This window comes from Nocardioides turkmenicus, assembly GCF_011045035.1.
In the GTDB taxonomy this organism is placed as follows: domain Bacteria; phylum Actinomycetota; class Actinomycetes; order Propionibacteriales; family Nocardioidaceae; genus Nocardioides; species Nocardioides turkmenicus.
The window spans coordinates 55,894-112,814 of the sequence record NZ_JAALAA010000004.1 but is presented as its reverse complement, the minus strand read 5'-3'; the positions used below and the strand labels follow the sequence as shown (position 1 = coordinate 112,814).

The 56,921-nt window shown below is 69.5% G+C and carries 49 protein-coding genes (2 of these 49 only partly in view); 30 read left to right on the top strand and 19 right to left on the bottom strand.

Going from position 1 to position 56,921, the window contains the following annotated elements; all coding sequences use genetic code 11:
- A protein-coding gene (eda, locus tag G5C66_RS05970) for a bifunctional 4-hydroxy-2-oxoglutarate aldolase/2-dehydro-3-deoxy-phosphogluconate aldolase (RefSeq protein ID WP_165110051.1) crosses the window boundary here: on the top strand, positions 1-519 show its 3' portion. It extends 111 nt beyond the left edge of the window; 519 of the gene's 630 nt are visible here — the last part of the coding sequence; its start codon lies off the left edge, out of view; it ends in the stop codon at positions 517-519.
- Positions 520-648: 129 nt separating this feature from the next.
- Here the strand turns inward: eda and G5C66_RS05965 are convergent, their stop codons facing one another.
- Positions 649-1,977, bottom strand: a complete 1,329-nt coding sequence (locus tag G5C66_RS05965; protein ID WP_165110050.1) for an exo-beta-N-acetylmuramidase NamZ family protein — start codon at positions 1,975-1,977, stop codon at positions 649-651.
- 246 nt (positions 1,978-2,223) lie between these two features.
- On the opposite strand from G5C66_RS05965, the gene G5C66_RS05960 reads away from it, so the two are divergent.
- The 3 genes from G5C66_RS05960 (at position 2,224) to G5C66_RS05950 (ending at position 5,036) form a co-directional block, all read left to right on the top strand.
- Positions 2,224-2,478, top strand: a complete 255-nt coding sequence (locus tag G5C66_RS05960; protein WP_091043495.1) for a DUF3311 domain-containing protein — start codon at positions 2,224-2,226, stop codon at positions 2,476-2,478.
- Positions 2,475-4,115 (top strand): monocarboxylate uptake permease MctP, encoded by a 1,641-nt coding sequence (mctP, locus tag G5C66_RS05955; RefSeq protein WP_338144080.1) that lies wholly within the window; start codon positions 2,475-2,477, stop codon positions 4,113-4,115. Before G5C66_RS05960 ends, mctP begins: the two co-directional genes overlap by 4 nt.
- A gap of 471 nt (positions 4,116-4,586) precedes the next feature.
- On the top strand, positions 4,587-5,036 hold the full coding sequence (locus G5C66_RS05950) for a hypothetical protein (protein WP_165110048.1): 450 nt from the start codon (positions 4,587-4,589) through the stop codon (positions 5,034-5,036).
- 82 nt (positions 5,037-5,118) lie between these two features.
- Here the strand turns inward: G5C66_RS05950 and G5C66_RS05945 are convergent, their stop codons facing one another.
- Positions 5,119-5,730: a YceI family protein gene (locus tag G5C66_RS05945; RefSeq protein WP_165110047.1), complete on the bottom strand. Its 612-nt coding sequence runs from the start codon at positions 5,728-5,730 to the stop codon at positions 5,119-5,121.
- 534 nt (positions 5,731-6,264) lie between these two features.
- Between G5C66_RS05945 and G5C66_RS05940 the strand changes: the two genes are divergently transcribed.
- The 4 genes from G5C66_RS05940 to G5C66_RS05925 are packed head-to-tail and all read left to right on the top strand — an operon-like array spanning position 6,265 to position 11,110.
- Positions 6,265-6,528 carry a hypothetical protein gene (locus tag G5C66_RS05940; RefSeq protein WP_165110046.1) on the top strand — a complete coding sequence of 88 codons (264 nt, stop codon included), beginning with the start codon at positions 6,265-6,267 and terminating at the stop codon, positions 6,526-6,528.
- Between the two features lie 14 nt (positions 6,529-6,542).
- Positions 6,543-8,366 carry a glutamine--fructose-6-phosphate transaminase (isomerizing) gene (gene glmS / locus G5C66_RS05935; RefSeq protein WP_165110045.1) on the top strand — a complete coding sequence of 608 codons (1,824 nt, stop codon included), beginning with the start codon at positions 6,543-6,545 and terminating at the stop codon, positions 8,364-8,366.
- A 22-nt stretch (positions 8,367-8,388) separates the two neighbouring features.
- Entirely contained in the window at positions 8,389-9,204 is an 816-nt protein-coding gene (locus tag G5C66_RS05930) for an MOSC domain-containing protein (RefSeq protein WP_165110044.1), read from the top strand.
- A 55-nt stretch (positions 9,205-9,259) separates the two neighbouring features.
- A complete protein-coding gene (locus G5C66_RS05925; RefSeq protein WP_206443779.1) occupies positions 9,260-11,110 on the top strand; it encodes a DEAD/DEAH box helicase in 1,851 nt (616 codons plus the stop codon).
- A gap of 98 nt (positions 11,111-11,208) precedes the next feature.
- Here the strand turns inward: G5C66_RS05925 and G5C66_RS05920 are convergent, their stop codons facing one another.
- Together G5C66_RS05920 and G5C66_RS05915 are read right to left on the bottom strand one after the other, a co-directional pair.
- Positions 11,209-11,847, bottom strand: a complete 639-nt coding sequence (locus G5C66_RS05920) for a permease prefix domain 1-containing protein (RefSeq protein WP_165110043.1) — start codon at positions 11,845-11,847, stop codon at positions 11,209-11,211.
- 165 nt (positions 11,848-12,012) lie between these two features.
- Positions 12,013-12,333, bottom strand: a complete 321-nt coding sequence (locus G5C66_RS05915; RefSeq protein ID WP_008356007.1) for a PadR family transcriptional regulator — start codon at positions 12,331-12,333, stop codon at positions 12,013-12,015.
- Positions 12,334-12,421: 88 nt separating this feature from the next.
- Here G5C66_RS05915 and G5C66_RS05910 point away from each other — a divergent pair, with 88 nt between their 5' ends.
- The 3 genes from G5C66_RS05910 to G5C66_RS05900 all read left to right on the top strand — a co-directional run bounded on the left by G5C66_RS05910 (position 12,422) and on the right by G5C66_RS05900 (position 17,654).
- Entirely contained in the window at positions 12,422-14,512 is a 2,091-nt protein-coding gene (locus G5C66_RS05910) for an MMPL family transporter (RefSeq protein ID WP_165110042.1), read from the top strand.
- 125 nt (positions 14,513-14,637) lie between these two features.
- The gene (locus G5C66_RS05905; RefSeq protein WP_165110041.1) at positions 14,638-15,657 is read left to right on the top strand and encodes an SGNH/GDSL hydrolase family protein; all 1,020 of its coding nucleotides are present in this window, start codon (positions 14,638-14,640) and stop codon (positions 15,655-15,657) included.
- Between the two features lie 197 nt (positions 15,658-15,854).
- A complete protein-coding gene (locus G5C66_RS05900) occupies positions 15,855-17,654 on the top strand; it encodes a penicillin-binding transpeptidase domain-containing protein (RefSeq protein WP_165110040.1) in 1,800 nt (599 codons plus the stop codon).
- Here the strand turns inward: G5C66_RS05900 and G5C66_RS05895 are convergent.
- From G5C66_RS05895 to G5C66_RS05885, 3 genes are read right to left on the bottom strand one after another with little or no spacing between them, the layout of a single operon-like run.
- Positions 17,651-18,463 carry an ABC transporter ATP-binding protein gene (locus tag G5C66_RS05895; RefSeq protein WP_338144079.1) on the bottom strand — a complete coding sequence of 271 codons (813 nt, stop codon included), beginning with the start codon at positions 18,461-18,463 and terminating at the stop codon, positions 17,651-17,653. The two genes, G5C66_RS05900 and G5C66_RS05895, sit on opposite strands and share 4 nt — an antisense overlap.
- Positions 18,460-19,146 (bottom strand): FadR/GntR family transcriptional regulator, encoded by a 687-nt coding sequence (locus G5C66_RS05890; protein WP_165110039.1) that lies wholly within the window; start codon positions 19,144-19,146, stop codon positions 18,460-18,462. Before G5C66_RS05890 ends, G5C66_RS05895 begins: the two co-directional genes overlap by 4 nt.
- A gap of 12 nt (positions 19,147-19,158) precedes the next feature.
- Positions 19,159-19,800, bottom strand: coding sequence for an NAD-dependent epimerase/dehydratase family protein (locus G5C66_RS05885; protein WP_165110038.1), 642 nt, complete (start codon positions 19,798-19,800; stop codon positions 19,159-19,161).
- 256 nt (positions 19,801-20,056) lie between these two features.
- Here G5C66_RS05885 and G5C66_RS05880 point away from each other — a divergent pair, with 256 nt between their 5' ends.
- Positions 20,057-21,757, top strand: coding sequence for a 2-isopropylmalate synthase (locus G5C66_RS05880; RefSeq protein WP_206443778.1), 1,701 nt, complete (start codon positions 20,057-20,059; stop codon positions 21,755-21,757).
- A gap of 260 nt (positions 21,758-22,017) precedes the next feature.
- Here G5C66_RS05880 and G5C66_RS05875 read toward each other — a convergent pair whose 3' ends face one another.
- The 3 genes from G5C66_RS05875 to G5C66_RS05865 all read right to left on the bottom strand — a co-directional run bounded on the left by G5C66_RS05875 (position 22,018) and on the right by G5C66_RS05865 (position 24,830).
- Positions 22,018-23,535, bottom strand: coding sequence for a flotillin family protein (locus G5C66_RS05875; protein ID WP_165110036.1), 1,518 nt, complete (start codon positions 23,533-23,535; stop codon positions 22,018-22,020).
- Between the two features lie 15 nt (positions 23,536-23,550).
- Positions 23,551-24,066, bottom strand: coding sequence for a hypothetical protein (locus G5C66_RS05870; protein WP_165110035.1), 516 nt, complete (start codon positions 24,064-24,066; stop codon positions 23,551-23,553).
- A gap of 80 nt (positions 24,067-24,146) precedes the next feature.
- Positions 24,147-24,830, bottom strand: coding sequence for a pirin family protein (locus G5C66_RS05865; RefSeq protein ID WP_165110034.1), 684 nt, complete (start codon positions 24,828-24,830; stop codon positions 24,147-24,149).
- Positions 24,831-24,875: 45 nt separating this feature from the next.
- Between G5C66_RS05865 and G5C66_RS05860 the strand changes: the two genes are divergently transcribed.
- Entirely contained in the window at positions 24,876-26,096 is a 1,221-nt protein-coding gene (locus G5C66_RS05860; protein WP_338144078.1) for a glycoside hydrolase family 1 protein, read from the top strand.
- A gap of 8 nt (positions 26,097-26,104) precedes the next feature.
- Here G5C66_RS05860 and G5C66_RS05855 read toward each other — a convergent pair whose 3' ends face one another.
- Both G5C66_RS05855 and G5C66_RS05850 read right to left on the bottom strand, forming a co-directional pair.
- Positions 26,105-26,524, bottom strand: a complete 420-nt coding sequence (locus tag G5C66_RS05855) for an HIT family protein (RefSeq protein WP_165110032.1) — start codon at positions 26,522-26,524, stop codon at positions 26,105-26,107.
- A 10-nt stretch (positions 26,525-26,534) separates the two neighbouring features.
- Entirely contained in the window at positions 26,535-28,535 is a 2,001-nt protein-coding gene (locus G5C66_RS05850; RefSeq protein WP_165110031.1) for an NADPH-dependent 2,4-dienoyl-CoA reductase, read from the bottom strand.
- A gap of 63 nt (positions 28,536-28,598) precedes the next feature.
- Between G5C66_RS05850 and G5C66_RS05845 the strand changes: the two genes are divergently transcribed.
- From G5C66_RS05845 to G5C66_RS05830, 4 genes are all read left to right on the top strand, one after another.
- Positions 28,599-29,453 carry an ABC transporter substrate-binding protein gene (locus tag G5C66_RS05845; RefSeq protein WP_165110030.1) on the top strand — a complete coding sequence of 285 codons (855 nt, stop codon included), beginning with the start codon at positions 28,599-28,601 and terminating at the stop codon, positions 29,451-29,453.
- On the top strand, positions 29,450-30,289 hold the full coding sequence (locus G5C66_RS05840) for an amino acid ABC transporter permease (protein ID WP_338144077.1): 840 nt from the start codon (positions 29,450-29,452) through the stop codon (positions 30,287-30,289). Before G5C66_RS05845 ends, G5C66_RS05840 begins: the two co-directional genes overlap by 4 nt.
- Complete coding sequence (locus tag G5C66_RS05835; protein WP_165110028.1) at positions 30,286-31,032, top strand: amino acid ABC transporter ATP-binding protein; 747 nt, start codon at positions 30,286-30,288, stop codon at positions 31,030-31,032. Before G5C66_RS05840 ends, G5C66_RS05835 begins: the two co-directional genes overlap by 4 nt.
- Before the next feature lie 179 nt (positions 31,033-31,211).
- Positions 31,212-31,406 (top strand): hypothetical protein, encoded by a 195-nt coding sequence (locus tag G5C66_RS05830; RefSeq protein ID WP_165110027.1) that lies wholly within the window; start codon positions 31,212-31,214, stop codon positions 31,404-31,406.
- A 16-nt stretch (positions 31,407-31,422) separates the two neighbouring features.
- Here G5C66_RS05830 and G5C66_RS05825 read toward each other — a convergent pair whose 3' ends face one another.
- Together G5C66_RS05825 and G5C66_RS05820 are read right to left on the bottom strand one after the other, a co-directional pair.
- Complete coding sequence (locus G5C66_RS05825; protein ID WP_165110026.1) at positions 31,423-32,868, bottom strand: glyceraldehyde-3-phosphate dehydrogenase; 1,446 nt, start codon at positions 32,866-32,868, stop codon at positions 31,423-31,425.
- A 176-nt stretch (positions 32,869-33,044) separates the two neighbouring features.
- Positions 33,045-34,535 (bottom strand): protein kinase domain-containing protein, encoded by a 1,491-nt coding sequence (locus G5C66_RS05820; RefSeq protein ID WP_165110025.1) that lies wholly within the window; start codon positions 34,533-34,535, stop codon positions 33,045-33,047.
- Positions 34,536-34,659: 124 nt separating this feature from the next.
- On the opposite strand from G5C66_RS05820, the gene G5C66_RS05815 reads away from it, so the two are divergent.
- Complete coding sequence (locus G5C66_RS05815) at positions 34,660-35,838, top strand: CaiB/BaiF CoA transferase family protein (protein WP_165110024.1); 1,179 nt, start codon at positions 34,660-34,662, stop codon at positions 35,836-35,838.
- An 83-nt stretch (positions 35,839-35,921) separates the two neighbouring features.
- On the opposite strand, the gene G5C66_RS05810 is transcribed toward G5C66_RS05815, so the two are convergent.
- On the bottom strand, positions 35,922-36,734 hold the full coding sequence (locus G5C66_RS05810) for a hypothetical protein (protein ID WP_165110023.1): 813 nt from the start codon (positions 36,732-36,734) through the stop codon (positions 35,922-35,924).
- Between the two features lie 274 nt (positions 36,735-37,008).
- Here G5C66_RS05810 and G5C66_RS05805 point away from each other — a divergent pair, with 274 nt between their 5' ends.
- Together G5C66_RS05805 and G5C66_RS05800 are read left to right on the top strand one after the other, a co-directional pair.
- On the top strand, positions 37,009-38,523 hold the full coding sequence (locus G5C66_RS05805; protein ID WP_165110022.1) for a flavin-containing monooxygenase: 1,515 nt from the start codon (positions 37,009-37,011) through the stop codon (positions 38,521-38,523).
- An 82-nt stretch (positions 38,524-38,605) separates the two neighbouring features.
- Complete coding sequence (locus G5C66_RS05800; protein WP_165110021.1) at positions 38,606-39,274, top strand: TetR/AcrR family transcriptional regulator; 669 nt, start codon at positions 38,606-38,608, stop codon at positions 39,272-39,274.
- A 7-nt stretch (positions 39,275-39,281) separates the two neighbouring features.
- On the opposite strand, the gene G5C66_RS05795 is transcribed toward G5C66_RS05800, so the two are convergent.
- Entirely contained in the window at positions 39,282-40,199 is a 918-nt protein-coding gene (locus G5C66_RS05795) for a LysR family transcriptional regulator (RefSeq protein WP_165110020.1), read from the bottom strand.
- A gap of 82 nt (positions 40,200-40,281) precedes the next feature.
- Between G5C66_RS05795 and G5C66_RS05790 the strand changes: the two genes are divergently transcribed.
- Positions 40,282-43,698 (top strand): bifunctional proline dehydrogenase/L-glutamate gamma-semialdehyde dehydrogenase, encoded by a 3,417-nt coding sequence (locus G5C66_RS05790; protein WP_165110019.1) that lies wholly within the window; start codon positions 40,282-40,284, stop codon positions 43,696-43,698.
- Between the two features lie 108 nt (positions 43,699-43,806).
- On the opposite strand, the gene G5C66_RS05785 is transcribed toward G5C66_RS05790, so the two are convergent.
- A complete protein-coding gene (locus tag G5C66_RS05785) occupies positions 43,807-45,426 on the bottom strand; it encodes an amidohydrolase family protein (protein ID WP_165110018.1) in 1,620 nt (539 codons plus the stop codon).
- Between the two features lie 115 nt (positions 45,427-45,541).
- On the opposite strand from G5C66_RS05785, the gene proC reads away from it, so the two are divergent.
- A complete protein-coding gene (gene proC / locus G5C66_RS05780) occupies positions 45,542-46,330 on the top strand; it encodes a pyrroline-5-carboxylate reductase (RefSeq protein WP_165110017.1) in 789 nt (262 codons plus the stop codon).
- Position 46,331: 1 nt separating this feature from the next.
- On the opposite strand, the gene G5C66_RS05775 is transcribed toward proC, so the two are convergent.
- On the bottom strand, positions 46,332-47,480 hold the full coding sequence (locus G5C66_RS05775) for an acyl-CoA dehydrogenase family protein (protein ID WP_165110016.1): 1,149 nt from the start codon (positions 47,478-47,480) through the stop codon (positions 46,332-46,334).
- 135 nt (positions 47,481-47,615) lie between these two features.
- Here G5C66_RS05775 and G5C66_RS05770 point away from each other — a divergent pair, with 135 nt between their 5' ends.
- The 4 genes from G5C66_RS05770 (at position 47,616) to G5C66_RS05755 (ending at position 52,350) form a co-directional block, all read left to right on the top strand.
- Positions 47,616-48,209, top strand: a complete 594-nt coding sequence (locus G5C66_RS05770) for a MerR family transcriptional regulator (protein WP_241248273.1) — start codon at positions 47,616-47,618, stop codon at positions 48,207-48,209.
- Positions 48,210-48,262: 53 nt separating this feature from the next.
- Positions 48,263-49,474 (top strand): acetyl-CoA C-acetyltransferase, encoded by a 1,212-nt coding sequence (locus G5C66_RS05765; protein WP_165110014.1) that lies wholly within the window; start codon positions 48,263-48,265, stop codon positions 49,472-49,474.
- Between the two features lie 18 nt (positions 49,475-49,492).
- Positions 49,493-51,652, top strand: a complete 2,160-nt coding sequence (locus G5C66_RS05760) for a 3-hydroxyacyl-CoA dehydrogenase NAD-binding domain-containing protein (RefSeq protein ID WP_165110013.1) — start codon at positions 49,493-49,495, stop codon at positions 51,650-51,652.
- Between the two features lie 167 nt (positions 51,653-51,819).
- Entirely contained in the window at positions 51,820-52,350 is a 531-nt protein-coding gene (locus G5C66_RS05755; protein ID WP_165110012.1) for a hypothetical protein, read from the top strand.
- 23 nt (positions 52,351-52,373) lie between these two features.
- On the opposite strand, the gene G5C66_RS05750 is transcribed toward G5C66_RS05755, so the two are convergent.
- A complete protein-coding gene (locus G5C66_RS05750; RefSeq protein ID WP_165110011.1) occupies positions 52,374-55,196 on the bottom strand; it encodes a M4 family metallopeptidase in 2,823 nt (940 codons plus the stop codon).
- Between the two features lie 180 nt (positions 55,197-55,376).
- Here G5C66_RS05750 and G5C66_RS05745 point away from each other — a divergent pair, with 180 nt between their 5' ends.
- The 4 genes in view from G5C66_RS05745 to G5C66_RS05730 are tightly spaced (at most 22 nt apart) and all read left to right on the top strand, a layout consistent with a single transcriptional unit that may run on beyond the window.
- Positions 55,377-55,928 (top strand): helix-turn-helix transcriptional regulator, encoded by a 552-nt coding sequence (locus G5C66_RS05745; RefSeq protein ID WP_165110010.1) that lies wholly within the window; start codon positions 55,377-55,379, stop codon positions 55,926-55,928.
- The gene (locus G5C66_RS05740; protein ID WP_165110009.1) at positions 55,925-56,074 is read left to right on the top strand and encodes a hypothetical protein; all 150 of its coding nucleotides are present in this window, start codon (positions 55,925-55,927) and stop codon (positions 56,072-56,074) included. The genes G5C66_RS05745 and G5C66_RS05740 overlap by 4 nt, the downstream gene beginning before the upstream one ends.
- 22 nt (positions 56,075-56,096) lie before the next feature.
- Positions 56,097-56,789 (top strand): ATP-binding cassette domain-containing protein, encoded by a 693-nt coding sequence (locus G5C66_RS05735; RefSeq protein ID WP_165110008.1) that lies wholly within the window; start codon positions 56,097-56,099, stop codon positions 56,787-56,789.
- Positions 56,786-56,921, top strand: the 5' end (the start) of a protein-coding gene (locus tag G5C66_RS05730) for an ABC transporter permease (RefSeq protein ID WP_165110007.1). It continues 2,537 nt past the right edge of the window; the window shows 136 of its 2,673 coding nt (coding positions 1-136); its start codon is at positions 56,786-56,788; the stop codon falls past the right edge of the window. The genes G5C66_RS05735 and G5C66_RS05730 overlap by 4 nt, the downstream gene beginning before the upstream one ends.

Sequence of the window (56,921 nt, the reverse complement as noted above, 5' to 3'; positions counted from 1 at the left end):
GGCGTGCCCGTGGTCGAGCTGACGCTGCGTACGCCGGTGGCGCTCGACGCCATCCGGGCCATCGCCGCCGAGGTGCCGGAGGTGCTGATCGGCGCCGGCACGGTGACCACGCCGCTGCTCGCCAAGGAGGCCGCGGCGGCCGGGGCCCAGTTCCTGGTCTCGCCGGGTGCCACTCCGACGCTGCTCGGTGCGATGCGCGACACCGGCCTGCCGTTCCTGCCCGGCACCGCGACCGTGTCCGAGGCCCTCGCGGTGCTCGAGACCGGTCACACCGCGATGAAGTTCTTCCCGGCCGAGGCCTCGGGCGGCGCCAAGTTCCTGGGCTCGCTGCCGTCGGTGCTGCCCGACGCACGCTTCTGCCCCACCGGCGGCATCTCGCTCGCCACCGCCCCGAGCTACCTCAGCCTCCGCAACGTCGGCTGTGTCGGCGGCTCCTGGCTCACCCCCGCCGACGCGCTCGCCTCCGGCGACTGGGACCGCGTCACCGCGCTCGCAGCCGCCACCGCCGCCCTCCGCTGACCCAACCCCTGCCGAGTCGGCGCTACTGCCCCGCCTCAGCGTGCCGAGTCGGCGCATCTGTCCCACGCCCTTGGGGCAGATGCGCCGACTCGACCCGATTTTCTGGGACTGACGCGCCGACTCGGCTGGTTAGCGGTAGATCAGGTATTGGCGGCGGGTTGTGTCGAAGGCGGCCAGCTCGTCGCGCCATGCCGCCTCGACCTCGTCGCCGGTGGCGCCGGCGTCGATCTGCGTACGCAGCCTCGTTGATCCGGTGAGCTTGTCGATCCAGAACGGGCGGGCGGTGTCCCAGGAGTCCTGGCGCCAGGCGAACTCCGGATAGAGCGCCTTCGCGGTGACCAGCATCTCGACCCCGGCGCGGATCGGGTCGAACCGGTCGCGGTCCTGGATGGTGACCTGTACGCCGCCGCAGACCTTGCCGGCGTGCTTGTTGACCGACGGGTTGAAGTAGGCCTCGCGGAACGTCACGCCCGGAAGCCCGGCCTCCTCCAGCGCTGCGGCCCAACGGTGGTCGACGAACGGCGCCCCGATCAGCTCGAACGGCTTGGTGGTGCCGCGTCCCTCGGAGAGGTTGGTGCCCTCGAACATGCAGGTGCCGGGGTAGGCCAGCGCGGTGTCCGGCGTCGGCATGTTGGGGCTCGGCAGGACGAAGTCGAGCCCGGTGTCGGCGTACAACGTCCTTCTCCGCCACCCGGAGACCTGCACGATGTCGAGCTGCGCCAGCCGCCCGCCGGCGTGCTCCTCGAGGAACTCGCCGTCGAAGAACCGGGCCAGCTCGCCGACCGACATCCCGTGCTGCTGGACGATCTCGCGGGCGCCGACGCCCGAGGTGTACGCCGCGGTCATCATCGGTCCGCGAGCGACCCCGCCCACGGGGTTGGGACGGTCGAGGGCCACGAAGCGCTTGCCGGTCGCGACCGCCGCCTGCATCGCCGTCCACATCGTCCAGATGTAGGTGTAGAACCGGGAGCCGACGTCCTGGATGTCGAAGACGACGGTCTCCACGTCGGCGGTCGTGAACAGCTCGCGCATCTTCGCGACGTTCGCGCCATAGGCGTCGTAGACGGTCAGCCCGGTGCGCTCGTCGACGAAGGTGCCCTCCGAGCCGCCGGCCTGGGCGGTGCCGCGGAAGCCGTGCTCAGGGCCGAAGACACCGGCGATCTGCACGGCCCCGGACTCGTGCATCTCGTCGACGATGTTGCGCAGGTTGCGGAGCACGCCGGTCGGGTTGGTGATGATGCCGACGCGCTCGCCGGACAGCACCGACCAGCCCTCGGAGGCGGCCCGGTCGGCTCCGGGCCGGACGGCCTCCCGCCCGAGCGGCTCGACCGTCGGGGCGGGGGTCTCCGTCGCGCCCGCCGCGCCGGACGAACCCGTGATCAGCGGAGTCGCCGCGGCGCCGGCCGCGACGGCACCGAGCAGGCGGCGTCGGTCGATCCTGGGAACTTCATTGTTCATGGGGTGCTCCTGTGCCGAGGGGGAGGATCACCTTGCAGGCTAGCCCTGCCGACGGCGTTTGGGAGGGGAATTCCTGGGCCGCCCGGCCGAGGCCGCCGATGCCCGGGTGTCCGACGGGTCGACCGTTCGTCGTGGCAGATCGACCGTTCGTCGTCGTGTTGGTCGATGGGGACTGGACACCGTGGCTCAATGTGACCAAGGTCACACATCGTCCAACCCCACTTCGACAGATCTCGGAGGTGACCCATGCCGTCCTCGTCCAAGGGCTCGTGGATCCTTGTCGGGATCCTCCTGTTCGCGGCGGCAGCACCGTCACTCGCGGTGCCGCTGTACGCGAAGGAGGATCCGACGCTCGCCGGATTCCCGTTCTACTTCTGGTTCCAGCTCGTCCTGATCCCCTGCTCGGTCCTGTTCACGACCATCGCCTACTTCGTCGCCAAGGCCGCGTTCCGGCGTGACCGTGCCGCCGCCGGGCGCCCATGGAAGGAGGGCGGCCAGTGAGCGCGGTCGCAGTCTCCGTCTTCGCCTTCCTGTTCCTGCTGGTCACGATCCTCGGCTTCTCCGCTGCGCGCTGGCGCCGGGCGAAGTCGTTGGACAATCTCGACGAGTGGGGCCTGGGCGGTCGTGGGTTCGGTACGTTCGTGGCCTGGTTCCTCATCGGAGGCGACCTCTACACGGCGTACACCTTCATCGCGGTCCCCGCGACGCTGTTCGCCGGCGCCGCAGTCGGCTTCTTCGCCGTCCCCTACACGATCCTCGTCTACCCGATCATCTTCGCGTTCCTGCCGAAGCTGTGGTCGGTCTCGCACAAGCACGGGTACGTCACCCCGGCCGACTTCGTCACCGGCCGCTACGGGTCCAAGTCCCTCGGCCTCGTGGTCGCGCTGACCGGCCTGCTCGCCACGATGCCCTACATCGCGCTGCAGCTGGTGGGCATGGAGGTCGTGCTCGAGGTGATGGGCCTGCAGAGCGACTCCTCGAACTGGTTCATCCGGGACCTGCCGCTCTTCATCGCGTTCGCGGTGCTTGCTGCCTACACGTACTCGTCCGGGCTGCGGGCGCCGGCGCTGATCGCGTTCGTGAAGGACTCGCTGATCTACATCGTGATCATCGTGGCGATCGTCTACATCCCCTCGCAGATCGGTGGCTGGGCCAACATCTTCGATACGGTGCAGGCCAGCTTCGACACGTTCAACACCGAGAACGCGGACGCGATCGCGGCCGGCGAGGCCACACCGAAGGCGCTGTTCCCGACGCAGGCGGCGGGCCAGTGGGCCTACGCCTCGCTCGCGCTCGGCTCGGCGCTGGCGCTGTTCATGTACCCGCACTCCATCACCGGCGTGCTCTCCACCCGCAGCCGCAACGTGATCCGCCGCAACGCCTCGCTGCTGCCGGCCTACTCGTTCCTGCTGGGCCTGCTGGCGCTGCTCGGGTTCGTCGCCCTCGCGGCCGGCGTCATGGTCGGCGACCCGCCGAACCCGCAGCTCGCGATCCCGCAGCTCTTCGAGGACCAGTTCCCGGCGTGGTTCGCGGGCGTGGCGTACGCGGCGATCATCATCGGTGCGCTGGTGCCGGCGGCGATCATGTCGATCGCGGCGGCGAACCTGTGGACGCGCAACATCTACAAGGCCTACCTCAAGCCCGAGGCGACCCCTGAGGACGAGGCCAAGCAGGCCAAGATCGTGTCCCTGATCGTGAAGTTCGGGGCCCTGATCTTCGTGCTCGCACTGTCGAAGTCGTACGCCATCAACCTGCAGCTGCTCGGCGGTGTCTGGATCCTGCAGACGCTGCCGGCGATCGTCGTCGGGCTCTACACCCGGTGGTTCCACCGCTGGGCGGTCATGGCCGGCTGGGCGGTCGGGATGGCATACGGGACGATCGTGGCGTACGGCGTCTCCTCACCGACCCAGGAGCACTTCGGCGGGCCGCTGGCGCCGTTCCCGGGCACGGAGACCCCGATCTACATCGCGCTCACCGCGTTCCTGCTGAACATCATCGTGGTCGTGGTGCTGACTCCGATCCTGAGGGCGCTCAAGGTGCCCGACGGTGAGGACGCCACGGTGGCGTCGGACTACACGGTCGACGCGGGCGACGAGGGTGTCGTCGACGAGCTGATCTCGACGACCGAGGTGCGCTGACCCTGAGCAAAGTCCCGCAAACACGTCCCAGTGGCGTGTTTGCGGGACTTGTCGCATATTTCTGAAGTAAGTGCAACGCCAACGCGCGGAAGTACGTAACAGGTATGGAAAGGGTCTGATCCGGACCGATCTCGGGGGCATCCATGTGGGGCGATGAGGCAGTGACCGCCGTTGTGGCGGCTCGCCGCGCCCGACTCCAGGTCCTCGACGAGCAACGGATCCACGCAGGCGATCGGGCGCCGGGGGGCGTCGTCTGTGTGGATCTACCACCGGGCGTGACAGGGGCAGGTCCTCGGGACTGCCGATCCGCCCGGTCCGATGGGCGGGGCTATGAGCGCGACCAGGACGGCGCTCGCCCTGCCCGGCGGGACCCCGTCCGCGCCGCCGCGATCCCCGAGCGCTCGGGCGCCGGGTGTAGGCGCTGACGGGGTCCCGTATCCCCATGCCGTGCACTGACGTCAGGAGAACACAATGAGCTCGAAGATCCTCGGGGGACTGCGGCGGTCGGTGGTGGTGACGCTGTTGGCGGGTGCCTTCGTGGCCGCCGGTGCCGGCGTCGCCTGCGCCGACTCGATCAAGGCTCCGGATCGTGGGCCCGTCGGTCCGATGACCATCTCGGGAGAGGCGGCGGGGAGTGACGGTGCCGTGACGGTGACGACCGACGGTACGGCCGTGGTGATCAGCGGCCGCGGGCACCTCGAGTCCCCGATCGACAACGCGACCGCCGGTGTGGTCCACCATGACGAGGACACCGGGTCGCCCCTGCGTCGCGGCCGCGACGCCGATCTCGACTCCGACCTGATCGGGGTGGCCGGGGGCTCCACCGGTGACGCCTCGTCCATGGACGTCGTCGCCACGGTTCGGATCGGGGCGGAGAAGCACTACCACGTCCCGGCTGGGCAGGCCGTCGGCAAGCCCTGATCGGCCGGACGGCTACGAGACACATCGGGGGCCACCGGGATGTTCCCGGTGGCCCCCGATCGTGGTCTACGTGTGGCCGAGATCAGGCCTCGTCGACGTTCTTGATCGCGGAGATGTCGAACTCGAGCTTGATCTTCTCGGAGACGAGCACGCCACCGGTCTCGAGGGCGGCGTTGAAGGACAGGCCCCAGTCGGTGCGGTTGATCGCCACGGCACCCTCGAAGCCGACGCGGGTGTTGCCGAACGGGTCCTTGGCGGAGCCGGTCTGCTCGAACGGGACGGTGACCGACTTGGTGGTGCCCTTGATGGTCAGGTCACCGGTGATGTTCCAGGTCTCGCCGTCGAACTCGACCGCGGTCGACTCGAAGGTGATCGTGGGGTAGGTCTCGTTCTCGAAGAAGTCACCGGAGAGCAGGTGACCGTCGCGGTCGGCGTTGCCGGTGTCGATCGAGTTGGCGTTGATCGTGAGCGAGACCTTGGACTTGGCCGGCTCGGCGGTGTCGATCGTCGCGGTGCCCTCGAACTCCTTGAACGAGCCGCGGACCGTGGTCACCATCGCGTGGCGAGCCGAGAAGCCCAGGCGGGTGTGGGCGACGTCGAGGGTGTAGTCACCCGAGATGTCGTCGATGGCGGCGGTCGGGGTGTCGAACTCGGTCTCGGCGGGGGCCGTGTCCTTCTTGCTGAAAATGCCCATGGCGGGTGCGCTCCTGGAAGAATTGGTTGAAACTGCAAGCATCATAACGGGGGAATCTCGCCCAATGTTCCCGCTCTCGTGGGTGTTTCCGACGGCAGCGGAAGATTGGTTGCAGTGACAACGCTATCCCCAAACACACGAGGCCCGCTCCCCTGTCGGGAGCGGGCCTCGGAAGCTTTGAGCGGTTGTCAGGCAGCGTGACGAGTGGTCGCGGGGGCACTGACTTCGACCCAGCGGGCCTCCATGTGCTTGCGGCCGCGGCGGTCGACGACAGGGAGCCAGCGCAGCTCGAGCTTGCCAGTCACTTTATTTCCGTTCATCAGACACCTCCTGTTCACCTTGTGTTCACCTAAGGTACCGCACCCCCACCCGTATGTCCAAGTAGTTGGCTAGACGGCGCGGTGCGCCCCACTTGGCGGTGCGGGAGCGGGTGTAGTTCGCGTCGTCCGCCCCACTTGGTCGTTAACCGGTCAGTTCTGCCCGAAATCGGGCAGAAATTTGAACGCCGTCCTGTGAGTGGCCCACAGTTGGTGGGTGACTGCTGAGCAAGCGCTGATCGATCACCTGGTCGCCACCACCGGGCTCCCGCCCGCGGAGGCGGCTCGAGTGATCGAGGACGTGGTGGCGTACTTCGACGAACCGGTCGAGGCCTACGTACGCCGCCGGCATGCACAGCTGAAGACGTACGGCGCGAAGAACGACGCGATCTTCGCGCGGCTGACCGAGGAGCTTCGGGGGCGGGTCGTTGCCGCCCCGCAGCTGACCGAGCGGCAGCTGCGACGGCTCATCTACGGATAGGACGGACAGGACACATGTGCGGAATCGTCGGCTACATCGGGCCCCAGCAGGCTGCGGGTCTGCTCACCGAGGGGTTGGCCCGGCTCGAGCACCGGGGCTATGACTCGGCGGGAGTCGCCGTGCTCGGCAGCAGGCTGCAGGTGGTGAAGAAGGCCGGGCGGGTGCGCGATCTGGTCGATGCGCTGCCGAAGCGGTTCGCCGGCAAGGTCGGCATCGGGCACACCCGGTGGGCGACGCACGGCCCGGCGAACGACACCAACGCGCATCCGCACGTCTCCGCCGACGGCAAGGTGGCGGTTGTCCACAACGGGATTGTCGACAATGCCGCCTCGCTGCGAGAGCGGCTCACGGAGGCGGGCGTCGAGCTGGTCAGTGACACCGACACCGAGGTCTTCGCCCACCTGATCGGATTGTCGACTGCAGACAATCTGGAGGCGAAGGTCGTCGACGCGCTCTCTCAGGTCGAGGGCACCTGGGGTCTGGCCGTCGTGCACGCCGACTTCCCCGACCGGATGGTCGTCGCCCGCAACGGCTCGCCGCTGATCGTCGGCGTCGGCGACGGCGAGATGTACGTCGCCTCTGACCTCGCCGCGGTCGTACGCCACACCACCACCGTCGCCCACCTCGACGACGGTGAGCTGGCGACGGTCACCGCGACCGGCTTCACGACGTTCCGCCAGGACCTGACGACGACCACCACGACGGCTCGGGAGGTCGACGTGGACCCGTCGGCGTACGAGTACGGCGAGCTCGCCGACGAGCCGCGGATGTTCACCGAGATCCTGGAGCAGCCGTCCTCGGTCGAGCGGGCGCTGCGTGGCCGGCTCGACGAGCGGTTCGGCACCGCGCACCTCGGCGGGCTCAACCTCGACCCGCGCGAGCTGCGCGCGATCCGCCGGGTGAAGATCCTGGGCTGCGGATCCGCCTACTACGTCGGTCAGATGGGTGCCGGGCTGATCGAGGAGCTCGCCCGGATCCCCGCCGACGCCGAGGCGGCCTCGGAGTTCCGCTACCGCAATCCGATCATCGAGCCCGACACCCTCTACGTCGCCGTCTCCCAGTCCGGGGAGACCATCGACACCCTGCTCGCGGTCCAGGAGATCCGCCGCAAGGGCGGGCGCGTGCTCGGTGTCGTCAACGTCGTCGGCTCGGCGATCGCGCGCGCCGTCGACGGCGGGATCTACCTGCACGCCGGCCCGGAGATCGCGGTCGCCTCGACCAAGGCGCTGACCAACATGTACGTCGCGTTCTCCCTGCTCGCGCTCCAGCTCGGTCGCGTCCGCGACCTCTCGATCGCCGACGGGAAGCGGCTGATCTCCGGCCTGCAGGCGCTGCCGACCCAGATCGAGGAGATCCTCAAGAGCGAGTCCCACCTCGAGGAGGTCGCGGCGCGCCTGGCCGAGGCGGAGTCGATGTTCTTCGTCGGCCGCGTGCGCGGCTACCCGGTCGCCCGCGAAGGGGCGCAGAAGCTGAAGGAGATCTCCTACCGGCACGCGGAGGCCTACCAGACCTCCGAGCTGAAGCACGGTCCGCTCGCGCTGATCTCGGAGTCGGTGCCGACGGTCGCGATCGTGCCGCAGGACGAGCTGACCGACCGCAACGTCGCGGCACTCCACGAGATCAGCGCTCGCCGCGGGCCCCTGGTCGTCGTCACCCACCCCGAGGTCGACCTCGGCGAGCTCGACGCACTGCGGGTGGACGTACCGAAGAACGAGGTCGAGCTCGACCCGATCCTGCTGACCATCCCGCTCCAGCTGATCGCCTTCCATGCCGCCAAGGCCCTCGGCCACGACGTCGACAAGCCGCGGAACCTTGCAAAATCGGTAACGGTCGAGTAGCCGATAGCGGTTCAATCAGGCCATGCATCTGGCGGCGATCAATCTCCATCCGGTGAAGTCCACGGCGATCAGACCGGTGGAGGAGGCGTACGTCGGCAGGGCCGGGATCGTGGGTGACCGGGAGTGGATGGTCGTCGACGGCAGCGGCAAGCTGGTGACGGCGCGTGAGATGCGGGAGCTGTTCACGGTCGTGGCCGACACTCCGGCGACCGGTGGTCCCGACGGCGTGGACCTGCTGCTGAGCCGCGCCGGCATGGACCCGCTGGAGGTGTCGGCGCCCGGGGAGGAAGCGCCGATGGTCGACGTACGGCTCTTCGAGAAGGCGCTCACCGCGCGTGCCGTCGGCGATGCCGCGGACGCCTGGGTGAGGAAGGCGCTCGGCCGCGACGACCTGAGGCTGATGTGGTGCGCCGACCCGGCGAAGCGGCCGATGAACCCGGCCAAATACCGGCCCGGTGAGTATGCGTCCTTCCACGACTCCTCGCCGGTGTCGCTGATCTCGGACGCCTCGGCCGCTCAGATCGACGAGTGGGCCGACGACGACGTCCCCGTCGGGCGGTTCCGGGCCAACCTGCTGATCGGCGGCGTCGCGGCGGCCTTCGCAGAGGACGACTGGAAGGAGGTCGCGATCGGCGGCGCCCGGTTCCGTGTCGCCGCGCCGATCGACCGCTGCGTGATGACCACCATCGATCCGGAGACGCTGACGAGCGGCAAGGACCCGCTGCGTACGCTCGCGGTGCATCGCAAGTGGGACGGCAAGGTCTGGGCGGCGATACACCTCGCCGTCGTCCATCCCGGCGAGATCGCGGTGGGTGACGAGGTCGTCGTCTCGGAGTGACGGGGGCCACCGCGCCGAGGAATGTCGAGATAGTGCTATAAGGGCCTACCGTTGGATGGTGAGCACCGACGCTGATTCTGCCGTATCCACCACCTCCGCGCCCGAGGAGCCCAGTGGTGCGTCCAGCGTGGAGGCGGACCAGGGTCCGACCTTCGACTCACTCGGTCTGTCCGCGAGCGTCCTCGAGGCTGTGAAGGCCCTCGGCTACGAGACGCCGAGCGCGATCCAGGCCGCGACCATCCCCACCCTGCTCCGGGGCCGCGACGTCGTCGGTCTCGCTCAGACCGGCACCGGAAAGACCGCGGCGTTCGCGCTGCCGGTGCTCTCCAACCTCGACGTCTACCAGAACGCGCCGCAGGCGCTGGTGCTCGCGCCGACGCGCGAGCTGGCCCTGCAGGTGTGCGAGGCGTTCGAGCGCTACGCGTCCAACATCGACGGCGTCCGCATCCTGCCGGTCTACGGCGGCCAGGGCTACGGCCCGCAGCTGACCGCCCTCCGCCGCGGCGTCCACGTCGTCGTCGGCACGCCCGGCCGGATCATGGACCACCTGGAGAAGGGCACGCTGGACCTGTCGCAGCTGCGCTTCCTGGTGCTCGACGAGGCCGACGAGATGCTCAACATGGGCTTCGCGGAGGACGTCGAGACGATCCTCGCCGAGACCCCCGAGGACAAGCAGGTCGCGCTCTTCTCCGCGACCATGCCTGCCCAGATCCGCCGGCTGTCGAAGAAGTACCTGCGCGACGCCGAGGAGATCTCGGTCAAGGCGAAGACGCAGACCAACACCAACATCACCCAGCGCTACCTGATGGTGTCCTACCCCCAGAAGGTCGACGCCCTCACCCGCATCCTCGAGGTCGAGAACTTCGAGGGCATGATCGTCTTCACGCGCACCAAGTCCGAGACCGAGTCGCTGGCCGAGAAGCTGCGCGCACGTGGCTTCGCCGCGACCGCGATCAACGGCGACATCGCCCAGGCCCAGCGCGAGAAGACCGTCAACCAGCTCAAGGACGGGTCCTTGGACATCCTGGTGGCGACCGATGTCGCGGCTCGTGGCCTCGATGTCGAGCGGATCTCGCACGTCGTCAACTACGACCTGCCGACCGATGTCGAGGCCTACGTCCACCGCATCGGTCGTACGGGTCGCGCCGGCCGCACCGGCGACGCGATCTCGTTCGTCACCCCGCGTGAGCGGTGGCTGCTGCGCGCGATCGAGAAGCACACCAAGGCGCAGCCGGTCCAGATGCAGCTGCCCTCGGTCGATGAGGTCAACGCGACCCGCCTCTCCCGCTTCGACGACGGCATCACCGCCGCCCTCCAGGAGGGCGAGAAGATCGAGTTCTTCCGCGACGTGGTGCGTCACTACGTCGAGGAGCACGACGTGCCCGAGGTCGACGTCGCCGCCGCGCTGGCTGCCGTCCTCCACGGCGAGGAGCCGCTGCTCCTCGAGCCGGAACCGGAGAAGCCCGCGTACGACGAGCGCCGGGGCCGTCGCGACCGCGACGACCGGGGCGAGCGTGGGTCCGGTGAGCGTCGCGAGTCCTCGCGCTCGCGTGGCAACGGGCAGCCGCTGGCGACGTACAAGATCCAGGTGGGGAAGCGTCACCGCGTCGAGCCGCGCCAGATCGTCGGCGCCATCGCCAACGAGGGTGGCCTGCGCCGCGCCGACTTCGGCAACATCTCCATCCGCAACGACTTCTCGCTGGTCGAGCTCCCCGCCGATCTGGCCCCCGAGACCTGGAAGGCGCTCGAGTCGACCCGCATTTCCGGGAAGCTCATCGAGCTCTCGGAGGACTCCGGCGGCCCCGTGCGTCGCTCGGGTGGCCGCTTCGACAAGAGCGCGCGTTACGGGAAGCCCGACGCCGGCGAGCGTCCTCGGAAGCCGCGGCAGAAGCGCAAGTTCGACTGACCCGAGAAGTCGCCCGCGTCGGCCGAAGCGTCACGCGCGTCGGTCGAACCGGCCCGATGGTGACATGTCGGCCGACCGGAGTGACGTCTCGGCAGAAGTCAGCAGGCGGCGAGGGTGCGCTGAGCTGAGAGGGCGACCAGCGCGAACGGGGCGGCCATGAAGGCGAGCGCGCAGAGTGCCAGGATCACGGTGAGGCCGCCGGTCAGGACGAGCATGGTGAAACCGATGATCGGTACGACCATGGCGGTGGCCAGCGACCAGGTCGCGGTGAGGCGGGCAGTACGGCGCCCGACCGGCAGCCAGCGCTGACCGATCGCGGTCACCGCCAGGGCGATGACGGCGCCGACGGTGCCTGCTGTGCCGACGTACGCGATGACGATGTCGAGCACGTGGAACAGGCCGCTGTCGGGAGCGACGGAGTGGGCGCTCGCGCCGAGGTCGATCCCGCCGTCCCACAGGAACGCCTGGGGGATCATGACGAGGACGAGCAGGATCGCCGTACGCCGGGCGGCATCGATCGCGACGGTGTCGCGGAAGCCGGGAGCAATGTCGTCGACGGAGCCGAAGTCGCGCAGCGCCAGGGCCTCGGCCTCGGCCGTCGTGTAACCCGCCGCGGTGTAGGCGGCGGTCGCGTCCTCGAGGTGGTCGCCGGCCTCGCGCAGCAGGTCGCGCCGGGTCCAGCTCGGGCCGGGGATCGCGGCGCGCAGGTCCGCAAGGTAGACGTCGACGGCGCTCATGCGCCCATCTTCTGCCGCCGGCCGTGTTGGCCACATCAGGGAACTCCCTGAATGGGTCTCCACAACTGCGGGTTCGGCCCCCAGAAGTGCCGTCTCGGCCGACGTAAGTGCCGTTTCGGCCGACGGGGGTGCCGTCTCGGGCGACGGGGGTGACGCCTCGGCGGGTCAGGCTTCGCCGAGCACGCCGGAGACCACCTTGGCGAAGGTGCGCCACTCCTGGCGGTGGGCGGCGAGGGCGTTGCGGCCGGCGGAGGAGAGCTCGTAGGTGCGGCGCTTGCGGCCGCCGACCTCGGACCAGGAGCTGTCGAGGTAGCCGGCCTTCTCCAGGCGGCGCAGAGCCGGGTAGATGGTGCCGGTGGGGAGGTCGAGCTCGCCACCGCTACGGGCGCTGAGGGCCTCGATGATCGCGTAGCCGTGGAGGGGCTGCTTCTCGACGACGGCCAGGATCAGCGAGTCGAGGTGGCCACGGAGGGCGTCGGCTTTCATGTAGACAGCCTACACAGCCCGGCGTACATTGTCTTCATACATGTTGTCTGTCTACAGGTAGCCAGACAATCACGGACAAGGAGACATGATGACCGTCCAGACGACCACGAGACCCAGTCCGCTGCGGCGGCTGGCGTCGTTCTCCCAACGCCACCACTGGACCGCATTGCTGCTGTGGGTGGTGGTGCTCGTCGGCGTGACCGCGGCGGCGCAGGGCATCGGCGACGACTACCGCAACTCCTTCGACATCCCCGGCACGCAGTCGCAGGAGATGGCCGACCTCCACGCGAAGCACGGCGGGTCGACCGGCGACGAGGTGCGCGCGGTCATCCACGACGAGCGCGGCTGGGACACCGACCAGCAGGCCGTCGACGACCTGCTCGCCGACCTCGCCGAGGTCCCGCACGTCGAGAGCGTCGAGGCCGCCGACCCGCAGCGTGGGTCGGTGAGCGAGGACGGTACGACCGCGCTGGTCACCATCGTCATGGACGCCGAGCCGGGTGAGCTCCCGATCAGCGCGTACGAGCCGTTCCTCGAGATCGCGGACGAGACCACGACCGACGACCTCCAGGTGGAGATGGCCGGCGACTCGATGCGTGAGGTGAACGAGGGCGAGGGCGGCAGCTCCGAGGGGATCGGCATGCTCGCCGCGCTGGTGATCATGCTGTTCATGTTCGGATCGTTCCTGGCTGCGAGCCTGCCGCTGATCACCGCGATCTTCGCCGTCGGCACCACGTTCGGCGTGGTCACGCTGCTCTCCCACCTGACCACGATCCCGGACTACACCGCGCCGATGCTGATGATCGTCGGGCTCGGGGTGGGCATCGACTATGCGCTGCTGGTCTTCTCCCGCTACCGCAGCGAGCTGCTCCACGGCGCCACCCGCGAGGACGCCACCTCGACCGCGATCGACACCGCCGGCCGCTCGGTGCTCTTTGCCGGCGTCAGCGTCATCCTGGCGCTCTGTGGCCTCTACGTGCTGCAGCTGACCTCGATCCAGGGGGTCGTGCTCGGTGTCGCGCTCACCGTCCTGATGACCATGATCGCCGCGGTCACCCTGCTCCCGTCGCTGCTGACGCTCTTCGGCAAGCGCCTGGAGAAGTCCGTACGCCGCCACGCCGCTCGCTCCCGCCGCGAGCCCGGTCAGCGGTGGCGTGCCTGGGCAGGCGGCGTCCAGCGGCACCCGTGGGCCGCGCTGGTCGTCTCTCTGGTGGCTCTCGGCGCCCTCGCCACCCCGGTCCTCGGGCTCCAGCTCGGCTTCGCCGACGCCGGCAACGACGACACCTCCTCGACGACGCGGAAGGCCTACGACCTGGTCAGCGACAAGTTCGGTCCCGGTGCCAACGGCCCGCTCATCGTCATGACCGAGGGCTCGCAGGGGCAGGCGGTCGCGGCGTACGAGAAGCTCCAGGGGTACGCAGGTGTGGCCGCCGTGACGCCGCCGCAGCCGTCGGCGGACGGCGCGGTGTTCACCTCCATCGCCTTCCCGGAGACCGGCCCGCAGGACGCCGAGACGACCGAACTGGTCAAGGAGCTGCGCGCGGACCTCGGCGACGACGTCCTCGTCGGCGGCTCGACCGCGGCGCTGATCGACTACTCCGATGCGGTCGCGAAGAGGCTGCCGCTCTTCATCGGGCTCGTGGTCGGGCTCTCCGCGCTGCTGCTGATGTGCGTCTTCCGCTCGGTCGCGGTGGCGATCAAGGCGGCGATCCTGAATGTGATCTCGATCGGCGCCTCGATGGGCGCGATGACGTACGTCTTCCAGGAGGGGCTGCTCGGGGTCGAGCCGGGGCCGATCGAGGCGTTCCTGCCGGTGATGACCTTCGCGATCGTCTTCGGCCTCTCGATGGACTACGAGGTCTTCCTGATCTCGCGGATGCGCGAGGAGTGGCTGCGCAGCGGTGACGCCCAGGAGGCGGTCCGGGAGGGGCTGGCGCACACCGGCGGCGTCATCACCGCGGCCGCCGCGATCATGGTCGTGGTCTTCGGCGCCTTCTGGTTCAGCCCGGACCGGATGCTGCAGGAGATGGGCTTCGTGATGGCGGTCGCCGTGCTGCTCGACGCGGTCGTGGTGCGGTGTCTCGTGGTGCCCGCCGTGATGCGGCTGCTCGGGGCCCGGGCGTGGTGGCTGCCGGGGTGGCTCGACCGGATCCTGCCGCGCCTCCAGAACGTCGAATGAACCCGGGTAAGCGGGTTCCGGACAGTTACTTGGACGTGAAACAAATTTCCTGCGGAGGCACGTAAGGGCGCGTACAACCGAAGGGAAGGGCCGCCACCGGTGGCCCCTGGCTTTCGGGAGTTGCCATGAACGTGATCTTCCGCCTGTCCAAAGTCCGCCTCGCGGTCTCCCTCACATCCATCGCCCTTCTCGGCGTCGGCCTCGCCGTCGCCCCAGGCTCCCCAGCCGCCGCGGCTGGGGAGCCTTACGTCGCCCTGGGTGACTCCTACTCCTCCGGGGTAGGCACCCGCAGCTACATCAACGACGGCAGCGAGTGCAAGCGGTCGACCCTGGCGTACCCGAGCCTGGTCGCCGCCGCGAAGAGCTACAGCCTCAACTTCCGCGCCTGCTCCGGTGCGGTCGTCGCCGACGTCGTCAACAGCCAGCTCAGCGCCCTGTCCAGCTCGACGCGCTACGTGACGATCTCGGTCGGCGGCAACGACGCCGGCTTCGCCGACGTGATCACCGAGTGCGCTCTGCCCGCCTGGGCGAGCGACTGCGCGGGAGCGGTCGCGGGTGCGCAGAGCTACATCCGCAACACGCTCCCGGGCAGCCTCGGGACGCTCTACTCCCGGATCCGTTCGGCCGCGCCCAACGCCAAGGTGGTGGTCGTGGGCTATCCGAAGCTGTTCATGGGCGAGGACTGCAACGCCTTCACCTGGTTCAGCCCGGAGGACGAGGCGATCCTCAACGACACCGCCGTGCTCCTGAACAACACCACGGCCTCGCGCGCGAGCGCCGCCGGGTTCACGTACGTCAACCCGATCAGCCGGTTCACCGGCCACGCGGTCTGCGACGACGTGGAGTGGATCAACGGCCTCTCCAACCCGGTCGAGGAGTCGTACCACGCCAACACCGCCGGCCACCGCGACGGCTACACCCCGCTGGTGAGTACGCCGCTCACCGGTGCCGCCGTCACCGCGAGCCCGTCGGTGGTCGCCGCCGCCGAGGCGACCGGCCCCGCGCAGGCCGCCAAGCAGAGAAAGTACGCCGCTCTCGACCGCCACATCGAGCCGAAGGTGTTCCAGCCGCCGACCCGTGAGAGTCTGCAGAAGCTCGCGGACCAGCGCGGGATCGATCTGGACGCCTGGCTGGCGACACACTGATCGAACCGGCGGTGAAGCCGGGCGTGGGCCACTGGCCGCGCCCGGCTTCACAACCTCCGCGTTGGACAGGTGTAACCCAATCTTGGGGGCAAGGCTGATAGAACCGTCCCATGCGAGTCTCCCGGGGCATAGCGGCCCTTGCTGTTGCTCTACCGCTGCTTGCTGCCTGCGGTGGGGCCAAGGACCCGGGTCCGAGCATGTCGACCCTGACCACCGCGCTGGAGAGCGGCACGTTCACGAAGGTCGACTTCGTGGCGAAGACCGACCCAGCCGCCGTTGCCGCGGACTACGACGACCTCACCGGCAACCTGTTCGGGAAGCTCGGGGCGCCCGACGTGTCCGCGACCAAGCCGACCTTCACCGGCCACGGCACTGACAGCGCGAAGTCGACGCTCAGGTGGGCGTGGGGGCTGCCGGGTGGCCGGTGGACCTACGAGTCGGAGGTCGAGCTCCGCAAGACCGGCGAGAAGTGGGAGTTCGTCTGGGCACCGACCGTGGTCGCGCCGACGCTCGCCGAGGGTCGCAGCCTGCACGTCGAGACCGTCCAGCAGCAGCGCGGCGAGATCCTGAGCACGTCGGGAGAGACCCTCGTCGCTGACCGGCCGGTCGTCACGGTCGGCATCGACAAGACCCTGATCGACCCGGTCGCGGCGCCCGCGGCCGCTCGAGACGTCGCCGCGATCGTCGGCATCAACCCGAAGCGCTACGCCAAGCGGGTCCGCGCGGCCGGCGACAAGGCCTTCGTCGAGGCGATCTCGATCCGCAAGCCGATGATGACGAAGGCCAAGGCGGCCAAGATCGGCCGGATCAAGGGCGCGGCGATGCTCAACCGGACCCTTCCGCTCGGCCCGACCAAGGAGTTCGCCTCCCCGGTCGTCGGCATCGTCGGTGAGGTGACGGCCGAGATGATGAAGAAGAAGCCCGGCACCTACCTCCCTGGCGACCTCGTCGGCCTCTCCGGGTTGCAGGCGCGCTACGACGACCAGCTGCGGGGCAAGCCCGGGCTGCAGGTCTCGGTGCTCGGTGACGAGGGCGAGGTGCTCAAGAAGCTCTTCAGCACCGATCCGATCGACGGGAAGTCTCTGACCATCACCCTCGACGCGCGGATGCAGAAGAGCGCCGAGAAGATCCTGAAGCAGGTCAAGCCCGAGAGCGCCCTGGTCGCGATCCGGCCGAGCGACGGCGCGGTGCTGGTCGCCGCCAACGGCGTCGACAACAAGATGAACCTGGCCACCTACGGTCAGGCAGCCCCGGGATCGACCTTCAAGGCCGCGACCACGCTGGCCCTGCTGCGCAAGGGTCTCCACGCCGACAGCCGGGTCACGTGCCCCGCCAAGGCGACCGTCGACGGCAAGACCTTCAAGAACGACTCCTGGTACCCGAAGTCCGCCCTCGGCGAGATCACGCTCGCCCACGCCGTCGCCGAGTCCTGCAACACGGCCATGGTCGGCGCAGCGAGCGAGGTCGGCCACGCCGAGATCGCCTCCGCGGCCGCCTCCCTGGGCTTCGGCATCGACCGCGACGCCGGCTTCACCTCCTACTTCGGCCAGATTCCCGAGCCCGCGGTCGAGACCGAGCACGCCGCCGACCTGATCGGACAGGGCAAGGTGCTCGCCTCCCCGCTCGTGATGGCCACCGTCATCGGCTCCATCCAGGCAGGTCACACCGTGGTCCCGAACCTCGTCCAGGGCCAGACCGCCAAACCGTCGGGCGTGAAGCCGCTCGCCGCCGCCGAGGCTGCGGAGCTGCGTACGATCTTCCGGAGCGTGGTCACCGACGGCACCGGGCGCGGCCTGGCCGACGTGCCGGGCAAGCCGGTGATCGCCAAGACCGGCACCGCCGAGTTCGACCGCAACGGCAAGCGCCTCACCCACACCTGGATGATCGCGGCGCAGGGCGACCTGGCCGTGGCGGTCTACGTCGACGAGGGCGAGAACGGCGCGGCCACCTCGGGTCCGCTCGTCGAGGCGTTCCTGCGGATGGTCAACGAGCGCTAGGCAGCCGACGCCGCCCGCGCGAACCATCGTCTCCCGTGCTGTCCGACCTGGATGGGGTAGGCGAAGGCGAGCGACACATGCTCGGTTGTGAGGACGTCCGTGATCGGACCGGACCTGACGATGCGTCCGTCGTTGAGGAGAACCGCGTGCGAGCTGCTCGGCGGGAGCTCTTCGAGGTGGTGGGTGACCAGGATCGAGGCCAGCTCGGGGTGCGTGTGCTCGAGCGCTGCGATGGTCACCAACAGCTGCTCACGCGCCGCCACGTCGAGACCGGTGGTCGGCTCGTCCAGCAGGAGCAGGACGGGCTCGCAGACGAGCGCACGAGCGATCAGGGTGCGGCCGCGTTCACCCTGCGACAGAGTCGGCCACTTCGCCTCGTGCTTCCCCGCCAAGCCGATCTGCTCGATCAGGGCGTCTGCGGCGCGGACCTGGTCGCTTGTGGGCCGCCAGCGCGGCGGTAGCTCGATGGAGCCGGTGAGCCCCGTCAGCACGACCTCGCGAAGCGTGAGCGGCGAGGTTAGCGGGTGTCGTGGATTGACATGACCGATCGAACGGCGCAGTGCTTGCAGCTCGACGCGACCGACCCGGTGGCCGAGGACATCGACCGTCCCGGACGTGGGATGCGTGAGCGCACCGCAGAATCCCAGGATGGTGCTCTTGCCGGCACCGTTGGGACCGATGAGCGCCCAGTGCTCGCCCGGGCGGACCGCGAAGCTGATGGCGTCGAGGATGGTCCGCTCGCCGCGCCGGAACGTGACGTCGGTGAGCTCGATGACCGGCGGTGGCTGGGTCATACTCCCGGTCGTCACCCCAGGGCCGCCTTCAGTCCGGTGAGGTGGGCGCGGCTGAGTCGCGCCGCCGCTGCCCGATCGCGGTCGATGATCGCTTGCACGAGCTCGGCATGTGCTTCGTGATCATCCCCTGATGAGTTCGCATCGCACGGGGTCTCGGCCGGACGGAGATCGAGCATGTCGATCATCGCCTCGCGGACGCGTGGCACGAACCCGTCGAAGAGGTCCAGCAGGACGATGTTGTGGGCAGCGGCCACGACGGTGCGGTGCACCACCATGTCGGCGTCGACGTACTCCTCGGTGCTCTGGCCGGCCACGACACGCCGCGCCAGAGCGCGTCGCATGGCTCGCACATCCGCTGCCGTACGCCGCTGCGCAGCCAGTGCGGCGGCCTCGGTCTCGATGGCGATCCGGCCCTCGATGACCGCAGCGATGTCTGCCTGACGCAGGACGACGTCCCAGTCGTCGCTGACGTCGAGTGCGGTGACGAAGACGCCGGCACCCTGCCGTGTCTGGAGTACGCCGCGGCCCGCCAGCTGTCGGATCGCTTCGCGAACCGTCGAACGGCCGACGCCCAGCTGGGGACCCAGCGTGGTCTCGCCGGGGAGCTTCGCCCCGATCTGCCACTCGCCGGCACGGATCCGCTCGAGGAGGAGCTTCGCGGCCTGATCAGCCAGCGAGGTCCGCTGCACCTGTCCCATCACCCGCTCCTCTCAGACCGCGAGGTCGGTGTCGTCGGTGATCGTGAGGATCCCGCTGGGACGGTCCAGCGCGGCGACCGTGCGCTCCGCGGCGGCGTCGACCTGGATGCTAGGGCCGGCGGGGAGGGCGTCGGGGTAGAACGTCCCAGGGCCGTAGAACTGTCCGTAACGCAGCACCGTGCCGCCGTAGCCGAGGACGGCGTCCTCGAGTGCCCGCACGGCGTCGGCACCGCCTCCGGGCGGCAGGTCCCAGGCCACGCTCTGAGCGAGGAGGCGCGTGCATCCGGCCGCTGTGGCCGCCGCGATGAGGTTGTGCGTCCCCTCGATCCGGATGCGCGCGTTGTCGTCTCGTCGCTCTGGTAGCTCCTCGGCGGCGTCGGGGAGGTCGGTGAGCTGGTGGAGGATCAGGTCAGGTCGGAAGGCCGTCGTCGCCGCGGTGAGAGCCGCGGTGTCGTAGACGTCGCACAGCACGGGCTCGGCACCGAGCTCCCGGACCAGTTCCGTCTTCGACGCGGTGCGGGTCATTCCGGCCACGGTGTGGCCGGCTGCGGCGAGCAGGGGCAGCAGGCGCGATCCGATCACCCCGGTCGCTCCGGCGACGAAGACTCTCAGGGTGGGCACCTCAGCGGATGTGATGACTGGTCGATCGCTCATGGAAGCACTCTACTTGTCTACTTGTCTGAGGAGTTGTAGCGTGGCCGTGTGCTGATCCAGCAGGTGCTTCTCCTTCTGTGCCACGGCGGGGCCTAGTCGAACCGGCTCCTCACCGTGGAGTCGAGACATGCGCCGGTTCATCTCTGATCCCCGAAGAGGAGGAACCACCAGCATGCCCAGCTTTCCCACCATCGCCACGCCCTCAGGTCCCGTCGCGGACGACGCTCCTGTCTGGAACCGGCAGCGTCGGTCTCAGATGCCGTCGTACCGTTATCGCGACGTCCATGCCCGCGTCGAGGTCCCCTTGGCCGAACGAGACTGGCCCACCCGCCGACTGACCCAGGCTCCGCTGTGGGTGCCGGTGGACCTGCGAGACGGAAACCAGGCACTGCCCGAACCGATGGATCCCGGGCGAAAGCGCCGCTTCTTCGAGCTGATGGTGGCGATGGGCTACAAGGAGATCGAGATCGGATACCCCTCCGCTTCTCAGACCGACTTCGACTTCGTACGCCTCGTCGCAGAGTCGGACATCGCGCCTGCCGACGTCACCATCGTGGTCTTCACGCCGGCCCGCCGGGACCTGATCGCGCGAACGGTGGAGTCGATCCGTGGCATCGCGAATCAGGTGGTGATCCACATGTACACCGCTACGGCCCCGACCTGGCGCGACGTCGTGCTCGGACGCCCGGCCGATGAGGTGAAGGAGCTCATCCTCCGCGGTGGTCGAGACGTTCTGGAGCTCGCTGACGACATGCCGAACGTGAGGTTCGAATTCTCTCCCGAGGTCTTCAATCTCACGGAGCCCGACTACGCCCTCGACATCTGCGATGCCATCACGACGCTGTGGGACGCGACGCCTGAGCGGCCTGTGATCCTCAACCTGCCCGCAACCGTCGAAGTCGCCACGCCGAACGTGTACGCCGATCAGATCGAGTACATGCACAAGAACCTTGCTCGCCGTGACAGCGTGATCCTCTCGGTGCACCCGCACAACGATCGCGGCACCGGAATCGCGTGCGCAGAGCTTGCGGTGCTGGCCGGCGCACAGCGTGTCGAGGGCTGCCTCTTCGGCAACGGAGAGCGCACCGGCAACGTCGACATCGCCACGCTGGCGCTGAACCTGCATGCGCAGGGCATCGACCCGATGATCGACTTCTCCGACATCGACGAGATCCGACGCACCGTCGAGCACTGCAACCAGCTCGAGGTGCATCCGCGTCATCCGTACGTCGGCGACCTCGTGCACACCGCCTTCAGCGGCACCCACCAGGACGCGATCAAGAAGGGCTTCGCCGAGCACGAGGGCAGGGCTGCGGGCGAGGACCGCCAGGGGAGCGAGATCGAGTGGCGAGTGCCCTACCTGCCGATCGATCCTGCTGACATCGGACGGAGCTACGACGCAGTCATCCGCGTCAACTCGCAGTCGGGCAAGGGTGGTATCGCCTACCTCCTCGCATCCGAGTACGGCATCGAGCTGCCGCGACGTCTCCAGATCGACTTCGCACGTCGAGTGCAGGAACACACCGACGCCACGGGTCGCGAGATCGACCCGGCACAGCTGCTCGAGCTCTTCGAGGCCGTCTACCTCACCGGCGAGACGGATGGCATCGAGCTGGTCGACCTCGAGTCCGGGAGCCGCGACGGCACCAGCCGTACGGATATCCGTCTTCGCATCGATGGAGTGGAGCACAGCGGTTCCTACGACGTCGGGCCCGTCGAAGCCACCGCCCAACTGCTGGCGGAGCAGCGCATCGGCGTCGACATCCTGTCCCTGCACCAGTCCTCGCTCAGGTCCGGGAACGACAGCGAAGCCCTGACCGTCATCGAGTTCCGCAACGGAGTCGGCGTCCACTGGGCCGCGGGACGAGACCGGTCCGTGCTGATGGCCAGTGTGCGAGCCGTGCTCCACGCTGCGCGCGCCACCGCCGGGACCCTCGTCCAGGCCGCGGAGAGCTGAGGGCTGGCGAAATAGAATGTGGCCCGGCCGTGAGGCCGGGCCACAATCGATGTCCCTCGGTGTCTCTCCACCGACGGGGGGAACAGTAGAGAGACTCGAGAGGCGAGCCTGGCGGCCTTTCGGCCGCGAGGCCCGGTCGAGGCTTGGAGTGCTCCCTCCCTACGTCGACGTGGATACATAACCAGACTTGAATCTGGCTGTCACGTTTATGTCCCTTTTCTACAGCCTTCGTGACCGAGTGTTGGCAAGCTGTGGATCGATCACTGAGGGACGTGGTTGGAGGGGATCTCCGCGGTGCCGATCTCGGTGTCGTTCTCGGTGGTCGTGGCGACCGCCTTGCGGAGCATCGACCCGAGGTCGACACCGGTGGTCGTCTTGAGCATGTTGAGGGTCTGGACGACGTTGTCGTTGACCTGCTTCGGGATCGCGCCGGCACCCTCGGTGGAGAGGACGGTGAGGCTGTCGATGGCGCTGATCGGCGCGGCGACCTCCTTGGCGATCCGGGGCAGCACCTCGATCAGCATCTGCAGCACGGCGGCGTCGTTGTAGGACGCGAACGCCGCAGCGCGCTTGTCCATCGCCTCGGCCTCGGCCTGACCGACGGCCAGGGTGGCGGCAGCGCTCGCCTCACCCTCGGCCCGGGTGGCCTCGGCGCCGGCCAGACGCAGCGCCTTCTGCGCGTCACCGCGCTTGGCCCCCTCGATGGCCTCGGCCTCGGCCAGCGCGGCACGGCGGGCCTTCTCCGCCTCACCGGTGAGTCGGGCCTGCTCGGCGTCCGCCTCGGCGGCGGCGATCGTGGCGGCCTTGCGGGCTTCCGCAGCGGCGATCTCGGAGTTGCGGCGAGCCTCCGCCTCCTGCTCGACGCGGTAGCGCTCGGCGTCGGCGGGCTTGCGGACCTGCGTCTCGAGCTGGCGCTCGGTCAGCGCCGCCTGGCGTACGGCTACCTTCTCCTGCTCGGTGAGGATGGCCTGGTCGCGGTCGGCCTGGGCCAGCGGACCGGCCGCGGTGGCGGCGGCAGCGTCGGTCTCGGCCTTGATCTCGGCCTGCTTCAGCGCGAGGGCACGCTGGGCGACCGCGATCTCCTCCTCGGCCTTGATCCGGGCCTGCTCGGCGGCACGGCGAGCCTCCGCCTCGGCGATCGAGGCGGCCTGGGTGATGCGGGCGGCCTCGGGACGGCCGAGGTTGGTCAGGTAGGAGCCGTCGTCGGTGACGTCCTGGATCTGGAAGGTGTCCAGGATCAGGCCCTGGCCGGTGAGCGACGACTCGGACTCGTCGGCGACCCGCTGGGCGAACGCGGCCCGGTCACGGATGATCTGCTCGACGGTCAGACCGCCGACGATCGACCGCAGCGCGCCGGCGAGCACCTCCTGCGTGAACGGCTCGATCTCCTCCTGCTGGGAGAGGAATCGCTGCGCGGCCAGTCGGATCTGGTCGGCGTTGCCGCCGACCTTCACGATCGCGACCCCTTCGAGGTTGAGCTTGATGCCCTGTCCGGAGACCGCGCCGCGGATCTGCACCGAGATCCGGCGCGAGGAGAGATCCATGACCGCCAGCTTCTGGACGAACGGGACCACGAAGACACCGCCACCGAGCACGACCTTCTGGCCCGACAGGTCGGTGGTGAGCTGGCCGGTCTCCGGGTTGAGGACCGCCTTGCCCTTGCGGCCGGTGACGATGAAGGCCTGGTTGGGCCCGGCGACCTTGTAGCGGCTGGTGACCAGCAGCAGGAGCAGGATGACGAGTACGACAAGGCCGGCGATCGGCACCAGCGGTTCCATGGGGACCCCTTCAGGTCAGGAGGTGATCTCGCGCCACGTCGGCGCGACGGTGACTGCCGTCGGTGAGAGGACCCCGGTCACGTGCACGGCGGTGCCAGGCGTGATCTCCTCGTCGAGGTCGGGCGCCTTGGCGTTGTAGGTCACCGTGTGGCCCCCGAGGGCGACCCGCACCACGCCGAACCCACCGGCCGGGATCGTGGTGATCACGGCGGCGTCCAGCCCGACGGCGGCGTCGCCCGAGGGCACCGCGTCGGTGTGCTCCTCCTTCAGCAGGCGGGTCAGCCACAGCGCGAACCAGGCGAAGAGCGCGCCGCCCAGGACCCCGATCCCGATGGCCGGGATCGTGCCGAGCGGACCGACGGCCAGCGCGCCACCGAACCCGAACGCGGACACGAACCCGCCGATCGCGGCGGTCGAGAACCAGTCGGCATCGAGCGCGCCGCCGAGGAAGCCGTCGAGGAGGTCGCCGATCACCAGTGACACCAGCAGGAGGCCCAACCCGACGGCTCCGATGATCAGAAACGTCGTCACGCCAAACCTTTCGGCAGAGTCTCCACACTGAGCAGCAGTCTGGTGCGGACTTTATCCGTGGAGCCGGGGGCTTGTCCGCCCTATTCGAAGGTCCAGAGAAGAAGCTCGGTCGGTACGCCTGCACTGACCGTGAACGCCGGCGGCAGGTCCTCGCCGGCGGTGATCTCGAAGGCGTCTCCGGCGGTCAGCGGCTCGGCCATGCCGCTACGCAGCAGGGCGCCGGTGGCGACGTGGAGATGGCGGAGGCGGCCCTCCGGGAGGGTGATCTCGGCGGGCCCGTCGGTGCCGACGTGGCCGACCCACAGCGACCCCTGGTCCAGGTGGACCGCCTCGACCCACTCGCCCTCGACCGGGGTGACGTCGTGGACGGCGTACGCCGGCTCGCCGGTGCTGCCGGAGACCCAGACCTGGATGAAGCGGGTGCCGGCGGCGGAGGCGAACTCGGAGTGGTCGACGCCGTCGCCGGTCGTGAAGACACCGACCTGGCCGCGGGAGACGGTCCCGGTGGCGCCGGTCGAGTCGGCGTGGGTCACCTCGCCGGAGATCGGCCAGGTGACGATCGTGACCCCGGCATGGTGATGGTCCTCGAATCCCTCCCCGTTGCGCAACAGGTGCTCGTCGTAGGTCACGATCGGGCCGAAGCCGACGCGGTTGGGGTCGTAGTGGGGGCCGAAGGAGTAGGTGTGCCAGGTGATTTTTCCTGGCCGGAGGCCGGGTGGACGTTCCGTGAATCGGGCGGTTCCTCGGCGGATCTGGGCAGTCACAGTCATGATTGTGCCGTGGCGTTTCCCAAGTTCCCGACTGGCTTCGTGTTCGGCACTGCAGACGCCACCCGGCCGGGGGGCGAGCAGGACGTTGCGCTGCTCACGCGTCTCGGTGCGCCGGGATACCGGTTCGCCGTCTCCTGGAGCGAGCTTCAGCCGGGTGGGCGCGGTGTCTTCGATCCCGATGCCCGCGCTCGTTACGACCGCCTGGTCGACGAGCTGCTCGACGCCGGCCTGCGCCCCTCCGCAACGCTCTACGCCGGCGAGCTGCCCGAGCCGCTGGCGGCCGACGGCGGCTGGCTCAACCGCGCCACGGTCGACGCGTTCGGTGAATACGCCCAGACGGTCGCCGACCTGATCGGCGACCGGGTCCCGGAGTGGGTGCCGGTCCAGGACCCCAACGTGGGCGCCTACCTCGGCTACGGCCTCGGCACGATCGCGCCCGGGCGCCGGGCCGGCTGGGGAGTCGTCGCTGCGATGCACCACCTGCTCCTGGCCCACGGCCGCGGCGTGCAGGTGCTGCGGGCCGCTGGAGTGGCGACCGTCGGGTGCGCCACGCACCACGAGCCGATCTGGCCGCTCTCGGAGGACCCGGCCGACGTCGGCGCCGCCAAGCTCGTCGACCTGGCCTGGAACGCGGTCCCGCTCGAGGCGATGCTGATGGGCCGCTACCCACGTGACCTCGCCGGCCTGGCCGACGAGGTCGTGATGCCGGGCGACATGGCCGCGATCCGGTCGCCCCTGGACTTCTACGGCGTCAACTTCTTCGCCCCGCAGCGCATCGGCGCCTCGGCCGAGGGCGACGAGATCCCGTTCCGGATGGTGCCGCTCGTCGGCTACCCCGCCACCGACACCGGCTGGGGCGTGGTGCCGACCGCGCTGCGGGAGTGGCTGATCATCACCCGATCCCGCTATCGCGCCGCGATGCCGCCGATCGTGGTGACCGAGTGCGGTGCTGCGTACGACGCCCCGGTGGTGGACGGCGAGGTCGACGACCAGGCCCGGATCGACTACCTCGAGGCCCACCTGGAGGCGGTCTCGGCCGCGATAGAGCGTGGTGTCGACGTACGCGGCTTCTACGCCTACACCCTGCTCGACCGCGACGGCTGGGAGGCGCCGTTCACCGGCAAGGACTGGGAGGACGGCGTGGGCGGGAAGTACGGCTTGGTGCACGTCGACGCCGCGGGGGTGCGTACGCCGAAGCGCTCCTTCGGGTGGTACGCCGAAATGGTCGCCGCCCACGCCGAAGGAGCGCCCACCGGCTAGAGCATCTCCTAGAAGGCCAGCTTCTCGCCGATCGCCTTGATCGCGTCCATGTCGCCCGGGTGTGGCACCCACGGGAGGGTGAGCGAGTCCTTGGACTTGTCCGTGTAGCGCGGGATCACGTGGAAGTGCAGGTGGAAGACCGTCTGCCACGCGGCCGGCCCGCAGTTGTTGAGCACGTTGACCCCGTCGGCCTGCAGCACGTCGACCGCTCGCCTGGCGACCGCCTGGGCGGCCTTCGCGGTCGCGGCGTAGACCGCCGGGTCGGCCTCCAGGACGTCCTTGGTGTGCGTCTTCGGCACCACCACGGTGTGGCCCTCGGCGGCCGGTGCGATGTCCATGAAGGCGTACGTCTCGTCGTCCTCGTAGACCTTCGTCGACGGGATGTTGCCCGCGACGATGTTGCAGAACAGGCAGTCGGGATCGCTCATGCGAGGAAGGCTACAGTCCGGCGGCGACCTCGGTGCCCTGCTTGATCGCGCGCTTCGCGTCGAGCTCGGCCGCGACGTCGGCGCCACCGATCAGATGCCAGTTGTCACGCTCCGTCCAGAGGTTGCGCACCGACTCCTGGCCGGCGCAGAGGATGACGTGGTCGACCTCGAGCGTGTGCGGCTGGCCGTCGACGGCGTAGTGGAGCGTGACGGCGTCGTCGCCCGCCTCGATCTTGTCGTACGTCGCACCTCGGACCTGCTTGACGCCGTCCTGCTTCAGGTGGGCGCGGTGAGCCCAGCCGGAGGTCTTGCCGAGCCTGATGCCGATCGGGGTGGACTTCCGCTGCAGCAGGGTCACCTGACGGGCCGGGGCCTCGAGGACCGGCGTGGTGAGACCGCCGCGGAAGGTCGCCGGGTCGCCGACGCCCCAGCGGGCCTTCCACTCGTCGAGGGTCTCGGGCCGGTGGGTCAGCCAGGCGGACACGTCGACGCCGATGCCGCCTGCACCGATCACCGCGACCCGGCGGCCCGGGACGACCCGGCCGGAGAGCACATCGGCGTACGTCACGACCCGCTCGTCCTCGGAGCCGGCGATCTGCGGCACCCGCGGCGTGACGCCGGTGGAGACGATGACGTGGTCGAAGGGCTTGAGGTCGGCGGTGGTTGCCTCGGTGTCGAGACGTACGTCGACGCCCAGCACCTCGAGACGCCGGCCGAAGTAGCGCAGCGTGTCCTTGAAGTCCTCCTTGCCCGGCACCGCCATGGCGAGGCGGAACTGACCGCCGATCTGCGAGGACTTCTCGAACAGCGTCACCTCGAAGCCGCGCTCGGCGGCCGAGGTGGCGGCGGCGAGGCCGGCCGGGCCGGCGCCGACGACGGCCACGGTCGCCTTCACCCGGGTCGGGGAGAGCACCAGGGTCGTCTCGCGTGCGGCACGCGGGTTGACCAGGCAGGAGGCGGCCTTGTTGGAGAAGGCGTGGTCGAGGCAGGCCTGGTTGCAGGCGATGCAGGTGTTGATCTCGTCGGTGCGGCCCTCGGCGGTCTTCTTGGCGAACTCGGGGTCGGCCAGCAGCGGCCGGGCCATCGAGACCAGGTCGGCCTTGCCCTCGGCGATCGCCGCCTCGGCGAGCTCGGGGGTGTTGATCCGGTTGGAGGCGCAGACCGGGATGTCCACCTCGGCCTTGAGGCGCGCGGTCATGTCCAGCCAGGCACCGCGCGGGACCTGGGTGATGATGGTCGGCACCCGCGCCTCGTGCCAGCCGATGCCGGTGTTGAAGACGGAGACGCCGGCGTCCTGCAGCGCGTACGCGAGCTCGACCGTCTCCTCCCAGGTCTGACCGTCGTCGACCAGGTCGAGGATCGAGAGCCGGAAGATGATCGGGAAGTCGTCACCGACCAGTTCTCGCGAGCGCCGCACGATCTCGACCGGGAACCGCATCCGGTTCGTCAGGGTGCCGCCCCAGCGGTCCTCGCGCTGGTTGGTCCGCTCGGCGAGGAACTGGTTGATCAGGTAGCCCTCGGAGCCCATGATCTCGACCGCGTCGTAACCCGCCTTCTTCGCCAGCGCGACGCTCTTGGCGAAGTCGGAGACGGTCGCGTCGACGGCCTTGTCGGAGAGGGCCGCGGGCTTGAACGGGTTGATCGGCGCCTGGACGGCGGAGGCGCTGACCGAGAACGGCGTGTAGGCGTAGCGGCCGGCGTGCAGGATCTGCATGGCGATCGCGCCGCCCTCCTCGTGCACCGCGCCGGTGACCCGGCGGTGCTGGGCGGCGTGCAGCCGGGAGCTCATCTCGCTCGCGAACGGCTTGAGCCAGCCGCGCTTGTTCGGCGCATAGCCGCCGGTGATGATCAGCCCGGTGCCTCCGCGTGCGCGCTCGGCGAAGTAGGCCGCGAGCTTGGGGATGTCCCAGGCGTGGTCCTCGAGACCGGTGTGCATCGACCCCATCACCACCCGGTTGCGCAGGGTGAGCGGCCCGATGGTGAGCGGAGAGAGCAGGGATTCGTACGCCATGGCCGTATGCTACTCATGAGTAATAAGAAGCGGCCAGTGCTGGTTCCATCTACGATTCCGCACATGCGCACTCGCCTTACTCCCCTTCTCGTCGTTCCGCTCGCTCTCGCCGCCGTCTTGACCGCGTGCGGAAGCGAGGGCGACACCAGCGCCAATGGGGGCGCCCCCGCCTCGTGCGAGGCTGCGGACCTGCCGCTGAAGCAGGACGGCAAGCTGACCGTCGGCACCGACTCCCCGGCGTACGAGCCGTGGTTCTCCGAGGACGACCCCAGCAACGGCAAGGGCTTCGAGTCGGCGGTCGCCTATGCCGTCGCCGAGCAGCTCGGGTTCGCGAAGGAGGACGTCGTCTGGGTCAAGCAGGCGTTCAACACCTCCTACACGCCGGGCGAGAAGAAGTTCGACTTCGACATCAACCAGATCTCGATCACCCCCGAGCGTGCGGGTGTCGTCGACTTCTCGAAGGGCTACTACACGGCTTCGCAGGCGGTCGTGACGATGGAGGAGGACGCGGCCCAGGCGGCATCGCTGGAGGATCTGAAGGGACTCAAGCTCGGTGCCCAGACCGCGACCACGTCGCTCACCGCGATCCGCGAGGACGTGAAGCCGACCAAGGACCCGCTGGTGTTCGACACCAGCGACCAGGCCAAGCAGGCGCTGCTCAACGGCCAGGTCGACGCGCTCGTCTTCGACCTGCCGACCGCGTTCTACATCACCGCCGCCGAGATCGAGGGCAGCACGATCACCGGTCAGTTCGAGAGCAGCGAGAAGCCGGAGGAGTTCGGCCTGCTGACCGAGAAGGACAGCGGCCTGGCGCCGTGCCTCGACGAGGCCCTGACCGCACTCGAGGAGGACGGCACCCTCGCCGCGCTCGAGAAGGAGTGGCTGTCGGACGTCGTCTCCGTGCCGGTCTTGAAGTGACCTGGGCGCCCAGCGAGCGGGAGCTCGAGAGACAGGCAGTACGCCGCCGGCTGAGGCTCCAGCAAACTGCCATCGCCACCGTGGTGACCGTCGTGGTCGCGGTGGGGCTGGTGCTGCTGGTGGTCTCCTCACCCGGGTGGGACCGGGTCCGGGACTACTTCCTGAGCTGGTCCCACGCGCGGGACTCGTTCGCGGCGATCGCCGAGGGGTTCTGGATCAACATCCGGATCTTCCTGGTCGCCGAGCCGTGCGTACTCGTCCTCGGCGCACTCGTCGCCATCGCCCGGCAGACGACCTCCCCGTGGCTGGCGCCGCTACGGCTCCTGGCCACCGGCTACACCGACCTGTTCCGCGGGATTCCGTCGATCATGGTGGTGGTCATCTGCGGCATCGGGATCCCGGCTCTGGGCCTGTCGGGGGTGACCAGCTCGCTCTTCTGGCTGACCACGTTCGCCCTCGTGCTCTGCTACGGCGCTTACGTCGCGGAGGTCTTCCGCGCCGGCATCCTGGCGATCCATCCCACCCAGGTCGCCTCGGCCGAGGCGCTGGCGCTGACGCGGGCCCAGACGATGCGCTTCGTGGTCCTCCCGCAGGCCGTACGCCGCGTCGTACCGCCCCTCATGAACGATCTCGTCTCGCTGCAGAAGGACACCGCGCTGATCTCGGCGGTGGGTGTCTTCGAGGCGCTCCGGGCGGCCCAGGACTACCAGGGCTACAACTTCAACGGCACGCCGCTGCTGGTCGCGGCGGCGTACTTCCTCGTCGTCGCGGTGCCGCTCACCCGGCTCACCGACTGGCTGATGCGGCGACAGATCGAGAAGGAGCAGGGTCGATGACTGCGACGGTGTCGGGGTTGCTGGAGGCCAAGGCCCTGCGGAAGTCCTATCGAGGCCGCGTTGTGCTCGACGGCCTGGACCTGGTGGTGGCCGAGCACGACGTGGTCTGCCTGATCGGTGCGTCCGGGTCGGGGAAGTCGACCCTGCTGCGCTGCCTGAATCTGCTGGAGACGATCGACGACGGGATCATCAGGTTCGACGGCCGGGAGATCTCGGACCCGCTCGTCGACCCGCGCTCGGTCCGCCGGGAGATCGGGATGGTCTTCCAGGCGTACAACCTCTTTCCCCATCTCTCCGTGCTCGACAACTGCACGCTGGCCCAGGTGCGCGTCCACGGTGTTCCCGCAGGTGAGGCGGCCGATCGGGCCCGAGCGCTGCTGGCCCGGTTCGGTCTCGCCGACAAGGCCGATGCCCACCCCGACGCGCTCTCCGGGGGCCAGCAGCAGCGGGTCGCGCTGGTCCGGGCGATGTGCACGCGGCCTCGTCTGCTGCTCCTCGACGAGATCACCGCCGCCCTCGACCCCGAGCTCGTCGGTGAGGTGCTGGAGATCGTCCGGGCCGAGGCGGAGGCGGGCACCACCCTCGTCCTCGCCACCCACGAGATGTCGTTCGCCCGCGAGGTCGCCACCAAGGTCTGCTTCCTCGACGGTGGTCGCGTCCTTGAGCAGGGTCCGCCGGAGCAGCTCTTCGGCGACCCCGTCGAGGAGCGCACCCGCGCCTTCCTCGCCCGCGTCCGCTCCTGAGGCAGGCTGGCGCGGACCCCGGTATCCGACCCTGCCGTTGACGTCCCGCGGATGGTTTCCACAGAGTCATCCACAGGATCTTGATTTCGCTCGCTTGGGCAACAGCCGGTTCCTAGGGTCCGTGGCCATGGGCATCACCACGCAGACCTGGGAGGAGCAGGCCGACGACGAACGGCCCGTTGCATGACGTCGACTGGCTCAGGGCGGATACCGAGAAGCAGAAGAAGCAGATCGAGTACGAGATGTGGCTCCGGTCGGCGCCGGTCCTCCGCGACGTGGCGCAGGTCGGGCTGACCGACACCGAAGCGATCCTCATGGCGTGGAACCGAAACGCCCCGTCTCGTCCGGAGACCGGACGAGACGGGGCGGCGTAGAGACCGTTCGAGCGGCTCAGACAGCCGGGACCGGGAAGGTCGGGTACTCGACGCCCGAGATCGACTGCACGGTGCGGACGACCTGGCAGGAGTAGCCGAACTCGTTGTCGTACCAGACGTAGAGGATCGCGGAGTCGCCGTCGACGATGGTGGCGTTGCCGTCGATGATCGAGGCGGCGCGGGAGCCGATGAAGTCGGAGGAGACCGCGTCGCGGGCGGTGGTGAAGTCCACCTGGCGACGCAGCTCGCCGGTCAGCGAGGCCTCGCGGAGGTAGTCGACGACCTCTTCCTTGGAGGTCTCACCCTTGAGGGAGAGCGACAGGATCGCGATCGAGACGTCGGGGGTCGGGATGCGGATCGAGTTGCCGGTGATCTTCGCCTTCAGGTCCGGCAGCGCCTTGGCGACGGCGGAGGCCGCACCGGTCTCGGTGAGGACCAGGTTGAGCGGTGCGGAGCGGCCGCGGCGGTCGGCCTTGTGGTAGTTGTCGAGCAGGTTCTGGTCGTTGGTGAACGAGTGCACCGTCTCGACGTGACCGCGGACGATGCCGAAACGGTCCTCCATCAGCTTCAGCGGCGGCACGATCGCGTTGGTCGTGCAGGACGCGCAGGAGATGACCTCCTCGTCGCCGGTGAGGGTCTGGTGGTTGACGCCGTGGACGATGTTGGGGACGTCGCCCTTGCCCGGCGCGGTCAGCAGGACCTTCTTGATGCCCGGGCGCAGGTGCTGCGAGAGGCCCTCGCGGTCACGCCACTTGCCGGTGTTGTCGATGAGGATGGCGTCCTTGATGCCGTACGCCGTGTAGTCGACCGTGGTCGGGTCGTTGGAGTAGATGAACTGGATCGGGTTGCCGTTGGCGACGAGCACGCCGTTCTTCTCGTCCACCGTGATGGTGCCGGCGAACTGGCCGTGGATCGAGTCGCGGCGCAGCAGCGAGGCGCGCTTGATGAGGTCGTCCTCGCCACCCTTGCGGACGACGACGGCCTTCAGCCGCAGACCGTGGCGCGAGCCCGCCTTCTCGACGAGGAGCCGCGCGACGAGGCGGCCGATCCGGCCGAAGCCGTAGAGCACGACGTCCTGGCCACCGTTGCGCTCGAGCTTGTTGTCGCCGGTGGCTCCGGCCAGCTTCTCGGCGACGAAGTCGTCGACGGAGAGGCCGCGCTCGTTCTCGGCGTACTGGACCGCGAGCAGGCCCAGGTCGACCTTCGAGGGGCCGAGGTCGAGCTTGGCGACCGCCTGGAGCAGCGGGAACGTGTCGGTGACCGAGAGCTCCTCGCCCTCGATCTGGCGCGCGAACCGGTGCGCCTTCAGGATCGAGATGTCGGACTTGCTCACCAGCGACCGGCTGTGGACCAGGATGGTGACATCCTTCTCGCGGTAGAGCTTGCCGATGATCGGGATCATCGTCTCCGCGAGCTCCTCGCGGTGCTGCCAGTCGTTGAAGGTCTCGTCGGTGTCGCTCACAGCTCAACTTTCAGTTGCTCGGGAAGGCTTGGCCTACGGCGGGCGGCACACCCCGCCAGGCTCGATTATCGGCATCACCAGAGCCCGGGCCACCTTGATCGATCCAACCTCGGACCGGGTGTGACCCGGGTCTCCCGAACCCCCGCGAGCAGCCCCGAACGAGCTGCGTGATGCGGTCAGGGAGAGGCGGTCGCCGTCGGCTCCTCGACGGGATCCTCGGTCGGCTCCGCCGTCGCGGTCTCGGTCGGCTCGGCGGTCGGCGTCTCGGTGACGGTCTCGCTCGCCGGGTCGCTCGGCACCGTCTCGGTCGGCTCCGGCGACTCCGAAGGTGTCGCGTCGCCGCTGGCGGCGCCCTCGCTCGGGACGATCTCGCCGTCGTCCTCGGGACGCTCGTCGGCGGGCTCCTCGTCGAACTCGGGATCCGTCCCCGTGTCCACGGTCCCGCCGACCGGAGTGCTCGGCGCCGTGCTTCTCTCGCCGGTGCTGGGCTCGGCCGACGGCGTGACCTCGCTGACCCGCGGTTCGTCGTCCTGACCGGGGAGCAGGTCGGGGTTGGCCGCGACGGCCACACCGGCCGAGACCAGGACCACCGCTGCTGCGGCCATCACGGCGACCTTCCAGCGGCGTCCGGGCGGCTGGGTCGGCTCGGCGAAGGTGGGGGCATGGGTGGGCAGGTCGGCGGTGTTGCCGGGTCCCGCGAGGCTCGCGGCAGGCCGCGGTGCGCGGGTGATCCCGGTGCCGGTGAGCGACGGTGGCAGCGCGCCGACCGTCGTCTCCGCCTCCGAGGTGATAGGGGCCGGCAGCAGGGTCCAGTCGCCGTTGGTGGCCAGGATGTCGGCGGCGGAGGGCCGAGCGGTCGGCTCGTCGGCCAGGCATGCGGCGACCAGCGGCCGCAGGTAGACCGGGCAGAGGCTCAGGTTGGGCGACTCGCCCTTGAGGAGATGGCCCATCGAGCCGATCTCGCCGCTGAACGGCCAGCGGCCGGTGGCGGCGACGAACGCGACTAGACCGAGCGCCCAGATGTCGACCGCACTGGAGAAGGTGCCGGTCTGGACCTGCTCGGGCGCCTGGTAGCCGTAGGTGCCGACCGCCTTGCCGGTCTGGGTCAGCGCGGTGCCGTCGACGGAGCGGGCGATGCCCATGTCGATCACGCACGGGTCGGTGTCGCCGTAGAGGATGTTGCCGGGCTTGATGTCGCGGTGGACGAGCCCGGCAGCATGCACCGCGGCGAGCGCCTCCGCGACACCGGCGACCAGTTGACGTACGTCGATCTCGGTCAGGCGCCGACCGGAGCCGATCAGCTTGTTGAGGGGTGGGTCGGCGACGTACTCGCTCGCCATCCAGGGCTGTTCGGCGTCGGGGTCGGCGTCGAGGACCCGCGCGGTGAACCGGCTCTCCACCCTCTTGGCGGCCTCGATCTCCCGCTCGAACCGCGCCCGGAAGCCCGGGTCGGAGGTGAGCTCGGGAAGGATCGCCTTCACCGCCGCCTTCATGCCCGCCGCGTCCTCACCCAGGTAGACGACGCCCATGCCGCCGTGGCCGAGGCGGCCGGTGAGCCGGTACGGACCGATCTCGCGGGGATCGTTCGCGGTCAGCGGGCTGACCGGATTGACAGGGCTGGCCTGGGTGGCGGCGGACTGGGGGGATGTGGGGATTTCCCGAGACAACTTCTCTGCTCCTGTGGCACCGGCGAGTGTGTCTCGGAGCGTATCGGACTCCGCGCCACGATCCGATCATGCCGGGCGGAGGGTTCCAGACTCTGCGGGTCCGGATCCTGCGAGGATGGCCGACATGACTGAGTCGACGGAGAAATCCACAGTGACATTGGGCCAGGGCACCGGCCCCCTCCGCGGGGTCAAGGTCGTCGAGCTGGCGGGGATCGGGCCGGGGCCGCACGCCTGCACGATCCTCGCGGACATGGGCGCGGACGTGATCCGGGTCGACCGGCCGGGCGGCAACGTGCTCGGTGGCGGTGCCGGTGACCTGCTCACCCGGGGCCGCCCGAGCGTCGCGCTCGACCTCAAGAACCCGGATGCGGTCGAGACCGTCCTGCGTCTGGTGGAGACCGCCGACGTGCTCGTCGAAGGGCTGCGTCCGGGCGTCACCGACCGTCTCGGCCTGGGCCCCGACGCCTGCCTGGAGCGCAACCCGCGCCTCGTCTACGGCCGGATGACCGGCTGGGGCCAGGAGGGTCCGCTGGCGCAGTCCGCGGGTCACGACCTCACCTACATCGCCACGACCGGCGTGCTCAACGGTCTCGGCCAGGACCGCGCCCGGCCTCATTTCCCGCTCAACCTGCTCGGTGACTTCGGCGGGGGCTCGACCTACCTGGTCATGGGCATCCTCGCCGCGCTGATCGAGGCCAGGACGACCGGTGAGGGACAGGTGGTCGACGCCGCGATCGTGGACGGCACCGCCCACCTCGCCACGATGATCTCCGGCATGCTTGCCTCCGGTGCCTGGCACGAGACGCGGCAGAGCAATCTGCTCGACGGCGCGATGCCGTTCTACGCGCTCTACGACACCTCCGACGGCCGCCAGGTCGCGGTCGGTGCGCTGGAGGGCAAGTTCTTCGCCGAGATGGTCACCCGGCTCGGGCTCGATGGGGTCTGCCCGGGGCAGTACGAGATGGAGCGCTACGACGAGATGCGCGACCTCTTCGCCAAGACCTTCGCGTCGAAGACGATGGCCGAGTGGGCCGAGATCTTCGAGGGCACCGACGCCTGCGTCGCCCCCGTCCTCACCCCCTCCGAGGCGGCTGTCCACCCGCACCTGCAGGCCCGCCAGACGTACGTCACCCACCACGGTGTCACCCAGCCCGCTCCCGCTCCGCGGTTCAGCCGCACCGCCTCCACCTTGGGTGCGGCGCCGGCGGCCAGCGCCGGCCAGCACACCCGCGGGGCCCTGGCCGCGTGGGGGATCGACGACGCCGACGCCCTGATCGAGAAGGGCGCGGCGTTCCAGGACTGACGTCCGGCCGAGGAAACGCAGGAACGGCGCGGCGCACGACCCGAAGGTCGAACGCCGCGCCGTTCCGTGTGACGCGGGGTGGCTCAGTCCTTGCGGACCAGAGCGGCAGCGCGGCGGCGCAGGACCACGACGAGCGCGGTGCCGGCAGCGGCAGCGCCGGCGAGCATGGCCAGCAGCGGCCACATCGCGGGCACGGGGGAGTCGCTCTCACCGGCGAGACCGGCGTCGATGTTGGTCGGGACCTCGGAGTCGGACTCCTCGGTCGGGACGGCGGACTCGGACTCGGTCGGCTCCTCCTCGAGGACGACGGGCTCGGTCGGCTCCTCGGTGGGCTCCTCGGTGGGCTCCTCGGTCGGCTCCTCCGAGGGGCTGGGCTCCTCGGTCGGGGTGGGGGTCGGCGTCGGGGTCGGCTCCTCGACCGCGCAGTTCTGGAACCAGAAGACCTTGGTCTTGGTGTCGTTGCCGATGCTGCCCGGGGTGTGGATGGTGACCTTCGCGTGGAAGCCCTGCTTCGGGTGGGCGAGGCCGGTGGCGGTCAGCGTGTAGGTCTCGCGACCGTCCAGACCGTCGTCGGTGCCCGCGCCGCTCGCGGCGTCGCCGCCCACGAAGACCTTGCTCGGGCCGTCGACGGTGAGCTCACCGGAGTCGGTCGGCGAGTGCAGCTCGAAGTCGATCTCCGAGACGATGTCCTCGCCCTCGTCGAAGCCGTACCACTCGATGTCGAGGGTGCAGCCGACGTGGGGCTGGTTCTCCGGCACATCGTCGATGTTGCCGTGCTGGATCACCTTGACGGTGCCGTTGTTGCCGGCCGGGTCGCCGGTGGCGAACGCCGGCGCTGCGATGAACCCGGCGAGGGAGACGCCCGCGACAACCGCGCCGGCGCGTACGAAACTCAACACTCGAAAACCTTTCGAAGATCATGCGGCCGCGCCGTGCGGCCCGAGTGCAGCCTCAGCCATCGAAAGCGACGGGTGAGTGACCCCGAAGTCGCCGTGGATGCGTGCCGCCCCCACGGCTGCAGACCGCAGCGTAGTGACCTCGCCTACGCGCGGGGTAGGGGGGTCCGGTTGTGTTACCGAGCCGTTCCTCAGTCGAAGATTCCTACGTCCGCTTGCAAAAGTTCGCGAGACAGGGTGTCGCAATCAGATACTTCCGGGTAACCTCAGTCGCATGCATGTCGACGTACTGATCATCGGTGCCGGCGTCTCCGGCATCGGAGCGGCCGCACAGCTCCGTGAGCGCCTGCCCGGCAAGACGCTCGCGATCCTCGAGCAGCGCGATGCCAGTGGCGGCACGTGGGACCTCTTCCGCTACCCGGGCATCCGGTCCGACTCCGACATGTTCACCTTCGCCTTCAAGTGGCGTCCGTGGGAGAGCTCGCAGGCGCTCGCCGACGGTCACCAGATCCGTGACTACCTCCGGCAGACGGCGGAGGACTACGGCGTCGACAAGCTGATCCGCTACGGCCACAAGGTCACCGGTGCGGCGTGGAGCTCCGAGGACAAGCAGTGGACCGTCTCCGTCGAGACCCCCGACGGCCCCACCGAGATCACCGCCGGCTTCCTGTGGAACTGCTCGGGCTACTACGACTACGCCAACGGCTATCAGCCGGAGTTCGCCGGCCTCGACGACTACGAGGGCACCTTCGTGCACCCGCAGCACTGGCCCGAGGACCTCGACTACGCGGGCAAGAAGGTCGTCATCATCGGCTCCGGCGCGACCGCGGTCACCCTGCTGCCCAACCTGGCCGGTGCCGGCAGCGACCGGGCCGAGAAGGTCACGATGCTGCAGCGCACCCCGACGTACATCCTCTCCCGGCCGGGGAAGGACGCGATCGCCTCGCTGCTGAAGACCGCGCCGTTCAGCCTGCTCGGCCGGCTCCCGTTCAAGCGGGTGCGCGAGAAGATCGGCCACGAGGCGGTCCGCTGGGAGAACATCATGCTCACGGTCGGCACCTACCAGCTCGCCCGCCGCGCCCCCGGTGTCGTCAAGAAGGTGATCCGCGACCAGTGGATCAACGGCCTCACGGCTCGAAATGGTCGTCCGGGGATGACCAAGGACGAGGCGATCGCGTACGTCGACAAGCACTTCAACCCGCCCTACAACCCGTGGGACCAGCGCATCTGCTTCGTCCCCGACGGCGACATGATGAAGTCGATCCGGGAGGGGTACGCCGACGTGGTGACCGACCGGATCAAGGCGTTCGTGCCGAAGGGCATCGAGCTCGAGTCCGGCGAGACGCTCGAGGCGGACATCGTCATCTCCGCCACTGGGCTCAACCTCCGGCTCTTCGGGGGACTCGACTTCACCGTCGACGGCGAGCCGATCAACCTGCCCGACCAGATGGCCTACAAGGGCCTGATGATCACCGGGATGCCCAACTTCGCCTATACGATCGGCTACACCAACGCCTCGTGGACGCTCAAGGCCGACCTGGTCACCGACTACGTGATCCGGCTGCTCGGCTTCATGGGGGAGAACGGCTACGACGTCGCCTCGGTCTCCCGGGACCCGAGCGTCGAGGAGCGGCCGTTCATGGATCTGGCCTCCGGCTACATCCAGCGTTCGCTGGACCTGATGCCGAAGGCCGGTGACCGGGCTCCGTGGGCCGCGAAGCAGAACTACCTGGTGGACATGAAGGGGCTCGGGGCGCCGGTCGCCGACGGCGTGATCAGGTTCGCCTGAGCCCCTTGGCGCCGGGTCTGTGATTACTGTGACAGGCATTCCAGGCCCGGCGTGAAGTACGTGGGACTACGATGGTCCCACCATGGATGGCAGGGCAGTTCGCTGGAAGCGTCACAACGATGACCGGCGCAAGCGCATCGTCGATGCCGCGATCGGTCTGATCGAGACCGACGGCGTCAACGTCAGCCTGCAGGCGATCGGCCAGGCCGCCGGGCTCTCCCGGTCCGTCGTCTACCGCCACTTCGCCGACCGGCGCGAGCTCGACCTCGCCATCCAGGCCGACATCCTCGACGGTCTGTGGGCCAAGCTCTTCCCGGCGATGGAGCTGACCGGATCGATCCGGCAGATCATCTCGCGCACGGTCGGGGCGTACGTCAACTGGGCGCTCGAGCATCCGCTCCTGCACCAGGTGGCCGACGTCGACACCGCGCCCAACGGCAGCGGCCCGCTGCAGCAGGGGCTGGACCGGGTCGCGGAGCGGATCAAGGAACTGATCCTGGCCGCGTTCGAGCTGACCGGCGTCGAGGTCTCCGAGATCGACAAGAAGGCCGTCGACCCGCTCATCTACGGCCTGATCGGGATGGTCTTCGGTGCCGTACGTCGCTGGGTCCACCTCGGCGAGGGCATCCCCGACGCCGAGCACCTGACCGAGGTCGTCACCGAGGCCGTCCTGGCGATGATCGACACCCGCACCAAGGCGTACGGAATGGCGATCGACCACGACCAGCCGCTCGAGGAGCTCCTCGGCTGATCGGGCGTCAGGTCGGCAATACGAGATCTGCCGGCACCACCCGGGCCAGCGCGGCGCGGCACGCGATGATCCCCGGCGAGTCGGCGATGGCCGTGCGGGTGGCGGTGAAGACCGTACGCCGCGGCGACCCCGGCAGCTCGATGAGCCGCACCGCGGTCCGGTGGCGCACGCGCATCAGGTCGGAGAGGAGTGCGACCGCGTTGCCCGACTCGACCAGCGCGACGTGGGCCTCGACGTCGTCGGTCTCGTAGCGCACCTCGGGCTCGAAGCCGGCGCGGCGGCACTGCTCCTCGATCCAGTGGCGTGACGCCGTGCCCGGCGGCTCCATCGCCCACGGGACACAACCGGCTTCGGCGAGGGAGGTGATGTCGTCCCAGATCGCCCCGGAGCCGCGAGGCGGGAGGGCCAGCCGGAGCCGGTCGGTGGTGAGCGGCCGCCGGTCGAGACCGTCGAAGTGGGGCGCGCCGTGGTCGGGGTAGTGCTCGGCGACGACCAGGTCGAGCTCGCGCAGGGCGAGGTCGTGGAGCGCCTGCTCGGGTGCGCGCTGGGACAGCATCACCCGCAGCCGCGGATGACGCCGGGTCAGGTCGGCGAGCGCCTGCGGCATGTAGGCGAGGGCGACCGACTGGAAGACCGCGACCCGCACGGTGCCGGCGGTCTCGTCGCCGAGCGCGGTGACCGCGGCCTCGGCCGCCTCGAGCCGGGCCAGGATCTCGGTGGTGTGCTCGACCAGCACCTCGGCCGCGGCGGTGAGCTGGACCCGTCGTCCCGCCTTGGTGAGCAGGGGGACGCCGACCTCCCGCTCGAGCTGGCCGAGCTGCTGGGAGACCGACGACGGGCTCTGGTGGAGGGCCTCGGCGACCTCGGCCAGGGTGCCGCGCGCGGCGAGCTCGGCGAGGAGGCGGAGGCGGCGGACTTCGAGCATCGCGACCCTTCAGGTTTGCTTACGGATACTCTCCAAGAAACATCGCTTTATCTTACGTGACTCTGGTCGCATACTCGGCACTATGACCACCAATGACGCGCTCATCGCCGAGGTCGACCACCTCGTCCGCGGCTGGCTGGCGAAGGCTTCGACCAAGCCGACCGCGCCGGCCGCCCAGCGCCTCGCCGACGTACTCAAGGACCCGTCCGGGCTCGACTTCACCGTCGGGTTCGTCGACCGGGTGATCCGGCCCGAGGACGTACGCGTGGCGGCAGCCAGCCTCCGCGAGCTGGCCGGCAACGTACCTTCGTTCCTGCCCTGGCACCTGAAGCTCGGCGTGAAGCTCGGCGCGCTGATGTCGCTGGTCGCGCCGTGGTTCGTCATCCCGGTCGCGCGCCGCGCGCTGCGGCAGATGGTGGGCCACCTGCTGATCGACGCCTCCGACGCGCGTCTCGGCAAGCAGATCGAGCGGATTCGCGAGCGCGGCGTCTCGCTCAACATCAACCTCCTCGGCGAGGCCGTCCTCGGGCAGAAGGAGGCCGACCGCCGTCTGGCCGGCATCCGCAAGCTGCTCGCGCGCGACGACGTCGACTACGTCTCGGTGAAGGTCTCCTCGCCGGTCGCGCCGCATGCGGTCTGGGCGTACGAGGAGGCCGTCGAGCACGTCGTCGAGCGGCTCCTCCCGCTCTACACCTACGCGGCGAACTCCTCCGCCGCCGGGACGAAGAAGTTCATCAACCTGGACATGGAGGAGTACCGCGACCTCGACATGACCATCGATGTCTTCACGCGGCTCCTCGACCGTCCCGAGCTGGCCGACCTGGAGGCGGGCATCGTCCTGCAGGCCTACCTGCCCGACGCGATGTCGGCGATGATGCGGCTCCAGGAGTGGTCGGCTGCTCGGCGTGCGCGTGGGGGCGCGCCGATCAAGGTCCGCCTGGTCAAGGGTGCCAACCTGCCGATGGAGCACGTCGAGGCGTCGTTGCACGGCTGGCCGGTCGCCACCTGGTCGACCAAGCAGGACTCCGACACCAACTACAAGCGGGTGCTGTCCTGGGCGCTGACGCCCGAGCGGATGGCCAACGTGCGGCTCGGCGTCGCCGGCCACAACCTGTTCGACGTGGCGTACGCCTGGATCCTCGCTGGTGAGCGCGGGGTTCGTGACTCGGTCGAGTTCGAGATGCTGCTGGGCATGGCCGAGGGCCAGGCCGAGGCGGTCAAGGAGACCGTGGGTGGCCTCCTGCTCTACGTGCCGGTCGTGCACCCGAAGGACTTCGACGTCGCCATCGCCTACCTCGTGCGCCGCCTCGAGGAGGGTGCGAGCACCGAGAACTTCATGTCGGCCGTCTTCGACCTCAACTCCTCCGAGGCGCTCTACAAGCGCGAGAAGGAGCGGTTCGTACGCTCCCTGGCCGCCGTCGACGACTCCGTGCCGGCGCCCAACCGCACCCAGGACCGGCGCGAGCCGGTGGCAGACCTGCCGGTGGCCCGGCCGTTCGAGAACACCCCGGACACCGACCCGCACCTCCCGGGCAACCGAGAGTGGGGCCAGGCCATCATCGCTCGGGTCGGCTCCTCGACGCTGGGCGAGCAGCTCGTCGCCGACCACACCGTGACCTCGGTCGAGGCCGTGGAGTCGGTGCTCGAGGGTGCCGTCGGCGCCCAGGCCGACTGGGGTCGCAAGACCGGTGCCGAGCGGGCCGCCGTGCTCCGCGCCGCGGCCGTCGAGGTCGAGCGGCGTCGTGCCGAGTGGCTCGAGGTCGGCGCGTCCGAGTGTGGCAAGACGCTCGACCAGGGCGACCCCGAGGTCTCCGAGGCGATCGACTTCCTCAACTACTACGCCAGCCTGGCCGAGGAGCTCGACCTCGTGGACGGCGCCCGTCAGATGCCGGTGCGGTTGACGCTGGTCACCCCGCCGTGGAACTTCCCGCTCGCCATCCCGACCGGTGGTGTCGCGGCGGCGCTCGCGGCCGGCTCGGCCGTGGTGATCAAGCCGGCTCCGCAGGCGCAGCGATGCGGCTCCGTGCTGGTCGAGACGCTGTGGGCCGCCGGGGTGCCGAAGGAGGTCCTGCGGCTGGTGCACGTGCCGGAGAACGAGGTCGGTCGCGCGCTGATCGCGTCGCCGCTGGTCGACCGGCTGATCCTGACCGGTGCGTTCGACACCGCCGAGCTCTTCCGCTCGTTCCGCTCGGACCTGCCGCTGCTGGCCGAGACCTCCGGCAAGAACGCGCTGGTGGTCACGCCCGACGCCGACCTCGACCTGGCGGTCAAGGACCTCGTCTACTCGGCCTTCGGCCACGCCGGACAGAAGTGCTCCGCGGCATCGCTGGGCATCCTGGTCGGCTCCGTCGCCACCTCGCGTCGGTTCCGCGACCAGCTCATCGACGCGGTGACCTCCCTCAAGGTCGGTTACCCGACCGACCCGACCGTGCAGGTGGGCCCGATCATCGAGCCTGCCTCCGGCAAGCTGCTCAAGGCCCTGACCACGCTCGCCCCGGGCGAGTCGTGGCTGGTGAAGCCCCGTCAGCTCGACGACACCGGCCGGCTCTGGTCGCCGGGCGTGAAGACCGGCGTGAAGCGTGGCTCCGAGTTCCACCTGACCGAGTACTTCGGCCCGGTCCTCGGTCTGATCTCGGCCTCCTCGCTCGACGAGGCGATCGAGATCCAGAACCAGGTCGACTACGGCCTCACCGCGGGCATCCACAGCCTCGACCGGGCCGAGATCACGCAGTGGCTCGAGTCGGTGGAGGCGGGCAACGTCTACGTCAACCGCGGCATCACCGGCGCCATCGTGCGTCGCCAGCCGTTCGGCGGCTGGAAGAAGTCGGCCGTCGGCGCCGGGACGAAGGCCGGCGGGCCCAACTATCTGGTCGGCCTCAGCGACTGGGTCTCGGCTCCCGCCACCGAGCTCGCCACGCCGGCACCCGCGGTCCGGTCGCTCGTCGACTGGGCCGGTCGCCTGGGGATCGAGGGGATCGAGATGCTCCAGCGCGGCGCCGGGTCCGACGCCGTCGCCTGGGAGCGCGAGTTCGGTGCCGCCCGCGACGTCTCCCGCCTGACCGCCGAGGTCAACGTGCTGCGCTACTCGCCGGTGCCGGTCACCATCCGCTACGAGGGTGGCCCCGTCGCCCACCTGCTGCGTGTCCTCGCGGCCGGTGTCGCCGCCGGGGCTCCGGTGACGGTGTCCGTCGCCACCGCTCTCGACGACGAGACCGCCTCGCTGGTGAAGGCGACCGGCGCGACCTACGTCGTCGAGGACATGGCCGCGTGGGCCGCGATCCTCTCCGGACCGCATGCGCCCAGCCGCGTACGTCTCCTGGGTGGGTCGCGCGAGGTCTTCGCCGAGGCGAGCCAGGGCCGTGTCGACATCGCCCTCTACGCCCAGCCCGTCGTCGAGGCCGGCCGCGTCGAGCTGCTCACCTTCCTGCACGAGCAGGCCGTCTCGGTCACCGCCCACCGCTTCGGCTCCCCGACGCCGCTGGTGGACAACCTCTTCTAGTCACACCAGCCCCATGGATACCCGGTTGACCGGGGAAACTTGGACTTGACGGGCACTGAAACACCCGCCAAGTCCAGGGATCCCCGGTCGACCGGGTATTCCTAGTTCCTACCCAGCCGCGCCCTGAGCCCCCGCCCACGTACGCAGATACGACTCAGACCCGCGGACGATGTCGTCGATGACGTCCTGGCCGCCGGTGAGGCGGAGGTCCTCGAGGTAGTCGGGGACCATCCCGTAGTGGGCGACACCGTCGGTGTTGTAGTCCCAGATCCGCTGGCCGGTGACCTGGCGGTCGACGACGGAGTCACCCAGGATGCCCTCGAACGGGTAGCTGACCCGCGTCTTCGCCGGCCCGGGCGTGCCGCCGAAGCCGTTCATGTCGAAGCCGAACCCGATGCCGGCGCCGTAGCGGTCGCGGACGGGAGCGGTGCGGACGTACTCGGCCAGGAACTGGTCGGTGCTGTGGCCGTAGATCGTGGAGAAGCCGCCGAGGGCGTAGAGCCGGTCGAGGTAGCGCTCGTCCATCCACGAGTGGCTGGCGAGGGCACCGGGGTAGTCGGTCTCCTCGAGGATGTCGAGGGTGCGGTCGGCGGCCTTGGCGCTCATGTGGTCGACCTCGACCATCATGCCCCGCTTGATCAGGCCCCGCAGGGCGTACTCACCCAGGGCGGAGAGGCCGTACGGGTTGCACACCGTGCCCGACGGGTAGATCGGCGGCTGCGGCAGCCAGGCGAGCTCGGCGGGCCGCTCGACCACGCGGGGGTTGTTGTCGTGGGGCTGGTTCGGGTCACAGGCCTTCGGCGTCCAGAACGTCCCGGTGGTGAGGAACTGCCCGGCGTTGACCAGCAGCCCGGTGGTGCCCTTGTCGTAGCGGACCCCGCACAGCGCGTTGTCGAACTTGTGGCACAGGAACATCGACGAGACCCCGAGCGACTTCAGCTCGTCGAGCCCCGCGTCGATGTTGGCCCGCGTGCACGAGGGCAGCCGCAGCTTCTGCGAGCAGCCGAACGGCTCGGAGGTCTCCACGCCGAGCACGACGGCGAGCTTGCCGTCCTCGATCACCTCGCGAGCCTGGCCGGCGTCGGTGACGATGCGGTACCAGCCGCGGCCCTCGCCGCCGTACTGCGCGTCGATGAACGCCTGGGTGTCGTACGCGTCCTTGGCCTGCTTCCGCACCGCGGTCATCTCGTCGCAGGACTGGTGGGTGCCCGGGTTGATCGCGCACAGCGCCTTGTTGCTGGTCAGCTGCACCACCAGGATGCGCTGACCGGCGCGCCAGGCGCGCTCGACCCAGCGGTAGTACATCTGCTGGTGGGTCAGCGAGTCGTACGCCGGCCAGTCCTTGAACGACGGCCAGCCGGTGGTGTCGTGGAACCCGAGCGGGCTGCCCGAGCGGGTCAGGTTCTCCAGGAGCGCGGTCTCGCCGGCGATCCCATGGGAGGGGCAGTCCTTGAGCGCGTCCGCGATGCCCGTGGCCGACCACGCCTTCCCGCAGACCGCCGCGCCACCGATCCCGTCCTGCATGAACATGTGGCTGTGGGCGTCGACGAGCCCCTCGACCGTGCCGCCCGGCCCGGTGCCGGTGCGGGGCTCACCGGTCACGTTCACCTCGGACTCCGGCGACGGGAGCCGCCGCTCGACGTCGTCGCCGGACGCGGGCGGTCCCACCATCGCGACCGTCGCCGCGAGGGCGACCACAGCGAGCAGGGACGAGGGTCTGATGCGCATGTGGCCTCCCGATGACCAGCCGCGTGTTACGGGTGTGGGTATCGCAACCTAGCAGTTGCTTGGGTCCCGTGGGGCGTTATTCCTGCAGGTCATCCGCTCTGAGAGACTGGCGAGCATGACGATCGCGATCATCGGTGCAGGCAACATGGGTGGGGCCGTGCTGGCCGGGCTCCTCGAGGCGGGTCACTCCCCGGAGAGCGTCATCGTCGTCGAGGCGCGCGAGGAGCAGGCGGCCGCGCTCCGCGAGGAGCACGGCATCCGTACGCTGCCGGCCACCGAGGCGGTGGCCGAGGCCGACGTGGTGGTGCTGGGCGTGAAGCCCTACGGCGTCGTACCCGTGCTGGAGTCGATCGCCTCCGCGCTGCGCGCGGGGACCACCGTGGTCTCACTGGCCGCAGGGGTCCCGACCTCGGCCATGGAGCCCGCCGTCCCCGACGGTGTCTCGGTCGTACGGGTCATGCCCAACACGCCGGCGCTGGTCGGCGAGGGCATGTCCGCGGTGGCCGGTGGCGCCAACGCGACTCCGGACGCGGTCGAGACCGCCGCCGACCTGATGCGTGCTGTCGGCAAGGTGGTCACCGTCCCCGAGTCGCAGATCGACGCCGTCACCGCGATCAGCGGCTCCGGCCCGGCGTACGTCTTCCTCGTCGCCGAGGCCTGGATCGAGGCGGCCGTCCACCTGGGCCTGACCAGGGACGACGCGACCACGCTCGTCCTCCAGACGCTGACCGGGTCCGCCAAGCTGCTCGAGAGCGGCACCCACCCCGCGATCCTCCGCGAGCAGGTCACCTCCCCAGGCGGCACCACCGCCGCCGCCCTCGGCGCGCTCGAGCAGAACGGCGTGCGGGCGGCCTTCCTCGAGGCCACCCGCGCCGCCTACGTACGCTCCAAGGAGCTGTCCTAGATCACAGCCCGAGGTGGCGGCTGATGATCAGCTTCTGCACCTCGGTGGTGCCGCCGTAGATGGTCTGGATGCGGCTGTCGATGAACGCCTTGGCGATCGGGTATTCCATCATGTAGCCGTAGCCGCCGTGGATCTGGACGCCCTGGTCGACGAACTTCTTCTGCAGCTCGGTGGTCCACCACTTCGCCATCGAGGCCAGGACGGTGTCGGCGGTGCCGGCGTTGAGCTGGGTGATGGCGTCGTTGAGGAACAGGCGGGCGAGGTAGGCCTCGGTGGCCATCTCGGCGAGCGTGAACGCGGTGTTCTGGAAGCGGCCGATCGGACGGCCGAACGCCTCGCGGGTGCGCGCGTAGTCCAACGACAGCTCGAGGACCTGCTCGACCGCGGCGACCGCGATCGAGGCGACCGAGATGCGCTCCTGCGGCAGCAGCGTCATCAGCGAGATGAAGCCGGAGCCCTCCTCGCCGAGCAGGTTCTCCTTCGGCACGACCACGTCGGTGAAGGAGAGCTCGGCGGTGTCCTGCGCCTTCATGCCGACCTTGTCGAGGTTGCGGCCGCGCTCGAAGCCCTCCATGCCGCGCTCGACGACGAGCAGGGAGATGCCGTGGGCGCCGGCCTCGGGGTTGGTCTTGGCGACCACGATGACGAGGTCGGCGTTGATGCCATTGGAGATGAACGTCTTCGAGCCGTTGAGGAGGTAGTGGTCCCCCTTGTCGACCGCGGTGGTGCGCACGCCCTGGAGGTCGGAGCCCGCGCCCGGCTCGGTCATCGCGATGGCGGTGATAATGTCGCCGGAGACGCAGCCCGGCAGCCAGCGCTGCTTCTGCTCGGGCGTCCCGAGGTGGGAGATGTAGGGGACGATGATGTCGGTGTGGACGAAGAAGCCCGGGCCGCTGGCCCCGATCTTCGCCATCTCCTCGTGGAGGACCGCGTTGAACCGGAAGTCCTTGATGCCCGGCCCGCCGTACTCCTCGTCGACGTCGAAGCAGAGCAGCCCGGTGTCGCCGGCCTTCTTCCACAGCTCGCGCGGGACGATGCCGTCCTTCTCCCACTGGTCGTGGAACGGGACGACCTCCTTCTCGAAGAACGCCTTCGCGGTGGCGCGGAAGTCCTCGTGCTCGGCTTCGTAGATGGTGGGCTTCTGGGGCATGACACTCCTCCGTAGACGTACCCGGTTAATGATGCCTCACCACTGTGGCGCAGGCCGCATTGTCGTGATGGGCGACGGAGCAACTGTGACAGTAACACTGGCGAAGTGGCAATGGTTTGGTCTACGGTCCCTGGCATGACCGAGACGACCGATGAGCTGATGACGATCGATGAGCTGTCGACCGCCACGGGACTGTCGGTGCGCACCACGCGCTACTACGCGAGCCTCGGGCTGATCCCGGCGCCGATCCGCCGCGGGCGGGTGGCCTACTACGGTCCCGAGCACCGCGCCCGCCTCGACCTCGTCACCGCGCTCCAGGCGCACGGGTTCACGCTACAGGCGATCGAGCGCTACCTCGCCCGGCTCCCCGCCGACATCACCCGCGAGGATCTCGCGATGCAGCGCGCGATGATCACCTCCTGGGCCACGGAGCCCACCGAGGACATCCAGGCCAGGATCGGGCGTGAGCTGATCGCGCTGGGGCTGCCCCGTGACGCCCTCGCAGCGGCGTACGCAGCCACCTCACGTCACATGGCCGAGCTCGCCGCCGAGCTCAACGTCATCCTCCGTGACCAGGTCGTCGACCCGTTCCGGCGCACCCACCACAGCCCGGAGGAGGCCGAGCACCTCGAGGAGGTGCTCCCTCGGCTGCGGCAGCTGACCACCGAGGCGATCGTGGTGAGCTTCCAGGACGCGGTGAACCGGACGATCTCGCGGAACCTGTCGTGAAGGTTTCGGTCCAACCCTGTTGACTGTGACAGTTTTAGTGTCACAATCGGCGCATGGCTGAAGCATTCATCTATGACCACCTGCGCACGCCGCGCGGGAAGGGTAAGAAGACCGGAGCGCTCCACGAGGTCAAGCCGATCGACCTGGTGGTCGGCCTGATCGATGAGGCTCGCAAGCGCAACCCCAACCTCGACCCCGCGCTGATCGACGACGTCGTCCTCGGTGTCGTCACCCCTGTCGGCGAGCAGGGCGGTGACATCGCCAAGACCGCCGCCATCAAGGCCGGTCTCCCCGAGACCACCGCAGGTGTGCAGCTCAACCGTTTCTGCGCCTCCGGCCTGGAGGCCGTCAACCAGGCCGCCTCCCGCGTACGCGGCGGCTTCGAGGACCTCATCCTCGCCGGTGGCGTGGAGTCGATGAGCAAGGCGCCGATGGGCAGCGACGGCGGCGCCTGGGCGCAGGACCCCGACACCGCGCTGCAGACCGGCTTCGTCCCGCAGGGCATCGGCGCCGACCTGATCGCGACCATCGAGGGCTTCAGCCGTGCGGACGTCGACCGCTACGCCGCCCAGTCGCACGCCCGGGCGGCCGCCGCCTGGGAGAACGGCTACTTCAAGGACGCCGTCATCCCGGTCGTGGACCAGAACGGGCTGACCGTGCTCGACCACGACGAGCTGATCCGCCCCGGCACCACCGCCGAGACGCTGGCCGGCCTCAAGCCGTCCTTCCTCCAGCAGGGCCAGGAGGCCGGCTTCGACGATGTCGCGCTGGCCAAGTACCACTGGGTCGAGAAGATCGACCACGTCCACCACGCCGGCAACTCCTCCGGCATCGTCGACGGCTCCGCGCTGATGCTGATCGGTTCCGAGGCGGCCGGCAAGGCCAACGGCCTCACCCCGCGTGCCCGGATCGTCTCGGCCGCCGTCTCCGGCGCCGACCCGACGATCATGCTCACCGGCCCGGCTCCCGCCTCGCGCAAGGCGCTGGCCAAGGCCGGCCTCACCGTCGACGACATCGACCTGTTCGAGATCAACGAGGCGTTCGCCGCCGTCGCGATGCGGTTCATCAAGGACATGGGCATCGACGAGTCGGTCACCAACGTCAACGGCGGTGCGATCGCCATGGGCCACCCGCTGGGCGCGACCGGTGCCATCATCCTCGGCACCCTGGTCGACGAGCTCGAGCGTCAGGGCAAGCAGCGCGGCCTTGCCACGCTGTGCGTCGGTGGCGGCATGGGTATCGCGACGATCGTCGAGCTGGTCTGAAAGGGAATCTGAAGAGCTATGAGTGCAGTCAAGTACGACAAGGATGCCGACGGCATCGTCACGCTGACCCTGGACGACCCGAACCAGTCGGCCAACACCATGAACGAGCTGTACAAGACCTCGATGGCGGAGGCCGTCGAGAAGCTGTACGCCGAGGCGGACGACGTGACCGGCGTCGTGATCGCCTCCGCGAAGAAGACCTTCTTCGCCGGTGGTGACCTCAAGAACATGATCCAGGTGCGGCCGGAGAACGCCGCCCAGGTCTTCGAGGAGGTCGAGTCGATCAAGGCGACCCTCCGCAAGCTGGAGACGTTCCCCAAGCCGGTCGTCGCGGCGATCAACGGCGCCGCCCTCGGCGGTGGCCTGGAGATCGCGCTGGCCACCCAGCACCGCATCGCGCTGGACGCCCGCTACGACATCGGGCTGCCCGAGGTCTCGCTCGGTCTGCTGCCCGGTGGCGGCGGCGTCACCCGCGTCGTCCGTCTGCTCGGTCTGATGACCGGGCTCATGGACGTCCTCGGCCAGGGCACGAAGTTCAAGCCCGCCGCGGCCCTCGAGAAGGGTCTGGTCGACGAGCTGGTCTCCTCCCCCGATGAGCTCGTGCCCGCCGCGAAGGCGTGGATCAAGGCCAACCCCGACGAGATCGCCCAGCCGTGGGACAAGCCCGGCTACAAGATGCCCGGCGGCAAGCCGACCTCGCCGGCTCTCGCTGGCTTCCTGCCCGCGTTCCCGCCGATCCTGCGCAAGCAGCTCAAGCAGTCCGACATGCGTGCGCCGAAGGCGATCCTGTCGGCCGCGGTCGAGGGCGCGATGGTCGACTTCGACACCGCCACCCGGATCGAGTCGCGCTACTTCGTCTCCCTGGTCACCGGCCAGCAGTCGAAGAACATGATCCAGGCGTTCTTCTTCGACCTCGGCGCCATCGGCGCCGGCACCCTGCGCCCGGACGGCGTCGAGAAGTTCACCGCGACCAAGGTCGGCGTGCTCGGTGCCGGGATGATGGGTGCCGGCATCGCGTACTCCTTCGCACGTGCGGGTGCCGAGGTCGTCCTCAAGGACGTCGCGATCGAGGCGGCTGAAAGGGGCAAGGCCTACACCGCCAAGCTCAACGAGAAGGCGGTCTCCCGCGGCAAGCTCACCCAGGAGAAGGCCGACGAGATCCTCGGTCGGATCACCCCGACTGTCGCACCGGAGGACTTCGCCGGTGTCGACGTCGTCGTCGAGGCGGTCTTCGAGGACGTGTCGCTGAAGCAGAAGGTGTTCAGCGAGATCGCCCCGTTCGTCAACGAGGACGCGGTGCTCTGCTCCAACACCTCGACGCTGCCGATCACCGAGCTCGCCAAGGGCATCGACCGCCCGGCCGACTTCATCGGCCTGCACTTCTTCTCGCCGGTCGACAAGATGCCGCTGGTCGAGATCATCAAGGGCGCCGAGACCAGCGACGTCGCGCTGGCCAAGGCCTACGACATCGTCCAGCAGATCAAGAAGACCCCGATCGTCGTCAACGACAGCCGCGGCTTCTACACCTCGCGGGTCATCGGCACCCAGATCCAGGAGGGCCTGGCGCTGCTCGCCGAGGGCTTCGCGCCCTACTCGCTCGAGCGCGCCGCGACCCAGGCCGGCTTCCCGGTCGGGCCGCTGCAGATCGCCGACGAGCTCAACCACGAGCTCATGGTCAAGATCGCCAAGACCACCCGTGAGGCGGCCGGCGAGACCGAGCTGACCACCACCGAGAAGGTCCTCAACCCCCTCATCGAGGCGGGTCGCTCGGGCAAGCTCAAGGGTGCCGGCTTCTACGACTACGTCGACGGCAAGCGTGGCTCGATCTGGGCCGACCTCGGGAGCCTGTTCCCGGTCGCCGAGGAGCAGATCCCGATCCGGGACGCCGAGGAGCGGATGCTCTTCATCGAGGCCCTGGAGACGGCGAAGTGCTTCGAGGAGGGTGTGATCACCTCGGCCGCGCACGCCAACATCGGCTCCATCTTCGGCATCGGCTTCCCGCCGCAGACCGGTGGTGCGGCCCAGTTCATCACCGGCTACGAGGCTGCCGACGGCTCGATCGGCATCGAGGCGTTCCTGGCTCGGGCCGACGAGCTGGCCGAGAAGTACGGCGAGCGGTTCCGTCCGACGCAGTACCTCCGTGACCTCGCGGCGAAGGGTGAGGGCTTCCCCGCGTGATCAGCCCGGCCTGACCCGTCTCCACAGCGATGTGGTGAACCGGCACGGATCCTGTGAAGGAACCGTGCCGGTTCTGCATTTCCGAGGCTGTCGGAGCCGGCCCGGGCAAGGAAGGATGGGTGGCAGCGCCCATTCGGAATCGGCTGCGGCCCGAGAAGACTCGAGGCATGGGGGAGACGGCGACGGTTGTGGGCATCGCGGTGATCGCGGTCGTCCTCGTGGTGGCCTCGCTGCTGCGGCGGGCGCGCCGGGATGAGTGCCTGGTGGTGACCAGGCACCGCCGGATCATCCGGATCGCGTCCGACTCGATGACGATGGCGGTCCCGGGCTTCCACGAGGTGCTCGAATGGCCGACCGGGCACATCGAGATCGCGATCGTGGTGCGGACCTGGACCGCCGACCGCCAGGACGTACGCGTCCTCGCGACCGTCACCGTCGCCGTCGACCCTCCCCGGGTTGGTGCCGCCTACATCGATCCGCGGGCGGTCCTGCACACCGCCTTGGAGCGCAGGTTGGCCGCTGCGGTCCGCGCCCGGCCGGCGGCGGAGCTGACCGGTCCCGACGGGCTCCATGCCGCCATCGAGGGCGTCCGGATCGACGGCCTCGATGCTGGTGTGGTGACCGGGGTGGTCATCGAAGAGGTCGATCTGCTGCTGCATCCGGGCCGACCCGACGAGAGTCGGCCCGACGACGGCTGAGCCGCCGTCGGGCCGGGTTCGGGTCAGCGGATGGTGCTGGTGGCGGCCGAGGTGGCCGTCTTGGTGTAGTAGCCCGCCTTGCGGCCGGTCACCCGGACGCGGATGCGGTCACCGCGGTCGACGGACCGGAGCCGGTACGACTTCCCGGTCGCCCCCGAGATCGGGACGCCGTTGCGCAGCCACTGGTAGGAGAAGGTGATCCCCGAGGGCTTCCAGCTGCCGGGGTAGGCGGTGAGCAGGTAGCCCACCCTGCGGGTGCCGCCGATGGTCGGCGTGGCCGCGGTGAGATACCCGGCCGCGATCCTCGCCGTCCCGGCGCTCGTCCGGACGCCGGGGTTGGCGGCCGGCCATGTCGAGGAGTACGCCGTCACCCGGACCCGGATCTCCTTGGTGTGGTCGGCCCCGGCGAGCTTGTAGGTCGACGCGGTGGCACCCGAGATCGCCACGCCGTTGCGCAGCCACTGGTACTTCACCGACGTGGCCGTCGGGCTCCACGAGCCCTTCGTCGCGGTCAGGGTGTAGCCGACCCGCGGGGTGCCGCTGATCGTCGGCGGGGCGGTGCTCGCGATGGTCTGCGGGTTGCAGGTGTAGAGCTCGATCCCGTCGACGAACCAGCCGATGGCCGAGTACCTGCTGTTGCCGCGTACGACCCACTGGAACTGGACGGTCTTGCCGGCGAACGCGGACAGGTCGACGCGGGAGCTCATCCAGCCGTTGGAGTCGCCACCGAAGCCGGTCAGCGGTCGGGTGGGGTTGTTGAGCAGCAGCTTCTGCTTCGGACCGTTCACCCAGGCTGTCGACGGGATGGCGGTCGCGACCCCGTTGACCAGCAGGCGTGCCTCGCCGCCGTCGTAGTACTCCGGCGTCGGGTAGGCGGGGTCGCTGCCGGTGTACCACTCGAAGAGGTACCAGTGGCTGAACCGCAGGTAGGTCCGCTTGCCCGCCGGCACCTGGATGCCGGCCGTCGTCAGGCCGCTGGCGGTCGGGTCGCCGTACGTCTCCGGGTCGGGGTTCATGCCGAAGTCGGAGCCGTTGCCGTCGCGGTCGTTCGCGGGGATGCCCTGCGCGGCGTCGGGCGCCTGGTTCCACAGCACACCCCGACTGAGCGACGGGGTCGCCATCGTGGCCTTACCGGTGCTTCCTGCGGGGCAGGTGTTCGGCGCCTCCGCGGGTCGGGTCGCGCCGGCCTTGGTGGGCGACTTGGCCAGCTCGGTCGCGTCGGTGGCGAGGTTGACCTGGGTGCAGTCGTTCGCGGTGAAGCCGGCGGTGCCGGCAGCCACCAGCGCGGAGCAGCCGTTGGCCAGGGTGCGGCGCAGGTCGGCGTACTGGCTTCCGGAGACGAGGTGCTGGATCGCGTAGAGGTAGAGGGTCGCGGTCTTCTGGAGGGTCGGGTCACCGGCGTCGATGCCGGTGATGGTGCGGCCATTGAAGGTGCCACCCTGGGAGATCAGGTACGCCGTCTTGTTGCCGACCCCGCTGTTCGTGTGCACCCCGCCGCCGTCGGCGTAGTAGCTGAGGTCGTCGGCCTCCCACAGCGAGCTGGTCATCCGGTCGGGCTGGTCGTGCAACGTCGGGTTGGCGAGATCGCGGATCGCGCCGAACGAGGAGTCCTCGCCCATGCGCCAGTCGGTCGGCGAGTCGCCGGGAGTGTCGTAGCGGTGGTCGAGGATCTCACCCATGATGTCGGCCATCGACTCGTTGATGGCGCCCGACTCGTACCAGTAGAAGAGGTTCGAGCTGCGCTCGATCACCCCGTGGGTCAGCTCGTGGGCGACGATGTCGTCGACCACCAGGCCCTGGCCGAGGTAGATCTCCTGACCGTTCCAGAACGCGTTGTCCATCGGGCACGGCGGCGTGTAGCCCGGCTGCGTCGGCTCGCAGTAGCGGGTCGTGGCGGTGATCGCCTTGCCAGCGACACCGCTGGACCAGCCGATCTCTTCGGTCAGGTCCAGCCCGAGGGAGGCGTAGAGCTCCGAGGTGGCGCCGAGCATGTCGTAGGCCTTGTCCACGTCGGCGAGCCCGGTCGGCGCGTCGCCCTCGCGCCGCTTGACCGTCGAGCTCGTGTCGGCGCAGCCGTTCGCCGCGGCGCGGACGTTGGCGTTGTCGCAGATGCGGCGGTTGGCGTGAGTGATCTCGTTGATGTGCATGAGTACGCGGCCGGTGCCGGCGTGGGCGAGCACGGTCTCACGGATCGTGGAGCCGTTGGTCACCGAGAACCGGAAGACGCTGGCCTCGCCGATCTCCGGACCCCGGACCAGGTCGTCGTCGTAGAGCCACGCGCCCTCGTCGTCGACGGTGAGGCCGGTGGCTCCGTCATGGGCCTTGGCGACCACGGCCTTGGCCGCCGCCTTCGCCTCCGCGTGCTTGGACTCGTCCGGCTGGGAGACCTCGGTCGCCGTGGCGTCGGAGAGGTTGGTGGCCGCGGAGGTGAGGCCGCGGTCCTTGTCCAGCCCGACGACCACCTCGCCGCCGAGGACCGGGAGGCCGTCGACGTACTGCTCGAACCTGGTCACCGACCCGCCACCGACGGCCTTGCTGGTCGACGTCTCGCGGAGGTCCTTCTTGTCGGTGCCCAGCGCCCCGGCGGCGCGGTCGAGGTGGGTCCGGGCCGCCTTCGCGGGCTTGACGGTGGCACCCAGCGGGTCGACGGCCTCGGTCTTGGAGCCGATGAAATCGGCGTCGCCGTCGGCGGTGCGATGGATGCTGAGCGGGACGCCGGCGCGGTCCTGGTAGGTCGCGACCGGATCGGGTTCGGCGGAGGCGGGCGGGGCCATCGGGATGACGCTCAGCCCGCCGAGGGCAAGTGCGGTCGCACTCAGGGCGACGACGCGTCTACGAGCTGACACTTCGACTCCTTCGGGAGTGGGGGGCGGCCCGGAGGAGTTTCACGGGCCGACAAGCCGCCGGCCCGAACCAGCGGCCAGAAGTCTCCCAGTCGGTCGCGGGTGTCGTCGCCCGTATTTTCGCGGCTTGCGAGGCGGTACATACTCGGTATATACATACTCAGTAACTAGGGAGGTGATCGAGTGTCCGTGAAGCACGCACTGCTGGCGTTGCTGGAGAAGCCGCGCTACGGCTACGAGCTGCGCGCCGAGTTCGAGCAGCGCACCGGCGCGAGCTGGCCGCTGAACGTCGGGCAGGTCTATACGACCCTGTCGCGACTGGAGCGTGACGGCCTCGTCGAGGCCGGAGGGACCGACGCGGAGGGACGGTCCCTCTACCAGCTGACCGAGGCCGGCAAGGTCGAGGTCAAGGGGTGGTTCGACACCCCCGTGGAGCGTACGCAGCCACAGCGCGACGAGCTGGCGATCAAGCTCGCGGTCGCCGTCGCGGTGCCGAGCGTGGACGTCGGCAAGGTCGTCCAGCAGCAGCGCAACGCGACGATGCAGGCGCTCCAGGGCTACCGACGCCAGGCTCGGTCGGGTGCCGGCGACGACCTCGCCGGCGGACTGGTCCTCGACCGGCTCGTCTTCGCCGCCGAGGCCGAGATCCGCTGGCTCGACCACTGCGAGGCGCGGCTCCGCCGGGCGGCCGCGTCGAGCACCGCTCCGGAGCCCGTCGAGGGAGGCGACCGATGAACGCCGCCCTCGCCCACGACCTGCGCCGCCTCAGCCACGACCAGGACCGCTGGCTCGCCGACGCCCGCGAGCGGCTCAGCCGCCGTATCCACACCACGCCCGCCGAGCCGGGCACCACCGAGACCAAGGAGTCCACCGACGAGTGAACCCGTCCTCCGGCTCACCGACGTGAGCCGCGTCCACGGCGCCGGAGCCGCCGAGGTCCATGCCCTGCGTGGCGTCAGCCTGGCTGCGTACGCCGGTGAGCTGGTCGCCATCATGGGGCCGAGCGGCTCCGGGAAGTCGTCGCTGCTGACGATCGCCGGTGGCCTCGACTCGCCGACCTCGGGGTCCGTCACGGTCGACGGCCAGGATCTCGGTGAGGCCGGGATCAGCGGGCGCGCCAAGCTGCGGCGTACGTCGATCGGCTATGTCTTCCAGGACTTCAACCTGATCCCGGCGCTGACCGCCGGCGAGAACGTCGCGCTGCCGCTGGAGCTCGACGGTGCCAGCCGTCGCCAGGCCCGGGCAGCGGCGCGGACGGCGCTCGAGGAGGTCGGGCTCGACGGCTTCGCCGACCGGTTCCCCGACGAGATGTCGGGCGGGCAGCGGCAGCGGATCGCGATCGCCCGGGCGATCGTCGGCGAGCGCCGCCTCATCCTGGCCGACGAGCCGACCGGGGCGCTCGACACCGAGACCGGCGAGGACATCCTCAAGCTGATCCGCGCGCGCTGCGATGCCGGCGCGGCCGGTGTGCTCGTCACCCATGAGCCGCGCTACGCCAGCTGGGCCGACCGGGTGATCTACGTGCGCGACGGCCTCGTCGTCGACGAGGCCGGCGAGACTCCGGGCGCGCTCCTCGTGGACGAGGCCGGGGCATGACCGGGCGTCTGCGGGACGCCGCCGCAGGCTGGCGGCTCGCCCTTCGGATCGGCCGGCGAGAGGCCAGGCGAGCGCGGTGGCGCAGCCTGCTGGTGATCGCGATGATCGCGCTCCCGGTGGCGGGCGTCACCG

What these genes read in the sequence shown, in the direction of transcription:
- G5C66_RS05885 (WP_165110038.1), bottom strand. Translation starts at nt 19,800, where the DNA reads ATGAGCGATCGACCAGTCATCACATCCGCTGAGGTGCCCACCCTGAGA.
- G5C66_RS05795 (WP_165110020.1), bottom strand. Translation starts at nt 40,199, where the DNA reads ATGCTCGAAGTCCGCCGCCTCCGCCTCCTCGCCGAGCTCGCCGCGCGC.
- proC (WP_165110017.1), top strand. Translation starts at nt 45,542, where the DNA reads ATGACGATCGCGATCATCGGTGCAGGCAACATGGGTGGGGCCGTGCTG.
- G5C66_RS05770 (WP_241248273.1), top strand. Translation starts at nt 47,616, where the DNA reads ATGACCGAGACGACCGATGAGCTGATGACGATCGATGAGCTGTCGACC.
- G5C66_RS05815 (WP_165110024.1), top strand. Translation starts at nt 34,660, where the DNA reads ATGACTGAGTCGACGGAGAAATCCACAGTGACATTGGGCCAGGGCACC.
- G5C66_RS05785 (WP_165110018.1), bottom strand. Translation starts at nt 45,426, where the DNA reads ATGCGCATCAGACCCTCGTCCCTGCTCGCTGTGGTCGCCCTCGCGGCG.
- G5C66_RS05960 (WP_091043495.1), top strand. Translation starts at nt 2,224, where the DNA reads ATGCCGTCCTCGTCCAAGGGCTCGTGGATCCTTGTCGGGATCCTCCTG.
- G5C66_RS05800 (WP_165110021.1), top strand. Translation starts at nt 38,606, where the DNA reads ATGGATGGCAGGGCAGTTCGCTGGAAGCGTCACAACGATGACCGGCGC.
- G5C66_RS05855 (WP_165110032.1), bottom strand. Translation starts at nt 26,524, where the DNA reads ATGAGCGATCCCGACTGCCTGTTCTGCAACATCGTCGCGGGCAACATC.
- G5C66_RS05805 (WP_165110022.1), top strand. Translation starts at nt 37,009, where the DNA reads ATGCATGTCGACGTACTGATCATCGGTGCCGGCGTCTCCGGCATCGGA.
- G5C66_RS05915 (WP_008356007.1), bottom strand. Translation starts at nt 12,333, where the DNA reads ATGAAAGCCGACGCCCTCCGTGGCCACCTCGACTCGCTGATCCTGGCC.
- G5C66_RS05920 (WP_165110043.1), bottom strand. Translation starts at nt 11,847, where the DNA reads ATGAGCGCCGTCGACGTCTACCTTGCGGACCTGCGCGCCGCGATCCCC.
- G5C66_RS05965 (WP_165110050.1), bottom strand. Translation starts at nt 1,977, where the DNA reads ATGAACAATGAAGTTCCCAGGATCGACCGACGCCGCCTGCTCGGTGCC.
- G5C66_RS05890 (WP_165110039.1), bottom strand. Translation starts at nt 19,146, where the DNA reads ATGGGACAGGTGCAGCGGACCTCGCTGGCTGATCAGGCCGCGAAGCTC.
- G5C66_RS05905 (WP_165110041.1), top strand. Translation starts at nt 14,638, where the DNA reads ATGAACGTGATCTTCCGCCTGTCCAAAGTCCGCCTCGCGGTCTCCCTC.
- G5C66_RS05900 (WP_165110040.1), top strand. Translation starts at nt 15,855, where the DNA reads ATGTCGACCCTGACCACCGCGCTGGAGAGCGGCACGTTCACGAAGGTC.
- G5C66_RS05950 (WP_165110048.1), top strand. Translation starts at nt 4,587, where the DNA reads ATGAGCTCGAAGATCCTCGGGGGACTGCGGCGGTCGGTGGTGGTGACG.
- G5C66_RS05835 (WP_165110028.1), top strand. Translation starts at nt 30,286, where the DNA reads ATGACTGCGACGGTGTCGGGGTTGCTGGAGGCCAAGGCCCTGCGGAAG.
- G5C66_RS05760 (WP_165110013.1), top strand. Translation starts at nt 49,493, where the DNA reads ATGAGTGCAGTCAAGTACGACAAGGATGCCGACGGCATCGTCACGCTG.
- G5C66_RS05850 (WP_165110031.1), bottom strand. Translation starts at nt 28,535, where the DNA reads ATGGCGTACGAATCCCTGCTCTCTCCGCTCACCATCGGGCCGCTCACC.
- G5C66_RS05910 (WP_165110042.1), top strand. Translation starts at nt 12,422, where the DNA reads ATGACCGTCCAGACGACCACGAGACCCAGTCCGCTGCGGCGGCTGGCG.
- G5C66_RS05880 (WP_206443778.1), top strand. Translation starts at nt 20,057, where the DNA reads ATGCCGTCGTACCGTTATCGCGACGTCCATGCCCGCGTCGAGGTCCCC.
- G5C66_RS05875 (WP_165110036.1), bottom strand. Translation starts at nt 23,535, where the DNA reads ATGGAACCGCTGGTGCCGATCGCCGGCCTTGTCGTACTCGTCATCCTG.
- G5C66_RS05790 (WP_165110019.1), top strand. Translation starts at nt 40,282, where the DNA reads ATGACCACCAATGACGCGCTCATCGCCGAGGTCGACCACCTCGTCCGC.
- G5C66_RS05945 (WP_165110047.1), bottom strand. Translation starts at nt 5,730, where the DNA reads ATGGGCATTTTCAGCAAGAAGGACACGGCCCCCGCCGAGACCGAGTTC.
- glmS (WP_165110045.1), top strand. Translation starts at nt 6,543, where the DNA reads ATGTGCGGAATCGTCGGCTACATCGGGCCCCAGCAGGCTGCGGGTCTG.
- G5C66_RS05925 (WP_206443779.1), top strand. Translation starts at nt 9,260, where the DNA reads ATGGTGAGCACCGACGCTGATTCTGCCGTATCCACCACCTCCGCGCCC.
- G5C66_RS05845 (WP_165110030.1), top strand. Translation starts at nt 28,599, where the DNA reads ATGCGCACTCGCCTTACTCCCCTTCTCGTCGTTCCGCTCGCTCTCGCC.
- G5C66_RS05755 (WP_165110012.1), top strand. Translation starts at nt 51,820, where the DNA reads ATGGGGGAGACGGCGACGGTTGTGGGCATCGCGGTGATCGCGGTCGTC.
- G5C66_RS05775 (WP_165110016.1), bottom strand. Translation starts at nt 47,480, where the DNA reads ATGCCCCAGAAGCCCACCATCTACGAAGCCGAGCACGAGGACTTCCGC.
- G5C66_RS05930 (WP_165110044.1), top strand. Translation starts at nt 8,389, where the DNA reads ATGCATCTGGCGGCGATCAATCTCCATCCGGTGAAGTCCACGGCGATC.
- G5C66_RS05765 (WP_165110014.1), top strand. Translation starts at nt 48,263, where the DNA reads ATGGCTGAAGCATTCATCTATGACCACCTGCGCACGCCGCGCGGGAAG.
- G5C66_RS05740 (WP_165110009.1), top strand. Translation starts at nt 55,925, where the DNA reads ATGAACGCCGCCCTCGCCCACGACCTGCGCCGCCTCAGCCACGACCAG.